This is a genomic window from Lactococcus sp. EKM203L (genome assembly GCF_011800585.1).
GTDB lineage: Bacteria > Bacillota > Bacilli > Lactobacillales > Streptococcaceae > Lactococcus > Lactococcus lactis.
On sequence record NZ_JAALEQ010000009.1, the window covers coordinates 1 to 57671 of the forward strand.

Genomic DNA, 57671 nt, shown 5'->3' on the forward strand with positions numbered 1-57671 from the left:
CTCAAGCAGTTAATATCACAAAAGCATAATTATATCTGAAAATCGTGCAAAAACTGGAGTCATTACTTCAGTTTTTTATATTCAGTTGCAATTATGAGAGAATATGATATACTTAGCCAGCAAGAGGAAACTCACACTTCCCGTGCATAAATTAGGACCACTCTAATATAGAGTGTTTTTTTCAATGTCTGTTAATTAAAATTAATATTTAAAAGATTTATAAAAAAACACCTATCACAGCACATGTCAAGGACCAGTTAAAATAGACAATAAAAAAAAGGAACTTCTTAGTTCTTCGTTATTGTCTATTTTTTTATCCTATAATCCTATATATTTGACTCATGTATTGTTCTTTGTTATAATGTTCTTGTTCTCGGTACAGGTACAAGAGAAAGTATGAGAGTTATATTTATTTAAGGGGTGAATCATGGATACGAAATTTTCTGTAGCATTACATATTTTGGCATTTATTTCAGAAACAGATGAAGAGGCTAATTCTACCACGCTTGCAAATAGTGTAAATACGAATAGTAGCCACATTAGAAAAATAACTGCTCTTTTGAAAAAAGCAGGTTTATTAATTAGCCAACAAGGCAAATCAGGATTTCAATTAGCACGAAACAAAGATAGTATTCTTTTATCCGACGTTTACAAAGCAGTCTATCCTGAAAAAAGTGTACTACATGTACATGAGGATGCAAATCCAGAATGTCCAATAGGGTCACATATTGGAGAAATACTTACACCGACTTTTGCACATGCGGAAGAAGCGCTTTTGCGTGAGCTACAAAAAGAATCTCTAGCAGACTTGATTAATAAACTATATGCTGCTAATCAAAATAAATAGAAATAAGGTGAAAAATGAGAGCAGCTAGATTAAACAATTATTCAAAAAAAGATTTTCAATTGAGTATTGAGCAGATTGAGAAACCAAAACCTAATGCACAGGAAGTTCTCGTTAAAGTTAGCATGGCAGGTGTTAATCCACTAGATAATATGATAACAGCGGGAGAGGTAAAATTAATTGTTCCCTATAAATTACCAGTAACAGCAGGAAATGAATTTGTTGGAGTTATTGAGAGTATTGGTAAAGATGTCACAAAATATCAAGTTGGAGATCGGATATATGCAAGAATGCCTTTAGATAAAATAGGAGCATTCGCGGAATATTTGACCATTGATCAAAATGAGATTGCGTTAGTGCCTAGATATCTGAGCGATGAAGAAGCAGCAAGTGTTCCACTAACGGCACTAACAGCATATCAAGCATTGGAACTTCTCAAAGTGAAGCCTGGGGAAACCATTTTTATCTCTGGCGGTACAGGTGGATTTGGGGCTATGGCGATTCCAATTGCTAAAGCATTTGGTTTAAAAGTTATTACTAACGGAAGTAAAGAAAATAAAGAACGTGTTCTAGCCCTTGGAGTAGACCAATTTATTGACTATAGATATGAGGACTATACGAAGGTTTTAAATGACATAGATTATGTAATAGATACTCTTGGTGGTGATGAATTAATTAAACAATTTACTATATTGAAGAAAGGGGGGGCAATTGTTAGTCTCAAAGGAGGCCCTAATCGAAGCTTTGCAAAAAGGATGAACTTATCGTTCTTCAAAACTTTTCTTTTTGGTATGGTAGGTAGAAGATTCGACAAATTAGCCTCCCAAAAGAACCAGACTTACCATTTCATTTTTGTGAAGTCAGATGGTAAGCAACTTTCCAATATCTCAAAAATCTTTGAAGAAAACCAAATAAAAGCTTCTGTTGATAAAGTATTTGATTTTAAAGATATTAACTTAGCTTTAGATAAAGTAAAAAATGGACGTTCTAGTGGTAAAACAATCATTAAATTTTAAAGGAGAAATGATGAAATATACAGTAGTTACAGGAGCAAGTTCAGGTATTGGATGTGCCACAGCAATCAAGCTAGCAAACTTAGGCTACAATCTTATAATTGTAGCAAGACGTACTCACAAATTAAATGAGTTAAAAAGTGAGATCAATAATAAATATCCAAATATCGATGTGGTTGTTAAACCTACAGATTTATCAGCTAAAGGTGAAATAGAAGATTTATATCAATTTATTTCAAAGTTTGAATTAAGTATGCTTCTAAACATTGCAGGACTTGGTGCTTCAGGACAAATTATTGATTCAGATATAGAAGCCTATGAGAGAATGGTCGATGTTAATATTCGTGCAACGATGATGCTATCTCAACTATTTGTAAAAGATTATTCTGACAAAGCCGTTCAATTGATCAATGTGTCCTCAGCTGTGGGGTATTTAGTCGCAGAAAATAATGTAGTTTATTCTGCTTCAAAATTTTTCATCAATGCATTTACTCAAGGGCTTGCTAATGAAATGAAAAATAATAAAATTCAAGTAAAAATCTTCGCACCAGCTTTAACGGCTACTGATTTTATTGGATATACAGACCAAAGTAACCTCCCTCCATATGTTAAATCCGTGGATGAAGTGACTGATTATCTATTGGAGTTGATTGAGAGTGAGTATAATATTGGTCTTGTAAATCCTAAGAATGATTTTGTTTTAACAAATAAGGTACTCGAAGAATTAAATGGATTTGGAGTATAGTATGGACTATCTTGAAGCCGAAACAAAATACATTCAGGGTGAAAAAGAAGTGTACGCATATAGGGAAATGGGAACAGAGAGTGATGTACCATTACTGATGTTACCTCACCTCTCCGCAACAATGGATAATTGGGATTCCAGATTTTTGAACCCTATCGCTAAACTTAGAAGAGTTATCGTTTTTGATAATCAAGGAATTGGATCCAGTACAGGGAAAGTTCAAAAAAGTATCGAAGATATGGCTAAGGGTGTCTCTGATTTTGTTCAAGCTTTAAATATAAAGCGCTTTGACCTTTTAGGATTATCTATGGGAGGTTTTGTCGCTCAAGAATACCTGGCTATTTCTCCAGAGAAAGTTAGAAAGTTGATCCTAGCTGGTACTGGTCCTCGAGGTGGAGTAGGGATTTCAAAAGTTGCAAGAGTCACATATCAAGATATGATAAGAAGTGTCATTCATCGAACAGATCCAAAACGTTTTCTATTTTTCAATCATGATAATGAGGGAAAAAAATACGCGGATGACTTTTTACATAGTTTGAATCAGCGGAAAAAGAACGTTGACTTACCAATCAAATTGTCTTCTTTCAGAGCGCAGTTAAAAGCGATTAAAAAGTGGGGAAATGAAGCACCATCAGATTTATCACAAATTCAGCAACACACACTTATTATAAATGGGGATAATGATAGAATGGTACCTACCCAAAATTCTTTTGATTTATCTAAAAAAATTCCCCATAAGAATTTAGAAATCTATTCTAACGCAGGACATGGCTCTATTTTTCAGTTTCCAAATGAAGCTTCAGAACTAATCAATAATTTTCTATTTTAAAAAGCATTAAAGAATTTTAAAGCATAATGGAATAAACTCTATAATCATACAATTTTTAGGTATGGTTCCTGAATTCTATAGGAGTCATGCCTTTTAGTTTGCCCTGTGGTCTATCATTGTTGTACCAAATAATATAGTCATTCACTTGTTTAATTAATTCTTCCTCAGATGGTGCAGGTTTGAGATGGAGAAGTTCAGATTTGAGATGAGAGAAGAAATTTTCACAGCATGCGTTATCATAACAATTTCCTTTGCGGGAGTGAGAGATCGTTACACCTAAGCTTTCAAGTGTATGATAGCATATTATTTTTACTTGTTTCCCGAGTAATAAGTTCAAAAGAAAACTGGTGAGGAAGGGATTTCAACTGCTTTAGCTTGAACTTAACTTTAAAAAGCCACTATTATAATGGCTTTTTTTAAGTATTAAAAGGTCGGTATCGGGGTCAGTGTTTGAAAAATGGTATCAATCTTAATATTGGATTCAAAAAATTATAGTCATGCTTTGAGAAAAAGCAAGCTTTTTCAGAAAGATTTATTTACCATTGAAGAAGCCAAAAAATTGTCAGTACTATTACTCTTATATCGTTAATTAGCCTTACTTGCCTGTAGAAAAAACACCAATCCATCTTTTAAGCACTAAAAACTCTAACTAGAGAGTCACTCCAATTTTTTATTTATAATTTACAACAAAAATCGAAACATAAATAGTCGTTTATGTTTGACAATATATAAACATTTGTTTATATTATATATAAACGTACGTTTATGTTTGAGAAAGGATTTTATGAATTACGAAAAAATTGCAATGAGTTTGAAGGCATTAGCTGAGCCAAATCGTTTAAAAATTGTCGACCTGCTGTCATGTGGAACAAAGTGTGCTTGCGATTTATTAGAGCATTTTGAGTTTTCACAACCTGCATTGTCTCATCACATGAAGGTTTTAGAGAAAGTAGAAATTATCACTGTGGAGAAAAAAGGGACTTGGAATTATTACACTTTAAGTGATGATTTTGCTAAAGAATTCCAAAGCATGTGTATGACTCTATTCTCACATAATGAAGAAACTTGTGTGTGTGGTATTGATAAAAAATGTAATTGTTCTAATTAAGAAAGGGAACTATAATGAAAAAAATTGAAATTTTTGAAGCTGCGATGTGTTGTTCAACTGGAGTTTGTGGTCCGTCAGTTGATTCAGAGTTACTTCGTATTACAAACCTATTTGATACATTGAAAGAGAACGAAGAAGTAAAAGCTTATCGTTATAATCTTACAAGTAACCCTCAAGCGTTTGTGGTTAACGAAAAAGTTCTGAATCTCATACAAAATCAAGGGAATGATGTTTTACCAATCACATTAATTGATGGAGAAATTCTCAAAACCGAAAGCTATCCAACTTCTGAAGAACTTGGACTAAGCGATATTAATAATGAAAAAGAAGCTTGTTGCTCAAATTCCCGAGAAGAAGTCAAAGTAGAGGCAAATACTTCTTGTTGTGGTGGAAATACTGGTTGTTGTTAATAGGGGAGAAATGATGAAAGCTTACGATCCAAAAAAATTAGAATTGACTAAATACCTATTCTTTACAGGAAAAGGTGGGGTTGGCAAAACAACGTCTGCATGTGCAACTGCAGTTAGTCTTGCGGATTCAGGTCATAAAGTAATCCTTGTCAGTACTGACCCTGCTTCTAATTTACAAGATGTATTTCAAACAGAATTAACCAATAAACCAAAAGAAATTCCAGAAATTCCTAATTTAAAAGTCGCAAATTTTGACCCAGTATCTGCGGCAAATGATTATAAAGAAAGTATAGTTGGTCCATATCGAGGAATTTTACCAGACTCAGCTGTAGAAAATATGGAAGAACAACTTTCAGGTTCATGTACCGTTGAAATTGCTTCTTTTAATGAATTTGCAGGTTTCTTAACAAATAAGGATGTCGAAGATGAATTTGACTATGTCATTTTTGATACCGCACCAACTGGGCATACCCTCAGAATGCTTGCTCTTCCTTCCGCATGGTCTAACTACCTGGATGAAAATGATACTGGTGTTTCGTGCTTAGGTCAACTTTCAGGACTGGGAGATAAAAAGGAAAGTTACGAACGGGCAGTAAAAAAATTAGCTGACGGTGAATTAACAACGCTTATGTTAGTAACACGTCCTCAAAAAGCATCAATTCAGGAAGCCAATAGAGCTTCTGGTGAACTTGCGGAACTTGGAATAAATAATCAAAAATTAATTATTAATGGACTTTTAACTCAAGCAGATGATGAAGTATCAAAGATTATTGCCAATCAACAAGAAGATGATTTAGAGCATTTGCTTAACTCTCTCAGTAAGTATGAACAATTCTTTATCCCACTCAGACCCTATAATGTGACTGGGTTAGATAAACTTCGCATCCTTTTAGATACAGTTCAACCCGAATTGCCTGAGATTGATTCAGAAATGAGAGAATATCCAGAACTCTCAACTGTGATTGATAATTTTGTCAAAACAGGTAAAAAAATTATCTTTACGATGGGTAAAGGTGGAGTTGGAAAAACTACTTTAGCGATTAAAGTTGCTCAAGCTTTGCAAAAGCAAGGTAAAAAAGTTCATCTGGCTACTACAGACCCTGCGGATCATCTTAATTTCTACTTGGGAGATACTTCTGGACTCTCATTAAGTTATATTGATGAAGAAAAGGAACTTCAAGAATATAAAGAAGAAGTTTTAAGCAAAGCAAGAGAAACAATGTCAGGCGATGATTTTGACTATGTTAAAGAAGACTTGGAATCACCATGTACGCAAGAAATTGCAGTCTTTCGTGCTTTCGCTGAAATTGTCGAAAAAGCAGATGATGAGATTGTAGTAATTGATACTGCGCCAACTGGTCATACCCTCTTATTACTTGAATCAACTCAAAGCTATGCGAAAGAAGTTGAACGGACAAGTGGTGAAGTTCCAAAATCAATTCAAAAACTTTTACCAAGATTACAAAACTCTGATGAAACAGAAGTTTTGATGGTGACTTTACCAGAAACCACTCCAGTTTATGAATCAATGCGATTAGCAGATGATTTAGATAGAGCAAATATTGCACATACTTGGTGGTTAGTAAACCAAAGTATGAGTGCAACTCATACCTCGAATGAAGTTTTGAAAGCACGTGCATCAAATGAAGTAGAATGGATTAATAAAGTTGCCAAACTTTCTAATCAACACTATGCAGTAGCTAAATGGCAAGCTGACTTTGAAAAATAAAGGAAATAATGATCCTATGAAAATGATTATAATTGGTTCTGTAGCCTCAGGAACAAGTGTTGCTGCTAAGGCACGTAGAAATACAGAGAGTGCAGAGATTACTCTTTATGATAAGGACACTGATATTTCTTACGCAGTATGTGGTATTCCATATGCTATTGGTGGGGAAATTGGTGATTTTGATGAGTTAACTCCTCGGGATGCTCGATGGTTTAAAAAACGTTACAATGTTGATATTCATACTTCTCATGAAGTTTTAGATATTAATCATTCAACAAAATCTCTCAAAGTTAAGAACCTTTTGACTGGTGAAATATTTGATGATTCTTACGATATCCTTGTTTTTGCAACTGGAGCAACTTATCATAGACCTGAAGTTTTTCAAGGTAAATCATTTGATAATGTATTTCAAGTAAGAAATATTAATAGTGGTAAAAACATTAAATCTTTCTTGGACGATAAAAAACCAAAAACAGCAATTGTTGTAGGAGCAGGTTATATTGGTCTTGAAGTTGCCGAACAGCTCAAAGAACGAGGACTTGATGTTACTGTGCTTCAACGTGGGAAACACCCAATGGCACACCTAGATTGGGACATGTCTATTCGCATTGAAGATGAAATGGAAAAGCAAAATGTTCATTTTCTATCTGAGGAAGTAATCACTGAAACAAATGGAGAACAAATATTAAAAAGTGTCATAACAAGTAAAGGCAATGTTCTTAGCGCTGATTTGTATATATTGGCTACTGGTGTTCGACCAAATACTCAACTCGCAGAATCAATTGGTGTGAAACTAGGTGAAACTGGAGCGATTGCTACAGATACAACGATGGAAACTAATATTGAAGGTGTCTATGCCGTTGGGGATGTCGCAGAAAGTTTCCATGTGATTACTGGGAAAGCAACATATAGACCTTTGGCATCAACTGCAAACAAGATGGGGAGAATTGCAGGAGATGCAATAACTGGTGGACCACTTCGTTTTCAAGGTGTGCTTGGGACTGGAATTTTACGCTTCTTTGATTTAACCATTGCTCAAACAGGATTAACTGAAAAAGAAGCGATTGAAGAAGATTACGAAATAGCAGTATTATTCAATATTAAACCAGACAAACCTGATTACATGCACGGTAAAGAAATGGTTATCAAAGCAATTGCAGATAAGTTATCGCATCGAATTCTTGGAGTTCAAATTATTGGTCATAAAGGCGTTGATAAAAGAATAGATGTTTTTGCCTCAACAATAACATTAGGGGTTACTGCAGAAGATTTATTCCATATGGATTTAGCTTATGCCCCACCATTTTCAACAACTAAAGACCCTGTCGCATATACAGGAATGGCACTCACCAATGCCTTAACTACTGCGCCATTAATAACGCCTCATGATTTGATGGAACTTCAAAAAAATAGTGCAGATATAACAATTATTGACACACGTGCAAAAGCAAGTTATGAAAAGAAACATATACCAAATGCAATTAATATTCCGCTGGCAGAACTTCGTGAAAAATCATCTATCCTTGATAAGGATAAATTGACAATCGTTTACTGCAATAAGGGAGTAACTGGAAATGCTTCTCAAAATGTGTTGAGAAATGAAGGATTTAGAGAAGTATACAATTTATCTGGTGGAAATAAAAATTATCAAGAAATTGCAAAACAAGAAAAAAATTAGGGGAAAAACTCAATTATGAATCAAGTCACAAAGAAACTGTCGTTTTTAGACCGTTATCTGACGCTTTGGATATTTGTAGCAATGGGAATTGGAGTCGCTTTGGGGTACTTCGTTCCTAGTGTTGCAACCACTATTAATGACTTATCAGTAGGAACAACATCAATTCCAATTGCTATTGGACTAATTCTCATGATGTATCCTCCATTAGCAAAAGTAAAATATGGAGAAATGGGAAAAGTATTTAAGGATTGGAAAGTCCTGTTGCTTTCATTAGTTCAAAACTGGATTATTGGTCCGATACTAATGTTTATACTTGCGGTCGTATTTTTACAAGGTTATCCAAGCTATATGATTGGGCTTATCATGATTGGGCTTGCGCGTTGTATTGCAATGGTTATTGTTTGGACTGATTTAGCACATGGTGATAGTGAATATACAGCAGGACTTGTAGCCTTCAACTCACTTTTCCAAGTATTCTTTTACTCAATCTTTGCTTATTTCTTTGTAACCTTGCTTCCAAAATGGTTAGGTTTAGGAAATTTTGCAGTGCATATAACAATTGGTGAGATTGCTACCTCAGTATTCATCTATTTGGGAATTCCATTTATTGCAGGGATTATCTCTCATTTTGGTTTGATTAAATTAAAAGGTAAAGAATGGTTTGAAGAAAAATTCATTCCAAAAATTAGTCGTATAACATTGGTCGCTCTCTTGTTTACAATCATTATCATGTTTGCGGTTAAGGGTGAAAAGGTAGTAGAGCTTCCATTTGACGTAGTTAGAATAGCAATTCCATTGCTTGTGTACTTCGTATTGATGTTCTTTGTTTCCTTCTTTCTCTCTAAAAAATTGGGAACATGTTATCCTGTTACAGCATCTTTATCATTTACAGCAGGAAGCAATAACTTTGAGCTTGCGATAGCAGTTGCGGTAGGTGTATTTGGAATTAATTCAGGAGAAGCCTTTGCGGCAGTTATTGGTCCGTTAGTGGAAGTTCCTGTTATGATTGCTTTAGTTAATGTGGCTTTGAAATTTAAAAAAATCTATTTTACAAAAGAATCCGTATAAGGAGTATTATGAAATTTAAATTCACATCTCTTTCTTCGGCTGAAGAGAATTCTATCAATAATTACACGGGTGAAAAAAGTGGAAAATATATTATTAAAGAGTTCATTAATATGAAATCAGCTGTTCAATATGTAGCTAATAATTCTGGTTTTGTAACAACTGATGATGAGAAAAAATCATTTGTTGTTAGAAATATTGAAAAAATAAACTAAAAACATCATATTTTGGTTTTTTTTTAGTTTTTTAGGAATAACGTTGATATTAGGTCGGTATCAGGCAAGGTTGCTTTGAAAATTGTTCAAATAAGATGTGGAGTCTCTAGCGTGAAGGAGAAGTATCTTGCTAGTCATCAATCCGTCTTTGAAACACTTAAAAATATAACTAGAGAGTCTCTTCAATTTTATTAGATTTTATGTTGTCAAAATACAGCTTTTTATTTTCAAAATATATAGTTGCAAATGCACTAAAAAAGAAGTATAATATTTTCTAACGAAGGAGTTTAAAAATGGAAAGTGAAATATTAAGACAAATTGGAACAATTTCTCGTTCTCTAGATTCGATTAGTAACGTTGAATTTGCACAATTTGATTTGGCTAAAGGTCAATATCTCTATTTGAGTCGGATTAAAGAAAATCCAGGCATCATTCAACATCGTTTATCAGAACTGTTATGTGTAGACAAATCTACTGCCAATAGAGCAATTAATAAGTTAGAAGAAAAAGGATTAATCACTAAAAAGGATGACTTAGTGAATAAAAAAGAAAAGCATCTCTTTATTACCCAAAAAGGGGAGGAAATTTATCCAGTTATTATTCGTGAAAATGAATACTCGACAAAAGTTGCAACAGAAGATATTTCACCTGAAAAAATGGAAGTATTTGTTGAAGTAATAAATAAAATGGCTGATAATATCTCTCAAAATTGGTTGGATGTCAAGAAAGGAATCAAAAGAAATTATTAAATGGAACAAGAAGTAGAAGTAATATTAAAAGTAGTAACCCTACAAGACGTTAAACAATTACAAAAAATAAGTATTGAAACTTTTTCCGACACATTTAAAGATGCCAATGATGAAGCGGATCTAAAAGAATATTTAAAGAGTGCTTATAATATTAAGCAATTGGAATCGGAACTTTCAGATTCTGATTCCAATTTTTATTTTGTTTACTACAAAAAAGAATTAGCAGGATATTTAAAGCTAAACGTCTCTAATGCTCAAACGGAAAAACATGACATAAATGCTTTAGAAATAGAGAGGATTTATATAAAACCTAACTTCAAACGTTTGGGACTTGGAAAATACCTCTTGAACTATGCCGTCGAAAAAGCAAAAGAGCTAGACAAAACGAGTGCTTGGCTTGGTGTATGGGAAGAAAATATAAATGCACTAAATTTCTATAAAAAAATGAATTTCGTTTGCTTTAGTGAACATGTATTTGAACTTGGTGGAGAAAAGCAAAGAGATATTCTCATGAAGTTAATCATAAATAAGTGAAATAAAGGAGAGTACAATATGGATTCTAAATTAAAAGTAGATAATAGCTTTTGGGATATATTTCCTGATGCGAGTATAAGTGTTTTAACGATAAAAGGAATTGATAATAAAGTTCAGTCAGCAGTTATTGCCAGAACGCAGGAATTATTGGATAGTTCTACGATAAAATCTGAAAAACATTTAACAGAGGACACTTTTTCTTCAAATGCAATCATTCAAGACTGGAGACAAGCTTTTACAAAGTTTAAAAAGAAAAAAGGAGCACGTTCATCAATTGAGGCTCTATTAAAACGAGTGAGTCAAGGTCAAAAATTCAATTCAATAAACCCTTTAGTAGATATCTACAACAGTATTTCTTTAGAATACGGTGTTCCGTGTGGTGGTGAAGACTTAAACAAGATTTCTGATATCATGCATTTAGGAACTGCTAATGGAGGTGAGACTTTTAGACCTTTGGGTTCAGATAAAGATGACCCAGCGTTACCAGGTGAGGTTATATATTATGATAATGAGGGAGCAATTTGTCGGAGCTTTAACTGGCGTGAAGCACAAAGAACAATGTTGACTGAAAATACAACCGATGCAATTATGGTAATTGAAGCAATTAATGAAGAGCAACAAATAATAAGTAAGCAAGCTATACTCGAATTAAAATACCGTATTCAAAATATATTAGGCATAGAGGGGCAAATTGAAGTATTTACAAAACCTCAAAAATAAACACATCCCTTTAATGATGAGCCCTTTTGTATCACAATTAGGGCTTTCGGTTTATTTAATTGGACTTAATTGGTTAATTGTAGAGGCCACAGGAACAACAAAACAGTTAGGAATTATACAGGCAGTAAGCGGTGTTGCTTTTATCATTACTGATGTGTTTGTCGGAGTATTAGTTGATAAATATAACCCTAAAGTACTTATCCTCCTGACAAATTTATTGTCAGCACTAGTAAATTTTGGAGGAGCAATACTTGTAAATTCTAATCACCCCCAGACCTTACTCTTAATAGTAACTACCTTTTCTCTAAACATTATGTTGGCAATTAACTACCCCTCTGTAAAAGCTTTAGTTCCTAGTGTTATTAAATCAAATAAAATTCAAAGATTTAACGCAATTTCTAATACAATATATGGATTTGCTAGTATTCTTGCACCACTCATTTGTAGTATTCTCCTTTCCTTAGGGAAACTCTCTTTTAATCAATTCTTATTGGTAAATGGACTTCTTTTTTTGTTTGCAGCATTAATAAATAATAGAATTGACTCTCCTAAGTCCTATTCAATAAATATAAGCGGAAAGTTTATAGAGAATCTCATTGAGGGATTTCAGTATATTAGGAGAACTAGAAAACTTATATTATTAATCTCTGCAATGGGAATTTTTAATTTATGTTATTCAGGGTTTATATTATTGATTCCATACTTAGCTAAAAACTATTTTCAAAGCAATGTTAGTATATATAGTATAGCTTTATTATTAATGTCATTAGGAGGATTGGCAGGAGGCGTAAATCTTGCAAGACAAACAAAAAGTATCAACAGTTCAAAAATATATCTTGAGTTAGTACTATTTTCACTAATATTATTGGGAGTAGTTTCTTATTTTAATCAATATACTTGGTTAGGAATGGTTGCCGTATTTGGATTTGTCCAAGCTCAATTATTTGGGAGTATACCGACATTTATTCAAAAAGAAACGGATAGCAAATACTTAGGGAGGGTTTTCGGATTAGCTTTCCTAGCATTTGATGGTGCACAACCTCTGGGAAGTCTCTTTTTTTCTAATTTTATAGATTCCATAAGCTATAAAACTTATATTGGAATAAGCATCATAATGTTTATTTCGTTTTTAGTTATTTTCACTTTTGATATAAAATATAATACTTCAGATTAAAAGAGAAAAAGAAGAAAACTTTGACAATCGAATGTACTGAGAAAATTAGGATATAATAGATAAAAAAGGAGCAAAATAACAATATGTCGTTAACTAACAACTATCACATTGCAGAGCCGATTAACCAGCCTAACAGAGCATAACAAAAAAATCCTTGCACGCAAGAATAGTTTATGCTATAATTAAGGCAACTAAAAAAGGCCTGATAAAGTTGTCGCTTAATCAGACCTGCCGATTAAGAACCATCCCGTTCAATCGACTTACTTAATGATATTATAAATAAATATGCATAAAAAGTCAAGTCAAATGATGTAAAAGGGGGATTCTTAATCGGAATCTCCCTTTTTCGATTGGCTATACATTAAATAATAACTATCAAAAAAGATATTTTGTGAAAAAAGAAAAAACTTCTAAAAAATTTTTTAGAAAGATAATTAAAACAAAAATCAGGAGAGCAACGTGTCACCAAAACCTTATAATAGCAAGGTATACGAAACCTTTTGAAAAGGTGTGACACAGAACTCCTATATGTTTTAAGTAACATCTTTCCGAAAAACTGTAATTTTCTTGACAATTGGATATCTCTTCTGGTATACTTAAATTTATGAAACGTGAACAATTAATACAAAATATTGAAAAACTAAAACATATCATGCCTTCTTATGTTTTAGAATATTATCAATCTAAACTTACTATTCCTTATAGTTTGAATACACTTTATGAATATCTTAAAGAATATGAACGTTTCTTTAGTTGGTTGGTCGATTCTGGAGTTGCTGATGTTGATAAGATAACTGATGTTTCCCTCTCTGTTTTAGAAAACTTAACTAAACGAGATTTGGAGTCATTTATCCTCTATCTTAGGGAGAGACCCCGTTTAAATACGCGCTCTACTCGTTATGGGGTAAGTCAAACAACAATTAATCGTACTCTATCTGCTCTTTCTAGTCTTTATAAATACCTTACTGAAGAGGTTGAAAATGAAGATGGTGAGCCTTACTTCTATCGTAATGTTATGAAGAAGGTACAGACTAAGAAAAAATCCGAAACTTTAGCTTCTCGTGCTGAGAATATTAAAGGGAAGCTTTTTTTGGGAGATGAAACTCAAGGTTTTCTTGACTATATTGATAATGAATATGAAAAAACATTATCAAATAGAGCTCGTTCTAGTTTTTCCAAAAATAAAGAACGTGATTTAGCAATTATTGCACTTATTTTAGCCTCTGGTATTCGTCTTTCTGAGGCAGTTAATGTAGATTTAAGAGATTTAAATCTTATTACTATGGTTGTTGAGGTGACTCGTAAAGGAGGAAAAAGAGATGCTGTTCCTTATGCTCCTTTTGCCAAAACTTATTTTGAAAGATACTTGGAGGTACGAAGTCAACGTTATAAGACTACAGCGAAAGATACGGCATTTTTTGTGACACTTTATAGAGATGTTCCTAGCCGAATAGATCCTTCTAGTGTTGAAAAATTAGTTGCTAAATATTCTCAATCTTTTAAAGTGCGAGTGACCCCTCACAAGCTTAGACATACACTTGCGACTCGACTTTATGCTCAAACAAATTCTCAGGTATTGGTGAGCAATCAGTTAGGGCATGCTTCAACTCAAGTTACAGACCTCTATACTCATATTATCAATGAAGAACAAAAAAATGCTCTAGATAATCTATAACAAATAAAAAACACTTGATTCAAATTCCAAGTGTTTTTTATTTGTTATAGATTATCTTTTGAAATAATATCTGTTAAGCTATTTAAAGCACGCTCTGCTACCTTAGTATAACGTTCTTTTTTATCACGAATTCGTGGGCCTTCTAATTCTTCAACAATTCCGAAGGTTACATTCATTGGTTGAAAATGTTTGCTGTCAGTATGGGTGATGTAGTAAGGTAAACTTCCAATCGCCGTTGTTTTTGGGAATATAACTACTTCTTCGTCATTAAAGAGTTTGACAGCATTAATTCCAGCAACTAAACCAGAAGCAGCTGATTCTACATAGCCCTCTACTCCTGTCATTTGTCCTGCAAAGAACAGATTCTCTTGTTTGCGAGATTGGAAAGTTTGTTTAAGAAGATTTGGAGAATCCATGTAAGAATTACGATGCATGACTCCATAACGAACGAATTCAGCATTTTCAAGACCTGGAATCATTTGGAAAACTCGTTTTTGTTCTCCCCATTTTAAATGAGTTTGAAATCCTACGATATTGTACAAAGATGCGGAAGCATTATCTTGGCGAAGTTGAACAACTGCATAGGGAGTCTTAAAATCACCATCTCTGGGTCCTTTATAATCTTCAGGATATTCCAATCCAACAGGTTTCATCGGGCCAAATAGCATCGTTTTATAACCACGTTTGGCCATTTCTTCAATAGGCATACAACCTTCAAAGACTTTTAAATCTTCAAAAGAGTTTAAAGGAGCTTCTTCAGCAGAAATTAAAGCTTCTTGAAAGGCTTGGAATTCTTCCTTGGTCATTGGACAGTTGATATAGTCAGCTTCACCTTTATCATATCGAGATTTTTTATAGACTTTTTCAAAATTAATTGAGTTGGCGTCAATAATAGGTGCTGCTGCATCATAAAAATAAAAGCCATCCGCACCGTTAAATTCATGAATTTTTTCTGCTAATTTATCTGAAGTTAAAGGTCCAGTAGCGATAATTGTAATTTCATCTTCTGGAAGATCAGTAATTTCTTCACGAATTACTTCAACCAATGGATGGTTAGAAACTTCTCTTGTGACAAAATCAGAGAAACCTTCTCTATCAACAGCTAAGGCTCCTCCAGCAGGTACTTGAGTCACTTCCGCTGCCTTGATAATTACAGAATCAAGTCTTCTCATTTCTTCTTTTAAGAGACCAACCGCGTTAGTGATTGCAGCTCCACGAAGAGAATTTGAACAGACTAGTTCAGCAAATTTATCTGTTTTGTGTTGAGGGGTTTGTTTAACGCCTCGCATTTCGTATAGTTTAACGGGAATACCACGCTTAGCAATTTGATAAGCAGCTTCAGAACCAGCAAGTCCCGCTCCTATAACGTTAATATGTGTTTTTTTCATAGTCCCAATTATATCTAAATTTAGTAAATTTTTCCATTGATTAATATAATAAAAAAGCGCGGAAGCGCCTTTTATTTTTGTTTTTCTTCTTGATAATCACATTCATCATTTGAACATACCACTTGTTTACTGCCACCACGAACTTTCTTTTCAACAAGAAAATGTCCAGATTTAGGACAATCACGTCCGATAGGTTTGTCCCAACTTGTGAATTCACAGTCTGGGTAACGATCACAACCATAGAAAATTCTATTTTTCTTTGTTTTGCGTTCAATAATATTTCCTTCATGGCAAAGCGGACATTTTACGCCTATTTCTTTGACAATTGCTTTGGTGTTTCGGCAATCTGGGAAGTTGCTACAAGCGTAAAATTTTCCAAAACGTCCCAACTTAATTACCATCGGACTTCCACAAACATCACAGTCAAAGCCAGCAGGTTCATCCTTGATTTGAATTTTTTCCATACCTTCTTCGGCATTTTCAAGTTCTTTTGCAAAGGGTTTGTAAAATTGGTCAACAACCTCAATCCATTGACGTTTTCCTTCTTCAACTTCATCAAGATCTTTTTCCATTTCAGCTGTAAATTCAGTATTTACAATGTTAGGGAAGAACTCAACAATAAGCTTATTGACAATTTCTCCAAGCTCTGTAGGTTCAAAACGTTTTGCTGACAATCTCACATAGTAACGTTTTTGAATTGTTTCTAGTGTAGGCGCATAGGTTGAGGGACGTCCCACTCCATTTTCTTCCAATGTCTTGATGAGTGTTGCTTCGGAATATCTAGCTGGTGGTTGAGTGAAATGTTGTTCTGGTTTAACATTCGCTTTTTTGACAGTTTCATTTTCTTCCATCTCTGGAAGCATATTTGATTTATCAGAATCATTGTAGATTCGCAGATAACCGTCAAATTTCACTTGTGAACCATTAGCAATAAAGATAACACCATTTTGAGACAGATTTACTTTAACAGTATCGAAAATAGCTGCCACCATTTGACTGGCAACGAAACGATTCCAGATGAGTGTGTAAAGTTTTAGTTGATCTTTGTCTAGATATTTAGCAATGGCGTCTGGAGTGTTAAAGACATTTGAAGGTCGAATTGCTTCGTGGGCATCTTGGGCTCCAGAGGCATTTTTAACTTTTGAACCGTGTTTACTATATTTTTCTCCAAATTGATCAGCAATATAATTGTGAGCTGCACTTTGTGCAACAGGAGAAATACGTGTTGAGTCTGTACGCATATAGGTAATTAAACCTTGATGGCCCTGGCTTCCTAAAGTAAGACCTTCATAAAGTTGTTGAGCAACCATCATTGTTTTACGGGTACGAAAGTTAAGTTTATTAGCTGCGTCTTGTTGCATTGAGCTAGTTGTATAAGGAAGAGGAGCGTTTCTGCGACGTTCTTTCTTTTCAACTTTATCTACGTTAAAATCAGGACCGTCTAAACGTTCCATGACTTTGATGACATCTTCATTGGTTTTTAAAGGATGTTTTTTTCCGTCAATTCCCCAGAAGGATGCTTTGAATTTTTTAGTTCCTTTTTTAAATTCACCATCAATTGACCAATACTCTTCTGGAATAAAAGCATTAATTTCATTCTCGCGGTCAACAATTAGTTTTAAGGCAATAGATTGAACTCGACCTGCTGAGAGTCCTTTTTTGACTTTTTTCCATAGAATAGGACTAATTGAATAACCCACCAAACGGTCAAGAACTCGGCGTGCTTGTTGGGCATCAACTAGATCCACATCAATTTGACGCGGCTCCTTAAAGGCATTTTTAACAGCATCTTTAGTGATTTCATTAAAGACCACTCGATTTTTTTCTTCAAGTGGAAGATTTAAGATATGTGCTAAGTGCCAAGAAATTGCTTCGCCTTCACGGTCCGGGTCACTTGCGAGGTAGACGGCTTTGGCAGCCTTTGCTTCTTTTTTGAGAGAGTTGATTAATGGGGCTTTCCCACGAATATTAATATATTGAGGTTCATAGTCATTCTCTATATCAACAGACATGGTTGATTTTTTCAAATCACGAATATGACCTACTGAAGCCACAACTTTGTAGTTTCGACCTAAATATTTTTCAATTGTTTTAGCTTTTGCTGGCGATTCTACAATAACCAGATTTTTACCTGGAGTGACTCTTTTTCGTGTTGTTTTTTTCTTTGTAGTTGTTTTTGTTTTACTTTTAGTTGAAGTTGGCATAATTTTTCCTATTTATTCTTTTTGGTATCCACTATCTTTTAGTTATTGTATCTTAATTCATAGAGGTATATATCGAATGTGGAAGTAAAATAATAGTTTAAGAGGTGTTAATACTCTTATTTACATTAAATTCACTCTCTCATAATAAATGCTTTTCTTCAATATGTCAAGTTATTTAGTTTTCTTATAGTAGAACTTGATATTTTTTTGTACTATAAAAACCGACTTAAGTCATGTGGTGCAAGGTGATAAAGGCTTTTTTTAATCATACAAATATTCTTCTAAGATATCTTGGGCTTGATAGATTAATTTTGCTCCTTGTTGTATTAGATGATTACAGCCATCTGAAAATCCATCTGTTATGTTTCCTGGTACAGCAAAAATATCTCTTCCTTCTTCCAGAGCGCGCTCACAAGTAATTAAACTACCACTTCGTAACTTTGCTTCTATCACTACTACACCATGTGAAAGTCCCGCAATGATACGATTACGTTCAGGAAAATGATAACGAAGTGGCTTTTCTCCGACTGAATATTCTGATAGTATGAGTTGGTTTTTAGCAAGATACTCTTGAATTTTTCGATTTTCTAAAGGATAAAAGATATCTAAGCCTGTACCGATAACTGCAATTGTAGGGATTTTATTTTTAATGGCAGAAAGATGACTTGCTGTATCAATTCCTTTAGCGAGTCCGCTGACAATCGTAAAATTTTGGTTCAACTCTGTCACAATTTTTTGAACGGCTTTAATTCCTTGTGAGCTTGCTTGTCGACTACCAACAAAAGCTAATTTAGGAGTTTTTAAGAGTCTTATATCTCCTTGATAAAATAATAGAACCGGTGGATTGTAAATTTCCTTGAGCCTTTCGGGATAAATTTCATCAAGAAGAGAAAATGATGGGTATATTTTATACTCTTCTCTCAGTTTACTTACGTCTTGATTTTTATATTGTTCAATAAAGTTGGGAATTGATTTAAGTTGTGCTACTTGTCCCATTTGTCTTAAACTTATTTTTTTATCATATCTATGAAAAAATTTTAAAAGTTTATTTACTCCTAAATTGGTCATGCCAGCTTTTTTCCAACGATATAAATCAAAATTTGTTATCATAATTCCTCCATTTTTTACTGACAGATTTGTCAGCAATTTTAAAATTGGCTTATAATTTTCTATACGTAAAAAAGACTGACTTGTAACCAAAAAAATTACTGACAGAAATCTTGTCAGTAATTTTTATAGCTAATATGTTTTAATTTTAGGATTTAACTTCTGCAATGACTTCTATTTCAATAAGGACATTTTTAGGTAATCCTGCAACTCCAACAGCGGAACGCGCTGGGAATTCCTTATCAAAAAACTTTGAATAAATTGCATTAAATCTTGAAAAATCTTCAATATTTTTCAAGAAACATGTTGTTTTGATGACTAAGTCAAAATCAGAATGTGCTTCTTTCAAAATAGCAGAAATATTTTTCATCACCTGTTCGGTTTGAGTCTCAATGCTATCTCCAACAATCTCTCCATTCAATGGATTCAACGGAATTTGGCCTGATGCATAGAGTAAACCATTAACAATTTTGCCTTGAACATAAGGACCGATAGCGGCTGGTGCATCTAATGTTGCAATAATTTTCATAGATTTCTCCTTTAATATAGCTAAAGAAATCTAGTGATTATCATTCAGCTACATCGATATCTTTTTTTAGTGCTTCAATATCAAGGTCAGCAAACAAGAATTTGCGATCTTGAACGGGGAATGATTGGTTCAATTGGTCAATTGCGCCAATTTCAACAGTACCATTATCAATAATAAAATCAAGGACATGTCCACCAAAAGTAAAATCTTCACTAATAAAATGGAGGTGATAACCAGCAACACTCACACCATGAAACATTTCTGGAGTCCAAATCCCAACAATTGTTCCTTTGACGTTTTCTTCAGTGTATTCGGGTTGATTTTGTGAAACTTCTACAAATCTTGTCCCTGATTTTGCCCGTGGAATCATACGAACGTGCATTTTTGGAAACTCACCAGTTATTTTGATTGAGCGAAATAAGTTTTGCCCGTCAAAATAGCTTTCGATTCGGTCTTCTAATTCCTTATCACTGGCCGTAAATTTTTGTTTAAAAACTACCTCTGCCTGATGGGGAACAACTGCAGCATAAGGAACTTTGATGTCATCAGTTAATTCGACGATAGTTTTATCACCTTTAGCTTGGTAGGCTTTGCCGTCCAAAACAATTAATTCTCCATCAACAGAATCTAAAGTTCCAATTCCTAAATCACCATGTTTCAGAAGTTCACCAATTGTCATTGTCCCCTCGTAAAGGCCTGCCATTAAAGCTCCAAGGGTATTATATTGAAAAAGTTGTGTGATTTCTGTCATGATATTTCTCTTTTCTATCTCATTAAATTTAAATAATTTATTAATTAAATTATATCAAATTTCTAGTGATTTAAAGAGAATTGAAACTAGAAAATGGCTCAAACCAATTGGTTAGTTAGACCAAAAGTTCGTATAAACTATCATTTCCATGTAAGTTAACATAACGATTATCAAATCTTTCAATCCGATCAATCAATGAATCATAATCACTAGCATCTGAAAGTAAAATCCCAACAAGACAAGGCCCTTTACCTTTATCAGCCCTTTTGATGTACTCAAATCGGGTAATATCATCATTTGGCCCTAAAATATCACTGACAAAAGTTCGTAAGGCTCCTGGTCTTTGAGGAAAGTTAATGACAAAATAATGTTTTAGACCTTCATAAACCAAAGCTCTTTCTTCAATTTCTTGCATTCGACTAATATCATTATTTCCGCCGCTGATGATACAGACGATATTTTTACCCTTGATTTCATCTTTAATAAGTTCAAGTGCGGCAACAGATGTTGCACCTGCTGGCTCGGCGACAATTCCTAATTTTGAATACAATTCGAGTATGGTTTGAGAAATTAAACCTTCATCAACCGCAAGCAATTGTTTCACTTTGTCATTAATAAGTTGGTAAGTTTTCTGACCGACAGTCGCAACCGCAATTCCGTCAGCAAATTTATCAATGTGTTCCAAGGTGACGGGCTGACCAGCAGAGTAGGCAGCTTTCATACTTGTTGCCCCTTTTGCTTCAACTCCGATAATTTCAGTTTGGGGATAGCGCTCCTTACTGTAGGCCGTAATTCCTGCAATTAAACCACCTCCACCAATCTGTACAAAAATCTTATCTAAACTTATTGCTTGTTTTTTAGCTTGCGCAAAAATTTCTAAAGCCACTGTTCCTTGACCAGCAATTACATTTTCATCATCAAAAGGGTCTATAAATGGTTTGTCATTATCTTGAGAAAAAGCTTTTGCTGCTCTGGCTGATTCATCAAAAGTATCACCAATTAAACGAATTGTTACATGACTTTCGCCAAAAAATTTAACTTGTGAAATTTTTTGGTTAGGTGTGGTAACGGGCATAAAAATTGTCGCAGAAATATTTAATTGATTTGCAGCAAAAGCAACTCCTTGTGCATGATTTCCTGCGGAGGCACAAACCACTCCTTTAGAGCGTTGCTCATCAGATAATTTACTGATAGAATAATAAGCTCCTCGTAATTTAAAAGAACGAACTTTCTGTAAGTTTTCTTCTTTTAAGTAAATATTTGCTTGATATTTATTGGAAAGGTAAGGGTCTAATTGTAAAGGTGTTTTAGTGACAACTGCTTTTAACAAATCATAGGCATCTTCAACCTCTTTGGCACTTATCATTTATGTCATTCCTCCATAAAATGCTTTTATGTTTTTGTTCAATCAATAAGAGAAATTACTGATAGATTTTAAAGGCATCGTCATCACCAGATTGTGTGAATGGCATTGCTTGACGTAGCTCTGCCCCAATTTTTTCAATTTCAAGATTTTTAGCAGCTTCGCGATAGGCTGTTAATTTTGGACGTCCCGCTTTGAAGTCATCAACGAAATCTTGAGCAAATTTTCCAGATTGAATATCAGCCAAAACAAGCTTCATATTCTTTTTAACTTCGTCAGTAATAATCCGTGGACCAGTCACATAATCGCCAAACTCAGCAGTATTTGAGATGGATTGACGCATTTTAGTAAAACCACCTTCATACATGAGGTCAACAATCAATTTCATTTCGTGCAAAACTTCAAAATAAGCCAATTCGCCAGCGTATCCAGCTTCTGTCAGTGTTTCAAAACCGGCTTCAACAAGTGCTGTCAAACCTCCACATAGAACAGCTTGTTCTCCAAACAAATCTTCTTCTGTTTCTTCTTTAAAAGTTGTTTCAATAATTCCCACTCGAGCACAACCAATTCCTTTGGCCCAATCCATTGCGATTTCACGCGCATGACCACTTGCATTTTGGTGTGAAACAAACAAAGCTGGTGTACCAAAACCTTCAGTATAAGTCCGACGGACAAGGTGACCTGGAGCCTTAGGTGCAACCATAAAGACGTCAACGTCTTCTGGTACTTTAATATAGCCAAAATGGATATTAAATCCATGAGCAAAACCAAGTGCTGAACCTGCTTTCAAGTTTGGTTTGATGTCCTCTTCATAAATGGATTGTTGAAGTTCATCTGGCGCCAAAACCATAATAACATCAGCTTTAGCTACTGCTTCTCCTACTTCAAATGTTTCAAAGCCATCTTCTTTTGCTTTATCAAAAGATTTTCCGTGGCGCACACCAATGATAACGTTGTGACCAGAATCACGCAAATTCTGTGCGTGAGCATGTCCTTGTGAACCATAACCGATTACTGCAATTTGCTTTCCAGCAAGTGCTGATACTTCTACATCATCTTCATAATACATTGTAACTGCCATTTTTGTTTCCTCTATTTTTCTATTTATTTGTTAACTTATTTAAATTTAGCCACGCTCAAAACCTGCACTACCTGTCCGAGCCATATTTAGAATACCATAAGGACTAACAACATCAATAAGTGCTTCGATTTTTGCTGAATCACCCGTTAATTGAATGGTGACATTTTCCAGATTGACATCAACTACATTTACTCTAAAAGGTTCAATCATTGTAAAAATTTCTGCCCTAATGGTCGGTGGAGCTGATACTTTAATCAAGACGACTTCACGTTCTACATGAGGCAAATCTGTAATATCAGCTACTTCAATCACATCTATTAAGCGATTTAATTGTTTAATGATTTGTTCTACTTCATCAAGATGATCAACTTCAATAACAAAAGTGGTATGAGTTAAGTCTTGACTTTCTGTAACTCCAGCGGTAATTGAGAGAATGTTCACTTGCCTTCGATTGAGAACGGCGGTAAATCGATTCATAATTCCTGTTACATTATGAAGTTTTGCGATAATCATTCTACGCATTATCTACCTCCTCATTCTCATCAGTAAAATGAAGTCCAATCATTTCGTCATTGTGTAATCCAGCTGGTATCATTGGTAAAACATGCTCAGATTTTGAAATTAGAACTTCAATAAGCATTGGCTCATCTTCTGTAATAATTTTTAAATCATCAGCCAAAGTTTTTGGATTATCTAACTTAACATGTTTGATGCCATAAGCTTCGGCTAACAATTGAAAATTGGGTTCAACATCAAAAACCGATTGTGAACGTCGCTCTTCATAGAATGATTCTTGCCATTGACGTACCATTCCCAATGAATGATTATTAATCAGAACAACTTTGATTGCAATACCGTAGCCATTAAGTAATGCTAATTCTTGATTAGTCATTTGAAAGCCACCATCGCCAACAAAAACAATGACATTTTTATTTGGCTGTGCCAGCTTTGCACCGATTGCTGCAGGAATGCCAAAGCCCATCGTTCCCATTCCCCCAGAAGTAATAAGTTGCCTTGCATTTTTATAAGGATAATATTGCGCCACCCACATTTGATGTTGCCCAACATCGGTCACAATGATTGCATCTCCTTGAGTGTATTCTCCAATTAATTTAATTGTTTCCTGTGGACGGATATCATGGTTTTGGGGCTCATAAGTAAATGGTGCTTTCTCTTTATTTTCAATGACAGTTTTAATCCAATCATTAAAATCAGTCTTGACATTATTTAATTGCAAAAGTCTGCTTAAAGCCACTTTCAAATCAGAAAGGATTGGAATATCGGTTTTTACAATTTTGCCAAGTTCAGCAGCGTCAATATCAATATGAGCAACGACAGCATTTTTAGCAAATTTTGCAGGATTGGATACAACTCTATCGTCAAAACGTGATCCCAAATTAATAATATAGTCAGCTTCAACTAAAGCCATATTTGCAGCGTATGAACCGTGCATTCCTGCCATTCCTAGTTGCAATTCGTGGCTGATTGGTAATGTTCCTAAGCCAAGCAATGTAGAAACAACTGGAATTTGATATTTTTCGACAAATGCTCTGAAAATATCAACTGAGCCAGAATAATTAATTCCTCCGCCAGCAATAATGACTGGTTTTTTACTGACAGAAAGTTCTGTCAGTAATTCTTGCAATTGTTCATCAGTCGCTTTTTCACTTTCGTGATAATGAGGAAGATTCAAGCTTGGGTCATTAATTTCAGTGACTTCAAGGGTGGAAACATCTTTTGGTAAATCGATTTCTACTGGCCCAGGACGTCCTGTCCTTGCCAAATAATAGGCTTCTGTAACAATTCTTGGAATATCTGCGGTTTCCCTAATTTGATAATTATATTTTGTAATTGGGGCTGTAATTCCAACAGTATCTGCTTCTTGAAAAGCATCTTTACCAATTGACTGACGGCCAACTTGACCTGTGAAAACTAACAATGGGACTGAATCAAGATAAGCGTCAGCAATTCCAGTTACTGCATTAGTCGCTCCCGGTCCAGACGTAACAACGACGACACCAACTTTACCAGACGATTTAGCGTAACCTTCGGCTTCATGCGTTGCTCCTTGCTCATGACGGGCTAAAATATGTTGAATTCCTTCAAAATTATGAATCGCATCATACAAGGGGAGCATGGCCCCACCAGGATAACCAAAAATAATTTCTACTCCAAGTTCTTTTAAGGTTTGGAGAACAAGTTGGGAACCGGAAGTAGGTTTTTCTAACTTTATTTTTTTCATTCAAACCTTTCTATAAATCTGTAACGCAACCTTCACTAGCGGGGCGCGTAAGTTTGGCAAATTTTGCAAGAACACCACGCGTTGCTTTAGGGGCTGGCTTTTGATAATCGGCACGTCGTTTAGCAATTTCTTCATCAGAAACTTTTAAACTAATACTATTATTCACCGCATCAATTTCGATAATATCATCATCTTCAACTAAACCAATCAACCCACCTTCAACTGCTTCAGGGACGATATGCCCCACAACAAAGCCGTGGGTGCCACCAGAAAATCTTCCGTCAGTAATGAGTGCACAAGACTTTCCAAGTCCGGCTCCAATTAATGCTGAAGTTGGTTTTAACATCTCTGGCATTCCCGGACCTCCGACTGGGCCAATATTTCTAATGACCGCAACATCACCGGCATGCAATCGGCCAGACTCAATGCCATCGATAAAGTGTTGTTCTCCATCAAAAACACGAGCAGTTCCTTTGAAAAATTCTCCTTCTTTACCAGAAATTTTTGCAACAGAACCCCCTTGGGCAAGATTACCGTACAAAATTTGTAAATGTCCAGTAGCTTTAATTGGATTTTTTAGTGGTCGCATAATATCTTGACTGTCAAAGTCCAAATCTAATGCTTTTTCAACATTTTCAGCCAAAGTTTTACCTGTGACGGTCAAACAATCACCGTGAAGTTTTCCTTCTTTAAGTAGGTATTTCAAAACAGCAGGAAGGCCACCAATTTTGTGCAGATCTTCCATCATATATTTTCCGCTCGGTTTGAAATCGCCAAGAACAGGGGTAATATCTGAAATTCGTTGGAAATCATCTTGCGTAATTTCTACACCTATGGCATTTGCCATTGCAATGATATGAAGCACAGCATTGGTTGAGCCTCCAAGGACCATGACAATTGTTATAGCATTTTCAAAAGCGTCTTTGGTCATGATATCACTTGGTTTAATATCTTTTTCTAATAAATTTTTGATGGCTGAACCAATTTCATCACACTCTTCTTGTTTTTCTTGACTGACTGCTGGATTGGAAGAGGAATAAGGTAAACTCATTCCCAAAGTTTCAATAGCGGCAGCCAGGGTATTGGCAGTGTACATTCCTCCGCAAGCACCTTGTCCTGGAATGGCATTACAAATGACGCCATGATAATCTTCATCAGAAATATTTCCAGTGATTTTTTGCCCCAGAGCTTCAAAGGCCGAAACAATATTTAATTTTTCACCTTTATATTCGCCATGTTTAATCGTTCCGCCATAGACCATAATTGACGGACGATTTAAGCGAGCCATTCCGATAATTGACCCTGGCATATTTTTATCACAACCAGGAATGGCAACGATGGCATCATAATATTCTGCGCCAGCATTAGTTTCGATGCTGTCAGCAATCACTTCACGACTGACCAAAGAGTATCTCATGCCAAGCTTTCCATTGGCAATTCCATCAGAAACTCCAATTGTATGAAATTGAAGTCCAATCAATCCGTCAGTTTGGTTGACAGAACTTTTGATTTTACTCCCAAGTGTTCCCAAGTGCATATTACATGGATTTCCGTCCCAATCCATGCTGACGATTCCGACCTGAGCTTTTTTGAAATCCTCATCTTTAAAACCAATGCCGTAGTACATCGCTTGAGTCGCTGGTTGTGTTGGATCTTGAGTCAATGTCTTAGAATATTTATTGAGTTCCACTGATTCAACTTTTCCGTTATATTTGAATTCCATATGTTATCTTTTTGACCTCCCCGTAAATTTACATAGAGCTATTTTATCACTAAAAAAATGAAAATACAATAATTTGTCAGAATATTCTATATAGTCTATAAAATACTTTTGCTTTCCTTTCTCAGTTAGCAGGAATTACAAAATATTTCTGCTCAAAACGGTGAACTTCTACTTTTTCTTGATAAAAATCAGTAAGTATCTTTTCATTTAATAAGTTTTCTTTTTTCCCTGATTGAATCACTTTTCCTTCTCTTAAAAGTAAAAGGTGAGTAAAAATATCAGTGATTTCATCGGGATGATGAGAAATATAAATGAGTGTTGGTGCGGTTTTTAATTGATTAATCTGCTGCAGTTGCTTTAATAATTTTTCTTTAGCAAATAAATCTAAACCGTTCGTTGCTTCGTCCAAAATTAAAAGCTCAGGCTTTAAAATTAAGCTCCTAGCAATAAGAAGAACTTGCTTTTCTCCTTGAGAAAGGCTGGCATAATTTCGGCCAATAAGTGATTTTACGCCCATTTGTCTTAAAAGCTGACGGGCCTCATCAAGTTCCTGATCTGTGTAGGGTTTATAGAGCATGCTCGAATTAAATTTCCCAGTATAAACAAGGTTTTCAGCCTTAATATTTGGTTGAAATCTTTCAGCAATAAATGAGCCAACTACGCTGATTCTTTTTCTCAACTTAGGAATTTCTCCATTTCCAAATTGAGTATTTAAAACAGTGATTTCGCCAGAAGTTTTCCATTCTTCTGCTAAAATCAATTTCAAAAGACTTGATTTTCCAGAGCCGTTGAGGCCCAGAATAACCCAATTTTCGCCGGGATTTACTTTCCAAGTAATATCTTTAAGAATTTCTTTTTTATTTCGAGTAAGATTTACATTCTTTAAATTAATAATTGTCATTTTTAGCTCGCTCTTATTGATTTTTTTGTTCGTAAGCTGAGATTGCTTCTTCATATTGCAAAGTTATTCCAATATCATCTAAGCCATTAATTAATTTGTCTTTCCAAATGGGGTCAATCTCAAAATGAAAGTCACCAAGGCTTGTGATGATTAGCTGATGGGGTAAATCAATTGTAATTTCTTCTTGACTTGACAGTTTTGTCAGTTGATTTAGAACTTCTCTTGGTTGTTTAATTGGTAACAAGCCATTTTTTAAAGCATTATTATAAAAAATATCTGAGTAAGAGCCAGCAATAATTGCCCGAAAGCCGTAATCTGATAAGGCCCATGCCGCATGTTCTCTTGAAGAACCCGAACCAAAATTATCTCCTGAAATTAACAGAGAAGCTTTTTTGTATTTTGGAGCATTCAAAATAAAATCAGGATTCTCATCGTAATCTTTGAGATAACGCCATTCATAAAATAAATTTTTCCCAAAGCCCTTTTTATCGATTGCTTTCAAAAATTGTTTAGGAATAATTTGGTCTGTGTCAATATTATCGTTCATGACTGGAACACTTGTCCCTTTGTAAATCGTGAATTTTTCCATCTTTTTTTCTTTCTACAGACTAATCTGTTACGAGCGTTCTAACATCTACAAATTTACCAGCGATTGCGGCGGCAGCGGCCATAGCTGGAGAGCACAGGTGCGTTCTTGCATTATGCCCTTGACGTCCTTCAAAATTTCGATTAGAGGTTGAAGCACAATGAACGTATTCTGGAATTTGGTCAGGATTCATTCCAAGACAGGCTGAGCAACCCGGTTCCCGCCATTCAAAACCAGCTTCTTTAAAAATTTTATCAAGCCCTTGTGCTTCAGCCGCTTCTTTCACAGGTCTGCTTCCAGGGACGACAATTCCTGTCAGTCCATCAGCAATATGTCTGTCTCCAATAATTTTTGCAGCTTCTTCTAAATCACCAAGTCTAGCATTCGTACAAGAACCAATGAAAATATAGCCTAAATCTATGTCAGAAGCGGTTTGGCCTGGCTTTAAATCCATGTACTGATAAGCACGTTCATAATTCAAATCATTGTTAATTTCCGGAAACTTTTCGCCAAATTCTAGGCCCATTCCGGGATTTGTTCCCCATGTCACCATTGGTTTCAACTGGCTGACATCAAGGCTTAAAATCTTATCGTATTGTGCATCGGAATCACTGACAAGTTTTTCCCATTTACTGACAGCTTCATCAAAGTTTTTAGGTTCATGTTCACGCCCTTTGACATAGTCATAAGTTTTTTCATCAGGATTCATCAGGCCAATTTTTGCCCCAAATTCAATTGACATGTTACAGATTGTCATCCGTTCTTCCATGCTTAAATCACTGATAGTATCCCCACTATATTCAACCGCATAACCTACACCTGCATCCACACCATATTTAGCAATTAATGCGAGGATAAAGTCTTTGCTATAAATTCCTTTTTGTGGATGACCTTGAAATTCAATTTTCATACGCTTGGGTTTAACTTGCCAAATGGTTTGAGTTGCAAGAACATGTTCAACTTCACTTGTACCAATTCCAAAAGCAATTGCACCAAATGCTCCATTTGTTGCGGTATGACTATCGCCACAAACAATTGTTTTTCCCGGTTGAGTTCTGCCAGATTCAGGTGCTACCATGTGAACAATTCCTTGTCCTTTTCCACCATGAGTCTCCGCTGGAACATCAAATTCTTTGACATTTTTAGTAAAAGTATCAATTTGTTTTTTAGAAATCAAATCTTGAATATTAAAAATATCTTGTGTTGGAACATTGTGGTCAAGAGTTCCGTATGTCAAATCTTTTCTCCGAACACGACGTCCTGCTTCACGTAAGCCCTGAAATGCTTGCGGACTCGTAACCTCATGAATAACATGAAGGTCAATATAAAGCAGTTGAGGTTCTCCCTCATTTCCAGCAATCACATGCTGATCCCAAAGTTTATCAAATATTGTTTTACCTGACATTTTTTTATTTCCTTCTTTAAAAATTTATTCTGACAAATTCTGTCAGTAATTTTGTACTTTCTGTCAGTAATATTTACTGACAGAATTGTCGGTTACGCTGATAGTTCTTTTATTTACAACTAAAATGCTCACTATTCAATCGCAATTACTGACAGAACTGTCAGCTGCGCTGACGGTTCTTTTATCTACAACTAAAATGCTCACTATTCAATCGCATTTTACTGACAATTTTTCAGGATTGCTTCTGTCATTTCTTTAGTTGTTGCGGTCCCACCTAAATCTTTAGTCAAAATTCCGTCAGTAAAAGTTTGGGTTACGGCTTTTTCAATCATCGCAGCCCCCTCTTCTTGCCCAAAAGATTCTCTTAGCATCATGGCAATTGATAGAATCATCGAAACAGGGTTCGCAATTCCTTTTCCTGCAATATCTGGTGCCGAACCATGAATTGGCTCATAGAGTGCTAGACCGTTAAATCCATGCGAACTCGAAGGCATCACTCCTAAGCTACCGGCCAAACTACTTGCTTCATCAGAGAGAATATCACCAAATAGATTTTCAGTGACTATCACATCAAATTGTTGCGGATTAGTAATCAGTAACATCGCACAAGAATCGACCAATTGGTGCTCTAATCGTACATCAGGATATTCGTCAGCAATTTCATCAGCCATTTTTCGCCATAATTTAGAAGTTGCAAGGACATTTTGTTTATCAACCGAAGTCACTAATTTTCTGGGCCGACTTTGAGCACTTTTGAAAGCAAAATGAAGAATTCTTCTTATTTCATCAGCAGAATAATCATTGACATCCCGTGCTTTGTCATCTGCCAATTCATGCTGACCGAAATAGATTCCCCCTGTCAGTTCGCGAATCACTAGGAAATCAACATTTTCAACATTTCGGATGGGAGAAAGTTTTTTTAGAGCCGGATAAATTTTTAATGGACGAACATTAGCATACAGTCCTAATTCTTTTCGTAAAGCAAGTAGCCCTTGTTCTGGTCTAACTTTTGCATTGTTGTATTTAGGATGACCAATTGCAGCGAGCAAGATTGCGTCAGCATTTTTAACTGCTTGCAAAGTTTCTTCTGGTAAAGGATGACCATGCTTATCAATTGCAATTCCTCCAAAATCTTTAGCTTCTAATTCATACTCAAAATCAATTTTTTTACTGACAGCTTTTAAAACACTTAAACCAGCTGACATAATTTCTGGCCCAATTCCATCTCCCGCAAGTGTCACAATTTTTTTAGACAATATTTTTCACCTTAAATTCCATCATGAGCTGAAATTTGTTCAACCTTTCCTTGTAAATTTTCTTTTTGAACTAAAACATTAGCGTTCATGTAAGCAATGGCGCTTCCTTTCAATACATCATAATCAACACCTTTAGCATTAAATATAGTGCCTGTAGATAGATTTTCAACAGAAACCAAAGTCGTTGCTTGTGCATCAATTCCATCAGTTACAGCATCAACTGAATAGGAAATTAATTTTAGTTGATGATTAAAGACTTTATCAATAGCTTTAAAAATTGCATCCACTGAACCTGCCCCCTCTCCTTGGCTAACATAAATTTCCTCTTCTTGATTTTTTAGTTGCACCAATGCCTTGTGCCCATCAATTTGAACATTATCAAGTATAAATCCAGCTAGATTTTTTACCGTTTCTCCTGTAAACAAGGCATGAATATCTGCGTCAGTAATTTCTTTTTTCTTGTCAGCTAATTTTTTAAATTTTTCAAATAAAATTGCAAGACTTTCATCGTCATAAGCAATATTAAGTTCCGTCAATTTTTCACTAAAAGCATGACGACCAGAAAGTTTACCTAAAGGCAACGAATTATGCTTTATTCCGACAAGTTCTGGTGTAATAATTTCATAAGTTTCAGCATTTTTAAGGACACCATCTTGATGAATTCCTGATTCGTGTGCAAAAGCATTAGCACCAACAATTGCTTTATTTTTTGGAATAGCAATTCCTGAAAATTGTGAAATTAGTTCTGCCGTTGCAGCAGTTTCTGAAAGTTTTAAAGGACTTTGTGCCTGATAAAAATCTTTACGAATATGTAGTGCCACAGCAATTTCTTCAAGAGCAGCATTCCCAGCTCGCTCTCCAATACCATTGACAGTTCCTTCAACTCTCCCAGCCCCAGCTTTAATTGCAGCTAATGAATTAGCTACAGCCATTCCTAAATCATCATGACAATGTGGACTAAAAATAATTTCTCTCTCAGACTTAGTATTATCAATCAAAAATTTAAAAATTTTTCCATATTCTTCTGGCGTCGTATAACCGACAGTGTCAGGAATATTAATATAAGTTGCTCCAGCATCGACAGCCGTTTGAACAGCCTCTAAAAGAAAATTCAACTCCGTTCTTGTTGCATCCTCTGGAGAAAACTCAACAACCTCGACCCGTTCACGTGCGTATCTCACACACATATCAATATTTTTCAAAACTTCTTCGGGACTGATTTTAAGTTTATATTTCATGTGAATAGGTGAAGTTGCAATGAAAACATGAATTTGCGGATATTTAGCCCCCTTTACCGCTTCAACCGCTTTATCGATATCTGAGATAACACAACGAGCTAATGCAGTGACAGCCGTATCATTCAAAGAATCAGCAATTTGCTTTACTGCTTCAAAACTATCTGGACTTGCCGCAGGAAAACCAGCCTCTATGACAGAAATCCCCCATTTTTCCAGTTGTTTAGCAATCGTTACTTTTTCTGAAATGGAGAAACTAACGCCCGGTGTCTGTTCGCCATCTCTCAAACTTGTGTCAAAGAATTCAATTTTTCGCATAATATTACCTCTATTTTTTATTAAGAAACAAAAAAGACGCCCGTGAGGACGTCTCTCGGTCCTCGAAATGACTATCGCCAAACAGGACCCACATATTTTAGCCACAAAAGCTAATGTAGGTCCACCTTGATCAACAACAATGAAAATTGTGTGTATGTCATTTCAAGTTCCTCTTTTTTTGTTAATTTACATTATAATACTCTTAATATTTTAAATTGTCAATAAAATAATAATATTTAATGCATTTATTTGTATTAACAAGAATTTAACAACAAATAGATTACAACTTCTCCCTTTAATATTCAATTAAATCCACAATAATTAAGCTTGTTAGAAAATATACAAGCAATTTTGTTGCTTTAGGTAGACATAAAATGATTAAATTATAATGGATTCTAATGTACTAATAAGATTAAGGAGAAATTATGACTCAAGATTATCGAGTTTTATTATATTACCAATATGTCCCAATTGAAGATGGAGAAACTTTTGCCCAAAAACACCTCGCAAACTGTAAAGAATTAGGTTTAAAAGGACGCATTTTAGTTGCTGACGAAGGTATCAATGGAACTGTTTCTGGTACTATCGAGCAAACAAATGCCTACATGGAATTGATGAAAAATGACCCTCGCTTTAGCTCAACAATTTTCAAAATTGATGAAGCCGAGCAAAATGCTTTTAAGAAAATGCATGTTCGTTATCGCCCTAAATTAGTCAATTTAAGTTTAGAAGATGACGTCAATCCCTTGGAACTTACTGGGGCTTATCTTGATCCAAAAGAGTTTCGTGAGGCCATGCTTGATGAAAATACAGTAGTGATTGATGCACGAAATGATTATGAATTTGACTTAGGGCATTTTCGTGGCGCCATTCGTCCAGAAATAAGAAGTTTTAGAGAACTTCCACAGTGGATTCGAGATAACAAAGAACAATTCATGGAAAAACGTGTTTTAACCTACTGTACCGGTGGAATACGTTGTGAAAAATTTTCAGGATGGCTCGTTCGGGAAGGCTTCAAAGACGTTGGTCAACTTCACGGAGGAATTGCCACATACGGAAAAGACCCAGAAGTTCAAGGAGATCTCTGGGACGGACAAATGTATGTTTTTGATAGCCGAATCGCAGTTCCAATCAACCAAAAAGAACATGTCATTGTCGGACGTGATTGGTTTGATGGAAGCCCATGTGAACGTTACATCAATTGCGGAAATCCAGAATGTAACAGACAAATGTTAGCTTCAGAGGAAAACGAAGCAAAATATCTTGGTGCTTGTTCACATGAATGTCGAGTTCATCCCAATAACCGTTACATCAAAGCCCACCAACTATCAAATCAAGAAGTTCAAGAACGTCTTGCGCTACTTGAGAAAGATTTAGCATCATAATATAAAAAGTCTATTATTCTTTAATAGACTTTTTATTTTTATCAATTTTCATCCCACTAAAAGTTGCTAGTTCGTGAAAACCAGCTTTTTTAATTAAAGTTCTTGCTTTATGAATTGAAAGCCAATCACGCTTTGCTATATGACTATCCGTTCCTAAAGTTATAAATTTTCCACCTAATTTTTTAAAATTAATCAATAAATCACTATAAAATTGTTCAGTTTTCGGATCATCAAACAATCTAGTATTTATTTCTAATGCTTTTTCTTTTGAAGCTAAAGCCTGCAAGATTTCAAATAAAATCTCCCGATTCTCTGCAAACTTTATAGATTTATCCGTGTAAGGTCCATATCTAGCAACATAATCTAAATGACCAAATGAATTATAATTCTCAAAATTTTGAACAACATCTAAACAAGCTAAAAGATATTCTCTTTGTGCTTCTTCTTTTGTTTTCTGTAGATAAAATTCTGTTCCGTCATAAACTTCAATATCTCCAATTTCATGAACAGAGGCAATCACAAAATCAAAAGGAGCCGAATCAATAAACTGATTAATTTCTGATTTAAAACGTAAATCAATTCCCATTTCCAAACCGATTTTTATATTAATTTCATCTTTAAATTCCGCTTGCAATTGATTAATTTCTTGAAAATATTCAGGTAGATTTAATGAAAAATCCATTCCTGGGAAATAAAAATCTCGATGCTCTGTAAAACAAATTTCGTCCAAACCATATGCTATAGCTTCTATCACATGCTTTCTAGGAAGCTCCTCACTATCAGCCGAAAAATGAGAGTGGAAATGATAATCTATTTTTTTCATTTAATCTGCCGTCCTTGTATGAAATTTCTTCTTATTTCCCTCTAGCTGATGCCGTTCTTTTGCTTTTTGCCGTACTTCTTCTAGAGAAATACCTTGCTGATTCATTAATACAAACAAGTGATAAAGTAAATCATCAATTTCTCCTAAAAGTTCTCCTTTATCTGAATTTTTACTAGCAATAATCACTTCACTTGCTTCTTCACCAACTTTTTTTAATACTTTATCAATGCCCTCTCCAAGCAAATAATTCGTATAAGATTTTTCGACTGGATGTAACTTTCGGTCGACGATTTGCTTCTCCAACTCTCTGAAAATATCAGAGTCATCAAAAGGAATAAGTTCATCATAAAAACAAGAGTAAGCACCAGTATGGCAAGCATTACCAATTTGTTCAACAAAAACCAGTAAAGTATCTTGGTCGCAATCCAAACGCATTCCTTTTATTTTTTGAAAATGACCTGATTCTTCTCCTTTGTGCCAAAGTTTTTGTCGTGAACGTGACCAAAACCAAGTCTCACCAGTTTCAAGCATTTTCTCAAAAGCCACTTCATTTGTATAGGCAAGCATTAATACTTGATTTGTTTGATAATCTTGAACAATAACAGGAATAAGTTCCTGCTTATGAAAATCTGGTCTCATAATGTCTCCTTCTTAATAATTCTTGCTGGAATATTATTTTTTATAAGTTCGTCTTTAACTTCATCAACTGTTGCTTCGCCATAATGAAATAATGAAGCAACAAGGGCAGCATCGCTTCTTGTATTTTGAAAAACTTCAACAATGTCCGAAATCTTCCCACAACCGCCACTTGCTACAACAGGAATATTAACAGCAGTACAAACGTCATTCAGCATTTCCAAATCGTAGCCTGTCTTTGTTCCATCCTTATCCATTGAGGTTAGTAAAATTTCGCCTGCTCCTAATCTTTCACACTTTTTAGCCCAATCAACTAAGTCAAGACCTGCATTTTCACGCCCACCTTTGATATAGACATCATATCCCCTATGGTCTGCTCGTTTTTTAGCATCAATAGCAACAACAACACATTGAACGCCAAATTCGTTAGCCGCTTGACGAATAAGTTCAGGATTTTCAATTGCAGCTGAGTTGACGGATACTTTATCAGCTCCTCTAGCAAGAATTCTTCTAAAATCGTCAATTGAACGAATTCCTCCACCAACGGTTAATGGAATTGAAAGTTCACGCGCCGCCCGACCAATTAATTCACCAATAATTTCACGTTCTTCAAAAGATGCTGTAATATCAAGAAAAACAATTTCATCTGCACACTGTTCTTCATATATTTTGGCCAATTCCACTGGATCACCTATTTCTCTTAAACCCACAAAATTGATTCCCTTAACAACCTTACCATTTTTAATATCAAGACAAGGGATGATTCTTTTAGTTAGCATTCCTGAACTCCTTTTCAAGATTAATTTTCCCCTCATAGTAAGCTTTCCCAACGATAATTCCATAGAAGTCAGAACGAGTTGCACGTTGAATATCAGAATTATCCTTTACACCTCCAGAAATAATCACGTTTAGGGAATTTTCCTTTGAAATTTCATCATAAAGTTTAAAATTTGGACCTGTCAGTGTTCCGTCTTTGGAGATATCAGTAATAATAGTGGTTTTAACCCCTATTCTCTCTAATTTTTTTAAAAATGACAGGTAAGGAAGACTTGTTTTTTCTAACCAACCACTTGTTGATACAAAACCCTCTCTAATATCAACTCCAACAACGATTCTGCTTGGACCATATTTAATTAATAATTCCTTAAGAAAATCAGGCTTTTCTACTGCTGCGGTTCCTAAAATCACTCGTTCCACACCAATTTGTTCAAGATACATTCTAACTGTATCGAAATCTCTAATTCCACCACCAATTTCGATTTTCAATCTTGTTTCATCTTTTATTTTTCGCACAAGCTCTAAATTACGAGTTTGTCCTATCTTAGCACCATCTAAATCAACCAAATGGAGGTCAGTCGCTCCCATTCTTTCAAATTTTTGAGCAATTTCAAGGGGATTTTTTGAATAGACCGTTTTCTTATCATAATCTCCTTTGTAGAGACGCACGGCTTCACCATTTTGCAAATCAATTGCTGGAATAATCTTCATTTAAATTTCCTCCAAGAATGCTTTTAGTATCTTTCTGCCAATTTCTCCACTCTTTTCAGGGTGAAATTGACAGCCTATCACATTATTTTTTCCAACAATTGCCGGAATTTTTACTTCGCCATAAGTGGTGTAGGCAATGAGTTCATCATCAGGACAAGTCGCCTGATAAGAATGGACAAAATAGACCTCATCATTATCAGACAAATAATGAGTTGTTGGACTGGTTTTAGCCAGGTTTAATTGATTCCATCCCATATGCGGAATTTTCTCATTAGTTTTGATTGGAATTACCTCTCCCTTTAAAAGTCCAAGACCTTGTCTTTCTTCTATCTCGTATCCTTTTTCAAAAAGCACTTGCATCCCTAAACAAATTCCCAATATTGGTATTCCAGCAGCAGCTCGTTCTTGTATAAGTTCAATCAAATTAAACTTTTTTAAATTATTCATTGCTGTAGGAAAAGCCCCAACTCCTGGAAGAATAAGTGCATCTGCTTTACGAATTTCCTCTAAACCTCTTGAAATCACTGTTTCTTGTCCCAATCGTAAAAATGCGGCCTGTACACTTTGAAGATTTCCGATATTGTAGTCGATGATAACAATTTTTTTCATAATGCTCCTTTCAATATCAAAATATACTAAAATTCAATTTAACCAAAAACCTCACAGCAGCCAACCAATTTCAAACGATCAACATCGATTCTATCCCGACCATAAGCATCAAAAAATCGGTCACGATATTGATCAGTACCAATATTAAAATTAAGCGTCCATGCACCCCAAAAGAGGTCAATATGTCGGTCGCCAACACCTGCACAATCCAAATCAATAAAGCCTTTGAACTTCCAATTGTCTAGGATTATATTAGGTAAACAATAATCTCCATGTAAAAGCGTATCATTCTTTAATAGCAATTTTTTATTTTCTATATAATCATAAGCTTCTTCTGTTGTTCGGATATTATAATTATTGACAAAATCTAGATTTGAATGCTTTATACTTGCGTTCTTTTCGACTTTCTTCAAATAACGTTCAGAATGGTCTAATATGGGACAATCCTCAAAATTTTGTTCATGAAGAAATCGTAGATTTTCAGCAAGACTATCACACAGACGTTTTGGATTATTAAGATATTTTTTAGTCAAATAATTATCTCCTTGAATTTTTTTCTTGAGTAAAAAATCTTGGGATTGTCCTGATAAATAAGAAATATATCCTAAACCTAACTTTTTCTTTTGAAAATAAGCAGTCATTTCAGCTTCTCGCTCTAAAGTTTTTGATGAAGCTATTTTTAAATAATATCCATCTTTCTTATCAATGAATAACACTTGAGCTTCAGGAGAGGAACTGCTATCATAAATTTTTGCATCTTTTAGCGTATTGTGAAGTGCTTCAGGAAATTTTTCAATATTAATACTTAATTCTTTTGGATTCGTCATAACACTCCCTTACTGCTCGGTATTTCTCCAACTTTCGCTTCATCAATACTTACAGCTTGTTTTAGCGCTCTCGCTGTAGATTTAAACATGCCTTCAATAATATGATGCGTATTTTGCCCATAATGTTCGTTCAGATGTAAAGTAATACCAGCATTAAAAGCAAGGGCACGAAAAAATTCTTCAGTCATTTCTGTATCATAGCCACCAAGTTTTTGATTTCCTGATAAATCAGCATGAAATACCAAATAAGGTCGTCCACTAATATCTAAATCACAAGTCACCAAAGCTTCATCCATTGGAATGGTAAAACTTCCATAACGTCGAATACCGAGCTTATTACCTAATGCTTCGCTGATACATTTGCCAAGAGCAATCGCAACATCTTCAATGAGATGGTGCGGGTCCATCCCTACTGTTTCATGATCCCCATGTCCTATGATTTTTAAGTCAAAATCGCTGTGAAAGGTGAGAAGTGTCAGCATGTGGTCGAGAAAACCAATACCTGTACTAATGTCCGCTTGACCTGTGCCGTCAAGATTGATGGAAAGTTCGATTTGTGTTTCTTTGGTATTACGCGTGATGTGTGATATGCGTGTCATAACAGCTTCTCCTTAGTTTTTTTAAATATCAAATGATGTAATCGTGCGACTGGATACAGCGTTTGGTCTTTCGCTACTTTTTGCTCTAACTTAAGCATGGGTTGATACCAGTTGTCTGTTCCTTTGATTTCTGCGTTTTGTGAAATACCGTAAAAATGACGAATTCCAAATTTTTCTTGGAGTTTCAGTTTGTAATTTGCCACAAAATCTGTCAGCCAATCATCGTCATAAACTAGGATATCGCCGTGGTTGTGCGAAGCGACAGCTTCACTTTCATAAACATCAAGCGCTGCCCGCGGATTATCACGTCCTGCTGCCATTTCTATCATGCTACCGTACTTGCTGTGCTTGACAATAGAAAGCGTGCCACCATCTGTCAAAAGTGACAAGAGCAATTCCAACACGACTTTTCGGTCGAGGACGTATTCTAAAACATTGTGAATGAGAATCACGTCGTAACGCTCATTTTTAACAGTTTCTGCAAAGTCGTCAAAAGTTCCTGTCAACTGACGAAAAGTTTGGTCAGACATCATCTCGAGCTTTTCTACATCAGGCTCATAGCCCGTGACTTCAAATCCCTGTTCCTCCAAAAATGTTTCCGTCCGTCCAAATCCAGAGCCGAAACTCAGAATTTTTGAATCTTTTGTCAAATTTGGTAGGAGCTGTGGAAAAAGTAAGTCATAGAACATCCGACCCCACGGTTTTTCGAAAACTTCTGCGTAATAATTTTCTTGTTTTGTCATGTTTTTCTCCCTACTATTTTTCTTATTCAATATTTTAAAATCCATGTGGCTCCTCACGCCTTGACCAATAAATTTTGAAAATCTTGTCTCAAGTATTACATTTCATCAAATCTCACAGAAATTGAGTTAGCATGAGCCGTCAATCCTTCTGATTTTGCAAATGTCTCAACATCCTCTTTAAAGTCAGCCAAAACTTCTTTAGGATAATAGCTATAAGTTGAATATTTTATGAAATTATAGACACCCAAACCAGAGTAAAATTTGGCTGTTCCTCCAGTTGGTAAGACATGATTGCTTCCTGACATATAGTCGCCTAGCGGTTCTGGCGTATACTCTCCAAGAAAAATTGAGCCAGCATTTTTGATTTTTGGAAGTTGGGTTAAAGGTTCACTAGTCAAAACTTCTAAATGTTCTGGAGCCAGCTGATTGGAAACATCAAAGGCTTCATCAATATTTTTTACAACAATGGCTCCACCGTAATTCCTGATGGAACTTTCAATGATTTCACGACGTTCCAAATTTTGAACTTGTCTATTTAATTCCTCATCTACTTGTTGAACGAGTTTTTCAGAAGTCGTCACTAGAATCGCTGACGCAAGTTTATCATGTTCTGCTTGCGCCATTAAATCAGCAGCGATATATTTTGGATTGGCAGTTTTGTCAGCAATAACTAGAACTTCTGACGGACCGGCTATCATATCAATATCTACCACCCCATAACAGATTTTCTTAGCTGTAGCCACAAAAATATTTCCGGGTCCGACAATCTTATCAACTTTGGGAATAGATTCTGTCCCATACGCAACGGCGGCAACACCTTGTGCTCCACCCACTTTATAGATTGTTTCTATTCCACAAACTTCAGCAGCTGCTAAAATATTTGGATTTACTTTTCCATCAGCTTTAACTGGAGTAATCATAATAATTTCTTTGGCGCCTGCTAAAAGCGCTGGAACAGCATTCATAATGACTGTTGAGGGATATGCAGCCGTTCCTCCGGGAACATAGAGAGCAACACGTTCCAGAGGACGCGCAATTTGTCCCATGATAACACCATTTTCCTTAAAAATATTCCATGAATTTCCCAGTTGGTGCTTATGAAATTCTTCGATTTGTGATTTGGTGCGTCTAAGAATTCTAAAATAATCCTCATCAATTTGTTCTAGTCCTGCTTCACGTTCCATGCGCGTGACCAGTAAATTACTAGTATTCACATCATAACCGTCGAACTTTTTGGCATAGTTAAATAAGGCAGTATCTCCATTTTTTTGAATGTCTGCTACAATCTGTTGAACAGTTTTATTAACTTCTTTTGATACTTCTGTTTTTCGACCTTGAAATTTTTCAGCAATTTCTTCAAGCTTTCCTTGATAATCAATTTGTTTGAGCATCTTCTAACCTCTCCACCATTTCTATAATTTTATCTTTTTTAAATTTGAAACTAGATTTATTGACAATCATCCGTGTTGAAATGTCACTGATTTTTTCAATGACCTCTAAACCATTTGCAGATAAAGTATTTCCTGTTTCGACAATGTCAACAATTGCATCAGCTAAACCAACAACTGGTCCAAGCTCAACAGAACCTTCCAACTTGATAATTTCAATATCTTCTTGCTTTTGAGCAAAATATTTTTTTGTCACTCTTGGATATTTTGAAGCAATTCGTTTACGTCTTTGAAAATTTTTATTTGAAAAGTCAGGATAGGAAGCAAGGGCAAAAATACACTGCCCAATTTTTAAATCCAATAATTCATAATAATCATCAAAATCATTTTCATCAAGCGTATCTTTACCAACAAAGCCAATATCAACAATTCCATGTTCTAAAAAAGTAATGACATCATTAGCTTTTCCAAAAATGATTTGTAAATCATCTTTCGTTTTAATTTGTAATTCACGTCCTAGATTTAGAATTGGTTCAACATCATAGTCCGCATTTTCTAAAAGTTTGGTGACTTGTTTTTGGATTCGACCTTTAGTTATGGCAATTTTAATCATTGTCTTCCTCCAATTCTTGTCTTTCCAGTGCCTTTAAAATAGTATCCATATGACAACAAAAACCAATGGCAACCGCCTCTTCTTGAAAATTACTTAATAGTTGGTCATATCTTCCACCTGATAAAATAGGTTGATTCGCTGCTGAACTGTAAGCTTTAAACATTAAATCAGTATAATAATCCATTTTAGGAACCATTCCCAAATCAATGATAATCGGTTTAATCATTGAAAGTTTCTCTGAAAATTCTTTGAGCTGATCAAAGGAAGAAATGAGCACATCATCTTTTGTATTTGTCACTAAATTTTCCAACCTTGATAACTCATTAGTAATAAATATTTCTTTCAAAAGTTCTCTTAATTCCTTAGAAAAATTATTTTTTTCGATAAAAGCATTAAGACCACTCAAATCTTTCTTGAGTAAAAGTTCTGTAAGTAACTCTGTTGAACCGTCAGCTAAATGACATAAACGTTGAAAAAATTTTGCTGAGCCTATTTCAAAGACCGTTTTATTCAAACCTAACTGTTCAATCACTTGAAGGGCTAAACTAAGAATTTCTAATTCTGACTTATCGGCTGATTCACCAAAAAGTTCAATACCAATCTGATAATTTTCCGTTGAACGACCTTTATGCCGTTTTTCTTTTCTAAATATTTTTCCAAAATATGAATAACGGGCACTAGTAGAATCCTTGATTTGCGAATAGAGTCTAACTAAAGGAAGTGTAAAATCATAACGAAGTGTAATTGATTGTCCCTCATGATTGATAAACTGAAACATTTTTTCTTGATTAAAAGTTTTTCCATTACTTTCAAGTGCTGTATAGAGTTGTGTATATTCAAAGCTTGGGGGCATGACTTCCTGATAATTTTTCAAGCTAAATAATTTTCTTAAACGCCCTTCTATCTGCCGTAGACTTTTAACTTGATTCAAGGTCATTTCTGCCGATTCTTCAGGAAGCAGATAATTTATTTTTTCCATTCGTCAATTTCCTCATTCTTTTTTAAATAGCCTTTTAAAAATTCAATCACTTTGTTCATTTCTTTATTAGTTCCAATAGTTATCCGTAACCAATCATCAATCCGTGGTTGATTCCAATGCCTGACAATAATTTTTGCCTCATAAAGCGCCTTAAAAAGTTCTTCTGCTTTTACTTTTGGATGATGAACAAAAACAAAGTTAGCCTTTGAATCAGTCACTTCAAATCCTAAATTAACCAGATTATCTTTAAAAACTTCTCTTGTCTTAATGATTTTCTGAATGTTTTTTTGAAAATAATGTTCATCCATTAAACTTGCTTCTCCAATAATTTGTGCCAAACTATCAATTGGATAGGAATTAAATGAATTTTTCACATCATACAAATGAGAAATTGCTTCAGCAGAGCCATAAGCTACACCCAAACGAATTCCTGCCAAACTCCGTGATTTAGAAAAAGTTTGAACCACTACTAAATTATCGTATTTTTTAAGCAAAGGAAGACATGTTTCACCGCCAAAATCAATATAGGCTTCATCAATCAAGACAATTGAGTTTTGATTTTTTTTCAGAATTTCTTCTATATCTTTAAGATTTAGCGCCAAAGCCGTTGGAGCATTAGGATTTGCAATCACAATTCCACCATTTTCAATACAATAATCTTTTATTGAAACTTTAAAATCATCATCCACAGGAACTTTTTGAAAGGGAATTCGATAGAGTTCGCAATAAATAGGGTAAAAAGAATAAGTAATGTCAGGCATTAATAAAGGGCTTTGACTATTAAAAAAAGTCAGAAAACTAAGTGACAAAACTTCGTCAGAGCCATTTCCAATAAAAACCTGTTCAACTTCTAAATGATGATATTCGGCCAATTTTTTTCTTAAACTTTTCGCGTCAGTACTTGGGTAAAGACGCAAATTTTTTGTCTTATAACGTTCATTAAATAATTGAGCTACACTAGTGGGCGGATATGGATTTTCGTTAGTGTTTAATTTGATCATGTCAGTAAGTTCAGGTTGTTCACCTGCAATATAGGGACTTACTGACCGAAGATTATTTTGCCAACTCATAGATTTCTCCTTTCGAGAATAGAAAGATAATATAAAAAAACGCCTAAAAGCACTTGGCTTAAAGGACGGTTTAATCGTGGTTCCACCTTAATTTATCACTTTTTCACAAAAGTGACCTCGGTAAGTTATAACAACTTAGCATTAACGCAGCTAACGCTCACATAATAATGTGAGTAAGATAGCGATGAGTGTGGTTCATCCCATTATCAGACCTTTTCTCAGCAACAAGGCTCTCTCAACTGATACCTAAGACTACTCTTTCATCTCTTGTTTGTCAATTCTTAATTATCTGAATTATAATACTTATGTTTTTAAAAGTCAACATTTATTTTAATAAAATATCTATGTTGTTATTTAGCATAATAAAAATACCAGTAAATACTGGTATTTTACTCAAAAATATTTAAATTTCAATAGTTTAATTTATCTTATTAGTCCTTTATTTATTCGACATAATAGTAGACTGGATTTATTCAGGAGCAATTTGTTCAAAATCAACTGTTCCTTTTCGTTTATTAGCAGCAATAACACGAATTTTTATTTCTTGTCCTATTTGATAGACTGTTTCTGATTTTTTTCCTGTAAAAATACTTGCTTCTTCATCAAATTCAAGTTCTTCCGTAGTCCCAGTATGTAAATTAGGTACACGAATTAAACCTTCAACTGTATTATCTAATGCAACAAAGATTCCAAATTTTTGTAGGCCTGTAATTGTACCAGTGTAAACTTCTCCAATCCGCTCTGACATATATTCTGCTTTTTTCATTGCATCAATAATTCGTTCAGTGACGACCGCACGGTGTTCCATATCAGAAGAATGGCTAGCAATTTCAGGTAAACGTTCTTTCCACTCGTCTTTAGTACGGTTAGAATGGTCAGAAGGATATAAATGCAATAAACGATGGATGATTAAATCAGGATAACGTCTAATTGGGCTTGTGAAATGCGTATAGTTAGTCGCTGCGAGCCCAAAATGTTTTGTATTTTTTTCAGAGTAAACCGCTGTTGACATCGTATGTCGAAGTTGATAAGTCAATGCCTTTTCAGAACTTGTTCCTTTAATTTCATCAGCAAAGAAATTAATGGCTTGATGAGAATCTGAATTCAAGGAAAAACCAGCATTAGCAGCAGCTTCCATCAATTTAGCAAAAGCTTTCTCTTTAGGGTTATCGTGAACTCGATATAAGGAAGGTAGTTTTTTCTTTTGAAAATCAAGGGCAACAGTTTCATTTGCCATCAACATAAAGGATTCAATCATTCGTTCTGCAGTATCACGATCACGTTTTACAATTTCGATTGGATGACCTTTTTCATCTAAAATAATTTTTGCTTCACTCTCGTCAAATTCAATCATTCCTCTGTCTTTTCGCATTGTTTCAAGAATTTCATGAAGTTCAACGGCCACTTTAATCGAATCGGTAATTTTATAGAAGTTTTCAAGGGCTTCTCTATGACCTTCTTGTCCTTGATGAATCATTTTATTGACATTATTATAAGTCATTCGATAAGTTGTTTTTATGACTGAAGGTGATATTTTATAACTGACAATCTTACCTTTGTCATCAATTTCCATTAGACAAGACATTGTTAGTCGCTCTTTAGCTTCATTGAGTGAACACAAATTATTGGATAACTTAACAGGCAACATCGGAACAACTCGGTCAGTTACATAGACTGATGTTGCGCGTGAGTAGGCTTCTTCATCTAAAGAAGAACCCTCAGTCACATAATGACTGACGTCAGCGATATGGACTCCTAATTCAAAATGTCCATTTGATAATTTTTTAACGTGGATGGCATCATCCAAATCCTTAGAATCATCTCCATCAATGGTATAGGTAATTTCATTCCGATAATCTTCACGATCTTGCAAATCTGAATCAGTTAATTTTTCGGAAAATGCCTCAGCCTCAGCTAAAGTTTCAGAAGAGAACTCTTGTGGAATTTTCATAGCACAAAGCACTTCTAAAATATCTAGTCCTACTTCGCCTTTATGTCCAATAATACCTGTAATTTTTCCTTCAAATGTCTTGGTATCGGTTGGATATTGGGTTATTTTAAGACTTACTACATCTTCTTCTTGAACCCCTGATAATGGTTGTTTGATATATAAAGTATCAGAAATTCGATCATTATAGAGTTCTATTCTTCCTTTGTATCCTAATGCTTTGACTTGACGATTTGACAAAGAACGGTAAGTCCCGACCGTATCAACTACGGCTCGTTCATTTATTTTAGTAATTTGTCCACTTGCACCGCGTTTTTCAGTTTTAGGATAGGTAACTTTAACGGTAACTTTATCCCCATCCATCGCAAATTTAGTATCATTTTTACCGATATAGATATCATTTGTTTTATCTGTTGCGTCTTCTGGATGAACAAATCCGAAACCTTTAGGATGTTTAGAAAATACTCCCTTACTTTCTGTTTGATTAAGTGCTGATGCTAATTCTGATAGCTGAACCATATATATTTATTTCTTCCTCCAATTGTATCTTTCTATCATAACATAATCAGTAAGCAATATTCGACTATTAATAATAAAAAGGCCTTTGATAGCCTTTTATTTATTCTTTTTTATGTCGAAATACTATAATAGTTGACCCTAAAGTTATAAGAGTGAGTCCATTAATGAAAAACAATATACTCCTTTTTTTGTTTTCACCAGTTTCAGGTAGTTTTTGGGATTTTTCAGAACTGGAGTTTTTAACTTTTGGATTAGTTTTATTTATTATTTTTGTTCCAGAATTTACTAATTCATCTTTTGGTTTTATAATATGATTTTTAGTATAAACATAAGTTATGGTCTGAATTTTATCCGTATATTTACCTTTTGAATTACCTCGAATTCCTTGAAAAGTATAACCAGAAATATTTTTTTCTTCAGTTATATAATCTTCCCCAACAGTTCCAGTTCTAACAACATCTTTTAAAATTGATTTTCCATCTGTATCTATATATTTTACAACAACTTTTCCTGTAGCAATAGGTAACTCATTTTTTTTGTATATATAAGTAACTGTTTGTACCTTTTCTGAAAACAGACCTGATGAATTTCCTTGAACTTCTTTTAGAGTATAATCTTTAATATTTTTTTATCAGTATAATAGTTTTCACCAATATTTCCTTGTAAAATGATATCTTCTGAAATAGGATTATTCTCTATATCTACATATCTTACTGTCACATCAGCTGCAACCACTGGATTTTTAGAATAAACATAAGTGACTGTTTGAAGCGCTTCTTTAAAATTTCCTATACTATTTTGTGGTAGTTTAGATGTGTTTAATGTGTAACCATCTAAGACCAATTTGTACTGATCTGTACTGGCGTCATAAACATCTCCTTTTGAACCACTAATAGTTTGTGGATCATGAATTTCATTTCCTTCCTCATCAACATACTTCACCATTACTCCTTTAGAATAATCTGGGTATACGAATTGGAGTTGATTTCGATCAGTAAAAAAGGGATAAGGACTATAATTTTGTAACCAGTACTCTCCGCTAAAAGGAATAAACTGTTTATTTAAATTGGAATTGCTCAATATGTAATCAGTATCAGGAGAAAGTTGAAAAGAAACCTCTATATCATTCTCTTGGTTAATTGCATCATCTGGATATACAATTGGTTTAAGAAGCTCGACCATGTAGCCTTTGAGCTGTTCTAGACTTGGTTTACTATCAGAATAGTTAATCCCATCCGTTGTATAAGTAATTTTTATGTCTCCTTTAGTTGCTTCTGGATAAGATAAAAATTTGAACCAGGATTTTCCTGATGAATCCTGATTCAAGAAAGACATTTTCCATTTATCTATTCTGCCATTATATACTGTTAGTATCTGTTTATTATAAACAACTTTATTTTTCGCTAAGTCAACGGTTGTAGGCCTAACGAAGTGATTATAAAAGTCAGAACCTATGATATAGTAATCAGAACCATCGGCAGAGACCTGTAGACTCGTACTCGAAACTGAACCTTGAGCATAAACCTTTCCAGCTCCAATTACTAACATCATTGATGTAAGCAATAATGACATTAAAAAAGTACTTATAAGTCTTTTTACCATCTTATTTTTTATTATCATAATAAATAAACTCCATACAATCTCTAAATTCTTTTTAATTGTGAGATTGTTCCTCCTTTAATTCTTGCAACATCCAGGTTTGCGAAAACTTACATATTTCAATTTTTTGATTTTTATCAAGACTTTTAAAAAGAAACTCTGCAAAATCTCTTTCTTCATGATTTTTTGAACAAATTTTATCCATCCCTAGTAAATATCTTGGTGTTACATCAAAATACTCTGCTAACTCTAATAACCGAATGGCTGATGGCATGGTTTGTGTTTTATAATTACTTAAGGCATTTCGAGAATATCCTAATTCTTTTTCGATTTGATTAAATGATTTTCCTAAATCAGTCGCTAGCTTTCTAACTCTCTTATAAAATATACTTTCTTCCATCGTTTTTCCTTTCAAAATATCAAAATCTAATTTTCAGAAAAATTAAGATTTTTCGGAAAGTACTGTGACTGTTCTGTTATACTTATATATGAACAATTCGCTTAAAACAGCATTTACAAAAATACTGAAAAAAAAAAGGTATTTAAAATAAAACAATTAAGTAAATAAAAGTCATGGTATGGGAATCGTAACGAATCATAAGTGGCATATTATGTATTTTTCAGCACAAAAAGACTCCGAAAAATCTTAATTTTTCGGAGTCTCATTATAATATGTTACGGAACATCATGATATTTAAACCACTGACTGTTTAAATACTTTATTCATCAGACTTTTTTTAATTATAAAAATGTTACATTAATTACATGTACTCTATATTATACATTTTTTTATTTTTTTTGCCAACATGTTTTATATATATGTTAATTGAACCAAACGATTTTATTCCATTTCATGTCCTAATCCATTAATTTTTTCGATAGAAATTTCAAAAATTGTTAATACTTCACTGGTATTTTTTAGCTTCTTTGAAAGGGTTCCTTAGAATAATTCTCACCAAAATATTTCTCATAAACCAAGACCGTTGATTTTCTGTTATCTAATTGTTTATTCTAAATCATTTTTGGCTTAATTTATCGCTAATTTAAAACTTCTTACTTTTTATGTTACCATCCGTAAATGCTTACTTTTAGAAGTATACAATTGGAAAGATAGTCTTAAAATCTTTCCATACTATTTTTATAAAAAGAGATATCAAAAAAAACTATAAATCATAGTGATTTATAGTTTTTCTTTTTTTACGTTATTAATCACTTTTTTCACTTAATTGATTGTAAATTTCAAGATTAACTTTTAATACATTGACTGTTTTTTCACCTAGAAATCCTAAAGTTTTATTTTGAGTATTTTTATCAATAATTTTTTTCAAATTATCTACGCTTATACCTGTAGACTTCGAAATTTGAGGAATTTGAATCAGGGCACTCTGTTGGCTAATGCTAGGATCAAGGCCTGAACCTGATGATGTCAATAAATCTGTAGGAATATCTTTCTTATTTATGCTCGGATTATTATTTAGAAAGTTTTTTAAATCACTCTCTACTCGTTTTTTTAGTAAGGGATTACTAGGTGATAAATTTTGAGAACCTGAAGCCACTCCCAAATATTTACCCTCAGATTTTTCTTTTGCAGTATAAGTATTATAATTAACAGCTGAGGGACGTCCCTTCATGAATTCTTGATCAGAAAACTGTTGACCAATTAATTCAGATCCTATCACTTTCCCCTTATTAACGATAAGACTACCATTAGCCTGATAGGGAAAGATACTTTGTCCCAGACCTGTTATGAGCAATGGATAGAAAAGACCACAAATCACTGTAAAAACCACTGTAACTAGAAAAGGTGTTTTTAATTCTTTAAATATTTTTCTCATCACTTCTCCTTTTAGCATTAAAGACCGATCATGTGCAATAACGGAGCAATGATTAAGTCAATAATTTTTATTCCAATGAATGGGGCAATAACTCCTCCTAAACCATAAACTAACATATTATGTGTCAGCATTTTATCCGAATGCTGTGGTTTATATTTTACGCCCTTCATTGCTAGAGGGATTAAAAGTGGAATGATTATTGCATTAAAAATTAATGCTGATAATATTGCACTGGAAGGCGTTGCAAGATTCATGATATTTAAAACATGAATTTGTGGAATAGCAAGCATAAACATTGCGGGAATAATCGCAAAATATTTGGCGATATCATTGGCAATAGAAAATGTTGTTAGTGCTCCTCTTGTAATTAAAAGTTGTTTACCAATCTCTACAATATCAAGAATTTTAGTCGGATCACTGTCTAAATCTACCATATTTGCTGCTTCTTTGGCCGCACTTGTCCCTGAATTCATTGCAATACCAACGTCAGCTTGTGCTAGTGCTGGTGCATCATTAGTTCCATCCCCTGTCATTGCAACAACTTTTCCATCGTTTTGTTCAACTTTTATTGCTTTGATTTTATCCTCTGGCTTACATTCAGCGATATAACTATCAACCCCAGCTTCTTGAGCAATCGTTGCGGCCGTCAAAGGATTATCACCAGTACACATAATTGTTTTAATTCCCATTTCACGTAAACGAGCAAACCGTTCTACCAATCCTGGCTTTATTGTATCTTTTAAATAGATAACTCCCAGAATCTTTGAATCTTCTGAAACTACCAATGGGGTGCCGCCTACCGAAGATATTTCATCGGTAATTCTCTTCAAATCATTAGGAACTCCCCCTCCTTGTTGTTGAATATAATCAATCACAGCATCTGTTGCTCCTTTGCGAATTGTCTTTCCTGTCGGAAAATCAACTCCACTCATTCTTGTTTGAGCGGTGAACTCTACAAAAGTCATTTCAGCTGGAGTCATAAAGTCCTTATCTTCTTGTTCTTCTGCTAATCTAATAATAGACTTGCCTTCTGGTGTTTCATCTTTCAATGAAGTTAAAACAGCATTTTCTGTCAATTCTTCTAAAGAAACACCGTTTACTGGAAGAAATTTTGCGGCCATTCTATTACCAAATGTAATTGTTCCCGTTTTATCTAAAATCATAGTATCCACATCACCACTGGCTTCAACTGCTTTACCAGACATTGCAATCACATTAAAACGTGTCACTCTATCCATTCCAGCGATCCCAATTGCCGATAGTAAGCCACCAATTGTTGTTGGAATTAAGCAGACCGTTAAGGCAATGAGTGTCGTTACACTTAACTTCACATGAACAAAAGAAGCAATGGGGTAGAGTGTCACAATAACTATTAAGAAAATAATAGTTAAACTCACAAGTAGAGTATTTAATGCTATTTCATTTGGCGTTTTTTTCCGTGAGGCTCCTTCAACAAGAGAAATCATTTTATCAAGAAATGATTCTCCTGAACTAGAAGTGATTTTTATCTTGAGCCAGTCGCTTGAAACAGTTGTTCCTCCTGTTACTGAGGCAAAGTCACCACCAGATTCTTTTACAACAGGAGCAGATTCTCCTGTTATTGCCGATTCATCGACGGAAGCAATTCCTTCAATCACTTCTCCATCACTTGGTATCAATTCACCTGCTTTAACTAGAACTAAATCATCTTTTTTTAACTCAATTGCATCAATAATAGTTTCCTTAATCTGATTAGTAGCTTTATCTTTATTAATAATTCTTGCTTTCATATTTTTTTGCGTTTTTTTCAAGCTCTCCGCCTGAGCTTTTCCTCTGCCTTCAGCGACAGATTCTGCAAAATTAGCAAAAAGAATTGTTAAGAATAAGATTAAAGTCACAATTATATTATAAATTTGACTTGACGATTGAACTGTCCCAAATAAGTTAGGAAAAATAGATAGAATTAATGTAATAGTAAATCCAACCTCAACGACAAACATGACTGGATTTTTTATCATATATGCTGGATTAAGTTTGATAAAAGCTCCTTTGATAGAACTTTTTAGAATCTCTTGATTCAATAGTTTTTTATTTTTAGAAATCATCATAAGCCTCATAATGTTAAAGATTCAGCGATTGGTCCAAGAACCAAAACTGGTAAAAATGTTAATGCTGATATTACAATCACTATTACAAATAGAACGACGGTGAAAGTTCCACTATCTGTTTTAAGTGAACCTACAGAATTATTTACCGACCTTTTCATCATTAATGATGAAGCAATCGCAAGTTGAATAATTAGAGTGAGATATCGGCCTAAAAATATAGCAACTCCTGTCGTAATATTCCAAAAAGCGGTATTATCTTTTAACCCCTCAAAACCCGAACCGTTGTTCGCCGCCGAAGATGTATACTGATAAACAATTTGCGATAAACCGTGAAAGCCAGGATTGGATACTCCAGCAATACCCGCGGAAACAGAAACGGCTAGTGCCGTAAAACTTAAAATAATTAAAGGGTGTATGATAATTGCTAGAGCAGTCAATTTCATTTCTTTTCCTTCAATTTTTTTCCCTAAGTAAACAGGAGTTCGGCCAATCATTAAACCACAGATGAATACTGTCAAAAGAACGTAGAGAATCATATTCATTAATCCAACGCCTTTTCCTCCAAAAACAAGATTAAGCATCATATTAATCATGGCAATACCACCACTTAATGGTGCCAGACTATCATGCATGTTATTTACAGAACCTGTTGTGAAAGCAGTAGTAATTTCGGTAAATAAAGCTGACATATTTGTGCCAAATCTAGTTTCTTTCCCTTCCATGTTACCCATAGCTTGACTTAAGCCTAGGTGCTGTAAAATAGGATTACCTTTGAACTCAGCCCAAATAATTATTGTAAGCCCGATTAAAAATAAAACACTCATCACGATAAATAATGGTCGAGCCTCTTTTCCTAAGAAAAATCTTCTTTTACTTTTTAATTGAGAATTTAATAATTTATTTTCTTGATGACTATCTGAAACCATATATCCAAACGCAAATAATATCGAACCAGGTAATAACATCATTGATAGCATTTCAATTATATTTGTAATAATATTTGGATTTTCAAAGGGCATTGCCGAATTTGCCGCAAAAAATCCGCCACCATTTGTTCCCAAATGTTTTATGATTTCAAGAGCTGCCACTGGGCCTAGAGCAATATCTTGCATTTTCCCTTCAAGGGTTGTAATTGTTAAATTATGTACTAATGTCTGAGGTACGCCTTGTGATATCAATAATAAAGCGCCAATAATAGAAAATGGAAGTAATACACGAGTAATTACTCGTACAAAATCATAATAGAAATTTCCCATATCTTTGTATTTTCCAGACAATCCTCGAATGAAAGCCATTGAGGCTGCAAAACCAGAAGCTGCTGATGTGAACATCATAAAGGTAATGACAATCATTTGACTCATATAGGAAAGGGCAGACTCTCCAGAATAGTTTTGTAAGTTAGTATTAGTGATAAATGAAATTACTGTATTAAAACTTAGACTTTGCTCCATTGCCCCAATATGGTTAGGATTTAGAAAGGGAATTTCTTGAATTCTCAAAATTAAATAACCAATAAAAACCATTACAGCATTTGTTAATACTAGAGATAGCGCGTATTTTTTCCAAGTCATTGGATGCTTTTTCATAGCAATCAATTTATATATAAAGCCATCAAATTTATCCATGACCGGATCTGCAAAGGTCTTTTGATCTGTCGCTATGTGATAAAGGTATTTTCCTGTAGGTATCATTAATAATATGGCCACTGCCAATACGAAAATAATTTGTAACATTTGTTCCCCCTAAAACCTCTCTGGATAAATCAGAGCATAAAAGAGATAAATCGCCAATAACATGATAATAATCCCTAAAATAATAAACATTTTAAAAACTTCTTTCTAATTTTCTTTAATTTGCTTGTCACACCAAGCTATTAGAGCCAGAATTAGTAAAAAACTTACTACTAGTCCTCCAAGCATTAATAAATCCATCAAAATATTTTCCTCCTCCTTGATGTTGAAATTATTTTAACACTTGAAAAATAAAAAGAGTGTAAAGATTAGGTTGTTTGTATAAAGATAATCTAAAGATTCTCATAAAAAAAGTACTGACAAATCTGTCAGTACTTTTTAGTCAATTTTTATCATACGATAGCCGACGCCAATATGTGTTTGTATCATCTTTGGATAATTGGAATCAAGTTCAATCTTCTTACGTAGCGTATTTGCAAATACTCTAAGTGCTGAAAAATCTTCCTCATAATACCCCCAGATTTCTTTGACAAGATAGTTATAGGTCATTACACGATCCAAATTTTCTGCTAATAAACAAAGAAGTTTGTACTCAATAGGTGTGAGATGAATCTCTTTTTCATTTACAAAAACACACTTTGATAAATAATTTATTTTCAACCAGCCATTAGTAAAAGTTGTTACTTCTGTCAGTAAATTTTGATTATTTCCAGAAAACTTAGCTCTTCTCAAACTTACCCTAAGTCGAGCCAAAAGTTCATCAGTACTAAATGGTTTTGTCAAATAATCATCCGCACCAGCATCTAAAGCTGAAATTTTATCAGCATCTTCTCCTCTGGCGCTGACTACGATAATTGGAAGTTGAGAGAATCCACGAACTTTAGAAATAATTTCTTTTCCGTCCATATCCGGTAAGCCTAAATCTAAAATTAGTAAATTTGGGCGCTGAGAGATAATTTCTCTTAACGCTTCCTTTCCATTTTGAACGGCTACATAATTATAGTCTTCAACCTCCATTGTCAAAGATAAGAGTTTATTAATTGACAAATCATCTTCACAAATCAATATTTTTATATCATCATTGTTCATCAGAAATTAAAACCTCCTCCAAAGGTAATTTGAAACCAATAATTGCTCCATTTGGCTGATTATCTTTAACATAAATTTGTCCTCCATGTGCTAAAATAATACTTTTACACAAAGAAAGTCCTAAACCTAAACCACGCTTAGAATCAACTTGCCGATTTTCATCAGTATAAAATAAATCAAAAATTCTTTCTTTGGCTTTATCAGTAATCCCAGGCCCATTATCAGAAACTTCAAGAACTAACTCATCATTAAATTTTTTGGTTTGTAGTTTTATCTTAGAATTAATTGGCGTATATTTCACCGCATTATTAATCAAGTTTACAATCACTTGTATCATAAGAGCCACATCCATTTTTGCCATTAAGAGTTCTTCGGCTAAATTTAAACTAAATTCATGCTGTTCAAAATGCCTGTCTACATGTTTAAGTGCTTCTTCAACTACTTCATCAATAATATTTGCTTCCAACTTTAATTCTATTTTTTCATCCAATCTTGTGATAGATAAAAGATTTTCAACTAAATTAATCAACCACATTGAATCATCATAGATATAAGCTGATAATTCTTGAATTTGAAGTTTGTTTATTGTGCTATCATTTTTCATCAGTAATTTTGCATGTCCAGAAATACTAGTTAGTGGAGTTCTTAAATCATGCGAAATAGCACGTAACAAATTTACACGTAACTGTTCTTGCTCAATTTGAATTTCGTTTTTTTGTTGGACTTCTCGAAGAATTTCTTTTTCTAAAGCTAATCCCGCTTCACCTAATATAGCAAGAATTATAGATTTTTCAAATGTTTCCAACTCATTTTTATCCTTCATTAAGATACCGATCACCGCAAAAGATTGATTTTTCCCACGAATTGACAAATATAAGTAATTAGCAGATGATAATGTATTGGTCGTTGCTCCTGCACGTTTATTATTGTGCATTACCCACTCAGCTACACCTCTCTCATTAAAATTCTGGTATTTTTTTAAATTATACTTAGAAGACTTAGTTGAAAAATATGATTCATCTCCTAAAACTTTATCTTTGATTGGATAAATCACAATATCTCGATCAAGTAATTTTTTTAACTGTTGAACTGTTGCTTCTAGAATTTCTGCTACCGAATCAACCTGTGCTAAATCTTTATTCGTTTGTAAAAGTACTTCTGTTCGATATGATTTTTCCGTAGAGACTCGAACTTGTTCTTGAATTCTTTTGATTAATGTCGACGTAATTAATCCAGCAGCCAACATAATTAAGAAAGTAATTGGATAATTAGAGCTAAAAGCTACAAAAGTGTAATAAGGTTCTGTGAAAAAATAATTAAAGCAAAGTACAGATAAGACTGAGGAAATGAGACTAAAAATTCTTCCTTTTGTAAAAATAGCATTAATCTGAACTCCTAGAATATAAAGCATAATTATATTAGCAACATTGAAGTTCCAATATTTGAAGGCTAACCCACATGAAGTGACAAGAGCTAGCATCAGTATTGTTTTCAATAAATCACTTAATGAAAACCGGATTTTTTTAAAATTATACAAAGTTTCAGAAGTATTTTTTTGTTGTCCCCTTGCATTAGGAATGACATAGATATCAAGTTCTGGTGCTTCCTGACTTATAAGATCTACAATATTTTCCCTATTCCAAAATGAACTTTGCACACTTTTACCAATTACCAGCTTTGATATTTGACTAATTTTAGCATATTCGACAATTTGCTTAGAAACATTATCTCCGTAAAGGACAGATATTTTTGCACCTAACTGTTCAGCTAAACGTAAATTCTGTCTCAATCTATCTTTTTCTTCTTTGGAAGAATTTTCTAAATCACCAATATACAATGCCGTAAATTCTGCTTTAAATGCAACTGCAAGTCTCGCCGCTGCATGAATAACATGAGAGGCTGAGGGTGAAGCTGAAACACATACTAAAACATGTTCTTTTGCATAAATGCTTTTTTTATTTTGAGCTTTACGAATAGCGCTCTTATTGACTTGGTCAGCAGTTTTTCGTAAAGCAATTTCCCGAAGGGCGATAAGTTTTTCTAATGTAAAAAAATTTGCTTTTGCTTGATTTACTTTGTTTAACTGATAAATTTTTCCTTTATCTAGTCGTTCTAATAAATCAATGGGTTCAATATCAATTAGCTCAATTTGATCAGCCTCTTCAAATATGTAATCAGGAATTTTTTCATTAACAATAATCCCAGTTATTTTTTCAATTACATCATTTAAACCTTCAAGATGCTGAATATTTATTTTTGTAAAAACATCTATTCCTGCTTTCAAAAGTTCTTCAATGTCTTGAAATCTCTTCTTATTCCTTGAACCATGGCAATTTGTGTGGGCTAATTCATCAACTAGGATAACCTGAGGTCGACGAATCAAAGCTTCTTCTAAATTGAACTCTTTTAATTGAATTCCTTTATAATTTATTTTTTTTAAAGGTAAGGTTTCCAGCCCTTCAATTAATCTTGAGGTCTCTGGTCGATTATGAGGTTCAATGTAACCTGAAACAACATCAATTCCAGATTCCTGAACCTCACGCGCCCCTTCGAGCATAGCAAATGTTTTTCCAACACCAGCAGCATAGCCAAAATATATTTTTAGTTTTCCCTTTTTCATTGGTTGCCTCTAAATTTTCTTGTCCATATTATAGCATAAAAAACGTAGTCCATTAATGACATAAACTTTCTGGCCTTCCTAATTTTACTATCTTATAAAATTATTTTTTAGATTTCCACTTAACTAAATCACTAAGCTTAGATTGATAAATAAATCTATTTAATTTTTTTGATAGTGCACGAAACATTATGGCTTATGTTACTATTTTTCAATAGTAAATTTAAAATATAAAGTTATCGCAAACATAAATAATATATCATGGGTTTTGACATAAATATAAATATAATTATATTATGTATATGAATATGAGTGATGTTAAGGACATATTTATTTTACAATACCTTCATATTATATTACCTTCAATTCTTTCAGCCGATAAAAAATTTATCTGTTTATACTCATCCTCTTTTGTTGTTTTCCACATCCTCTAAAAAGGGGATTTGGCTAATTTGAAGCATCTCTTAGAGTGGTAAAATGTTATTTTATTCGGAAATTATAGGCAATTTTTCACAAACTGAGGGGGAGTTTCACAAAAATTGTTTAAGA

53 protein-coding genes and 1 pseudogene are annotated in these 57671 nt (G+C 34.2%); 16 read left to right on the forward strand and 38 right to left on the reverse strand.

Going from position 1 to position 57671, the window contains the following annotated elements; translation table 11 throughout:
* The first annotated feature begins 427 nt into the window (after window positions 1-427).
* From HFD15_RS11725 to HFD15_RS11740, 4 genes are read left to right on the forward strand one after another with little or no spacing between them, the layout of a single operon-like run.
* Window positions 428-847 (forward strand): Rrf2 family transcriptional regulator, encoded by a 420-nt coding sequence (locus tag HFD15_RS11725; RefSeq protein WP_058204427.1) that lies wholly within the window; start codon window positions 428-430, stop codon window positions 845-847.
* Window positions 848-861: 14 nt separating this feature from the next.
* Entirely contained in the window at window positions 862-1860 is a 999-nt protein-coding gene (locus HFD15_RS11730; protein WP_058204428.1) for an NADP-dependent oxidoreductase, read from the forward strand.
* Window positions 1861-1870: 10 nt separating this feature from the next.
* Window positions 1871-2602, forward strand: coding sequence for an SDR family oxidoreductase (locus HFD15_RS11735; protein ID WP_058204429.1), 732 nt, complete (start codon window positions 1871-1873; stop codon window positions 2600-2602).
* Window position 2603: 1 nt separating this feature from the next.
* Entirely contained in the window at window positions 2604-3431 is an 828-nt protein-coding gene (locus tag HFD15_RS11740) for an alpha/beta fold hydrolase (RefSeq protein WP_235586264.1), read from the forward strand.
* Window positions 3432-3486: 55 nt separating this feature from the next.
* Here HFD15_RS11740 and HFD15_RS11745 read toward each other — a convergent pair whose 3' ends face one another.
* Window positions 3487-3768, reverse strand: coding sequence for an IS3 family transposase (locus HFD15_RS11745; RefSeq protein WP_081042677.1), 282 nt, complete (start codon window positions 3766-3768; stop codon window positions 3487-3489).
* 447 nt (window positions 3769-4215) lie between these two features.
* Here HFD15_RS11745 and HFD15_RS11750 point away from each other — a divergent pair, with 447 nt between their 5' ends.
* From HFD15_RS11750 to xerS, 11 genes are all read left to right on the forward strand, one after another.
* On the forward strand, window positions 4216-4539 hold the full coding sequence (locus tag HFD15_RS11750) for a metalloregulator ArsR/SmtB family transcription factor (RefSeq protein WP_058208610.1): 324 nt from the start codon (window positions 4216-4218) through the stop codon (window positions 4537-4539).
* 14 nt (window positions 4540-4553) lie between these two features.
* Window positions 4554-4949 carry an arsenite efflux transporter metallochaperone ArsD gene (gene arsD, locus HFD15_RS11755; RefSeq protein ID WP_058203601.1) on the forward strand — a complete coding sequence of 132 codons (396 nt, stop codon included), beginning with the start codon at window positions 4554-4556 and terminating at the stop codon, window positions 4947-4949.
* A gap of 13 nt (window positions 4950-4962) precedes the next feature.
* Window positions 4963-6678: an arsenical pump-driving ATPase gene (gene arsA, locus HFD15_RS11760; protein WP_167593665.1), complete on the forward strand. Its 1716-nt coding sequence runs from the start codon at window positions 4963-4965 to the stop codon at window positions 6676-6678.
* Window positions 6679-6694: 16 nt separating this feature from the next.
* Window positions 6695-8356: an FAD-dependent oxidoreductase gene (locus tag HFD15_RS11765; protein WP_058204569.1), complete on the forward strand. Its 1662-nt coding sequence runs from the start codon at window positions 6695-6697 to the stop codon at window positions 8354-8356.
* Window positions 8357-8371: 15 nt separating this feature from the next.
* Window positions 8372-9424 carry an ACR3 family arsenite efflux transporter gene (arsB, locus tag HFD15_RS11770; RefSeq protein WP_058204433.1) on the forward strand — a complete coding sequence of 351 codons (1053 nt, stop codon included), beginning with the start codon at window positions 8372-8374 and terminating at the stop codon, window positions 9422-9424.
* Window positions 9425-9432: 8 nt separating this feature from the next.
* Window positions 9433-9636: a hypothetical protein gene (locus HFD15_RS11775; RefSeq protein ID WP_058204434.1), complete on the forward strand. Its 204-nt coding sequence runs from the start codon at window positions 9433-9435 to the stop codon at window positions 9634-9636.
* 293 nt (window positions 9637-9929) lie between these two features.
* Window positions 9930-10385 (forward strand): MarR family winged helix-turn-helix transcriptional regulator, encoded by a 456-nt coding sequence (locus HFD15_RS11780; protein ID WP_012897834.1) that lies wholly within the window; start codon window positions 9930-9932, stop codon window positions 10383-10385.
* The gene (locus HFD15_RS11785; RefSeq protein ID WP_012897833.1) at window positions 10386-10919 is read left to right on the forward strand and encodes a GNAT family N-acetyltransferase; all 534 of its coding nucleotides are present in this window, start codon (window positions 10386-10388) and stop codon (window positions 10917-10919) included.
* An 18-nt stretch (window positions 10920-10937) separates the two neighbouring features.
* Window positions 10938-11639 carry a B3/4 domain-containing protein gene (locus HFD15_RS11790; RefSeq protein ID WP_167593664.1) on the forward strand — a complete coding sequence of 234 codons (702 nt, stop codon included), beginning with the start codon at window positions 10938-10940 and terminating at the stop codon, window positions 11637-11639.
* Entirely contained in the window at window positions 11611-12813 is a 1203-nt protein-coding gene (locus HFD15_RS11795; RefSeq protein WP_167593663.1) for an MFS transporter, read from the forward strand. The genes HFD15_RS11790 and HFD15_RS11795 overlap by 29 nt, the downstream gene beginning before the upstream one ends.
* 604 nt (window positions 12814-13417) lie before the next feature.
* Window positions 13418-14488, forward strand: a complete 1071-nt coding sequence (gene xerS, locus HFD15_RS11800; RefSeq protein ID WP_058208182.1) for a tyrosine recombinase XerS — start codon at window positions 13418-13420, stop codon at window positions 14486-14488.
* 44 nt (window positions 14489-14532) lie between these two features.
* On the opposite strand, the gene trmFO is transcribed toward xerS, so the two are convergent.
* The 15 genes from trmFO to HFD15_RS11875 all read right to left on the reverse strand — a co-directional run bounded on the left by trmFO (window position 14533) and on the right by HFD15_RS11875 (window position 32577).
* Window positions 14533-15876: a methylenetetrahydrofolate--tRNA-(uracil(54)-C(5))-methyltransferase (FADH(2)-oxidizing) TrmFO gene (trmFO, locus tag HFD15_RS11805; RefSeq protein WP_025017071.1), complete on the reverse strand. Its 1344-nt coding sequence runs from the start codon at window positions 15874-15876 to the stop codon at window positions 14533-14535.
* Between the two features lie 71 nt (window positions 15877-15947).
* Window positions 15948-18080, reverse strand: coding sequence for a type I DNA topoisomerase (gene topA, locus HFD15_RS11810; RefSeq protein WP_167593662.1), 2133 nt, complete (start codon window positions 18078-18080; stop codon window positions 15948-15950).
* 261 nt (window positions 18081-18341) lie between these two features.
* Window positions 18342-19190 carry a DNA-processing protein DprA gene (gene dprA, locus HFD15_RS11815; protein WP_058208183.1) on the reverse strand — a complete coding sequence of 283 codons (849 nt, stop codon included), beginning with the start codon at window positions 19188-19190 and terminating at the stop codon, window positions 18342-18344.
* Between the two features lie 145 nt (window positions 19191-19335).
* Complete coding sequence (locus tag HFD15_RS11820; RefSeq protein ID WP_003131142.1) at window positions 19336-19716, reverse strand: RidA family protein; 381 nt, start codon at window positions 19714-19716, stop codon at window positions 19336-19338.
* Window positions 19717-19756: 40 nt separating this feature from the next.
* Window positions 19757-20467, reverse strand: a complete 711-nt coding sequence (budA, locus tag HFD15_RS11825; protein WP_003131140.1) for an acetolactate decarboxylase — start codon at window positions 20465-20467, stop codon at window positions 19757-19759.
* A gap of 115 nt (window positions 20468-20582) precedes the next feature.
* Entirely contained in the window at window positions 20583-21833 is a 1251-nt protein-coding gene (gene ilvA / locus HFD15_RS11830; protein WP_017864495.1) for a threonine ammonia-lyase IlvA, read from the reverse strand.
* 55 nt (window positions 21834-21888) lie between these two features.
* A complete protein-coding gene (gene ilvC / locus HFD15_RS11835) occupies window positions 21889-22911 on the reverse strand; it encodes a ketol-acid reductoisomerase (protein ID WP_015426406.1) in 1023 nt (340 codons plus the stop codon).
* Between the two features lie 45 nt (window positions 22912-22956).
* Window positions 22957-23433 (reverse strand): acetolactate synthase small subunit, encoded by a 477-nt coding sequence (ilvN, locus tag HFD15_RS11840; RefSeq protein WP_010905839.1) that lies wholly within the window; start codon window positions 23431-23433, stop codon window positions 22957-22959.
* Entirely contained in the window at window positions 23426-25153 is a 1728-nt protein-coding gene (locus HFD15_RS11845; RefSeq protein WP_058208184.1) for an acetolactate synthase large subunit, read from the reverse strand. The genes ilvN and HFD15_RS11845 overlap by 8 nt, the downstream gene beginning before the upstream one ends.
* 10 nt (window positions 25154-25163) lie before the next feature.
* A complete protein-coding gene (ilvD, locus tag HFD15_RS11850; RefSeq protein ID WP_167593661.1) occupies window positions 25164-26876 on the reverse strand; it encodes a dihydroxy-acid dehydratase in 1713 nt (570 codons plus the stop codon).
* A 121-nt stretch (window positions 26877-26997) separates the two neighbouring features.
* A complete protein-coding gene (locus tag HFD15_RS11855; protein WP_023189262.1) occupies window positions 26998-27777 on the reverse strand; it encodes an ABC transporter ATP-binding protein in 780 nt (259 codons plus the stop codon).
* A gap of 13 nt (window positions 27778-27790) precedes the next feature.
* Window positions 27791-28366: a 3-isopropylmalate dehydratase small subunit gene (gene leuD / locus HFD15_RS11860; protein WP_003131129.1), complete on the reverse strand. Its 576-nt coding sequence runs from the start codon at window positions 28364-28366 to the stop codon at window positions 27791-27793.
* 19 nt (window positions 28367-28385) lie between these two features.
* Window positions 28386-29768, reverse strand: a complete 1383-nt coding sequence (leuC, locus tag HFD15_RS11865; protein WP_039115453.1) for a 3-isopropylmalate dehydratase large subunit — start codon at window positions 29766-29768, stop codon at window positions 28386-28388.
* A gap of 218 nt (window positions 29769-29986) precedes the next feature.
* Window positions 29987-31024 (reverse strand): 3-isopropylmalate dehydrogenase, encoded by a 1038-nt coding sequence (gene leuB / locus HFD15_RS11870; RefSeq protein ID WP_039115451.1) that lies wholly within the window; start codon window positions 31022-31024, stop codon window positions 29987-29989.
* Window positions 31025-31035: 11 nt separating this feature from the next.
* On the reverse strand, window positions 31036-32577 hold the full coding sequence (locus HFD15_RS11875; RefSeq protein WP_167593660.1) for a 2-isopropylmalate synthase: 1542 nt from the start codon (window positions 32575-32577) through the stop codon (window positions 31036-31038).
* 425 nt (window positions 32578-33002) lie between these two features.
* Between HFD15_RS11875 and HFD15_RS11880 the strand changes: the two genes are divergently transcribed.
* Complete coding sequence (locus HFD15_RS11880) at window positions 33003-33962, forward strand: rhodanese-related sulfurtransferase (protein ID WP_167593659.1); 960 nt, start codon at window positions 33003-33005, stop codon at window positions 33960-33962.
* Window positions 33963-33975: 13 nt separating this feature from the next.
* Here the strand turns inward: HFD15_RS11880 and HFD15_RS11885 are convergent, their stop codons facing one another.
* The 22 genes and pseudogenes from HFD15_RS11885 to HFD15_RS11990 form a co-directional block, all read right to left on the reverse strand.
* Window positions 33976-34785: a histidinol-phosphatase gene (locus tag HFD15_RS11885; RefSeq protein WP_058208188.1), complete on the reverse strand. Its 810-nt coding sequence runs from the start codon at window positions 34783-34785 to the stop codon at window positions 33976-33978.
* Window positions 34786-35424, reverse strand: a complete 639-nt coding sequence (hisIE, locus tag HFD15_RS11890; RefSeq protein WP_058208189.1) for a bifunctional phosphoribosyl-AMP cyclohydrolase/phosphoribosyl-ATP diphosphatase HisIE — start codon at window positions 35422-35424, stop codon at window positions 34786-34788.
* Complete coding sequence (gene hisF / locus HFD15_RS11895) at window positions 35421-36200, reverse strand: imidazole glycerol phosphate synthase subunit HisF (protein WP_012897811.1); 780 nt, start codon at window positions 36198-36200, stop codon at window positions 35421-35423. Before hisF ends, hisIE begins: the two co-directional genes overlap by 4 nt.
* Window positions 36190-36909 carry a 1-(5-phosphoribosyl)-5-[(5-phosphoribosylamino)methylideneamino]imidazole-4-carboxamide isomerase gene (gene hisA, locus HFD15_RS11900; RefSeq protein WP_012897810.1) on the reverse strand — a complete coding sequence of 240 codons (720 nt, stop codon included), beginning with the start codon at window positions 36907-36909 and terminating at the stop codon, window positions 36190-36192. Before hisA ends, hisF begins: the two co-directional genes overlap by 11 nt.
* Window positions 36910-37518, reverse strand: a complete 609-nt coding sequence (hisH, locus tag HFD15_RS11905; protein WP_058208191.1) for an imidazole glycerol phosphate synthase subunit HisH — start codon at window positions 37516-37518, stop codon at window positions 36910-36912. It abuts the gene before it with no gap.
* Window positions 37519-37556: 38 nt separating this feature from the next.
* Complete coding sequence (locus HFD15_RS11910) at window positions 37557-38345, reverse strand: aminoglycoside 3'-phosphotransferase (protein WP_167593658.1); 789 nt, start codon at window positions 38343-38345, stop codon at window positions 37557-37559.
* On the reverse strand, window positions 38342-38944 hold the full coding sequence (hisB, locus tag HFD15_RS11915; protein WP_023189272.1) for an imidazoleglycerol-phosphate dehydratase HisB: 603 nt from the start codon (window positions 38942-38944) through the stop codon (window positions 38342-38344). The genes HFD15_RS11910 and hisB overlap by 4 nt, the downstream gene beginning before the upstream one ends.
* Entirely contained in the window at window positions 38941-39687 is a 747-nt protein-coding gene (locus HFD15_RS11920; RefSeq protein WP_235586235.1) for a methyltransferase domain-containing protein, read from the reverse strand. The genes hisB and HFD15_RS11920 overlap by 4 nt, the downstream gene beginning before the upstream one ends.
* Before the next feature lie 95 nt (window positions 39688-39782).
* Window positions 39783-41078: a histidinol dehydrogenase gene (gene hisD, locus HFD15_RS11925; protein WP_058208194.1), complete on the reverse strand. Its 1296-nt coding sequence runs from the start codon at window positions 41076-41078 to the stop codon at window positions 39783-39785.
* Window positions 41062-41688 (reverse strand): ATP phosphoribosyltransferase, encoded by a 627-nt coding sequence (hisG, locus tag HFD15_RS11930; RefSeq protein ID WP_012897806.1) that lies wholly within the window; start codon window positions 41686-41688, stop codon window positions 41062-41064. Before hisG ends, hisD begins: the two co-directional genes overlap by 17 nt.
* Window positions 41681-42667, reverse strand: a complete 987-nt coding sequence (locus tag HFD15_RS11935) for an ATP phosphoribosyltransferase regulatory subunit (RefSeq protein WP_012897805.1) — start codon at window positions 42665-42667, stop codon at window positions 41681-41683. The genes hisG and HFD15_RS11935 overlap by 8 nt, the downstream gene beginning before the upstream one ends.
* A complete protein-coding gene (hisC, locus tag HFD15_RS11940; RefSeq protein ID WP_012897804.1) occupies window positions 42655-43737 on the reverse strand; it encodes a histidinol-phosphate transaminase in 1083 nt (360 codons plus the stop codon). The genes HFD15_RS11935 and hisC overlap by 13 nt, the downstream gene beginning before the upstream one ends.
* 469 nt (window positions 43738-44206) lie before the next feature.
* Complete coding sequence (gene rnr, locus HFD15_RS11945; RefSeq protein WP_017864478.1) at window positions 44207-46204, reverse strand: ribonuclease R; 1998 nt, start codon at window positions 46202-46204, stop codon at window positions 44207-44209.
* Window positions 46205-46304: 100 nt separating this feature from the next.
* Complete coding sequence (locus HFD15_RS14600; protein WP_235586184.1) at window positions 46305-46379, reverse strand: hypothetical protein; 75 nt, start codon at window positions 46377-46379, stop codon at window positions 46305-46307.
* Between the two features lie 161 nt (window positions 46380-46540).
* Window positions 46541-47824: pseudogene (locus tag HFD15_RS14545) on the reverse strand (MucBP domain-containing protein); the annotation flags it as partial.
* Window positions 47825-47858: 34 nt separating this feature from the next.
* Window positions 47859-48203 carry a helix-turn-helix transcriptional regulator gene (locus tag HFD15_RS11960; RefSeq protein WP_012897802.1) on the reverse strand — a complete coding sequence of 115 codons (345 nt, stop codon included), beginning with the start codon at window positions 48201-48203 and terminating at the stop codon, window positions 47859-47861.
* A gap of 805 nt (window positions 48204-49008) precedes the next feature.
* On the reverse strand, window positions 49009-49638 hold the full coding sequence (locus HFD15_RS11965) for a K(+)-transporting ATPase subunit C (RefSeq protein WP_017864475.1): 630 nt from the start codon (window positions 49636-49638) through the stop codon (window positions 49009-49011).
* 17 nt (window positions 49639-49655) lie between these two features.
* Window positions 49656-51722, reverse strand: coding sequence for a potassium-transporting ATPase subunit KdpB (kdpB, locus tag HFD15_RS11970; RefSeq protein ID WP_058208196.1), 2067 nt, complete (start codon window positions 51720-51722; stop codon window positions 49656-49658).
* A gap of 8 nt (window positions 51723-51730) precedes the next feature.
* Window positions 51731-53458: a potassium-transporting ATPase subunit KdpA gene (locus tag HFD15_RS11975; protein WP_058208197.1), complete on the reverse strand. Its 1728-nt coding sequence runs from the start codon at window positions 53456-53458 to the stop codon at window positions 51731-51733.
* A 9-nt stretch (window positions 53459-53467) separates the two neighbouring features.
* On the reverse strand, window positions 53468-53548 hold the full coding sequence (gene kdpF, locus HFD15_RS14605; RefSeq protein WP_072285303.1) for a K(+)-transporting ATPase subunit F: 81 nt from the start codon (window positions 53546-53548) through the stop codon (window positions 53468-53470).
* A gap of 246 nt (window positions 53549-53794) precedes the next feature.
* Window positions 53795-54505, reverse strand: a complete 711-nt coding sequence (locus tag HFD15_RS11985) for a response regulator transcription factor (protein WP_038601017.1) — start codon at window positions 54503-54505, stop codon at window positions 53795-53797.
* A complete protein-coding gene (locus tag HFD15_RS11990) occupies window positions 54495-57125 on the reverse strand; it encodes a sensor histidine kinase KdpD (protein WP_167593657.1) in 2631 nt (876 codons plus the stop codon). Before HFD15_RS11990 ends, HFD15_RS11985 begins: the two co-directional genes overlap by 11 nt.
* Between the last annotated feature and the right edge of the window lie 546 nt (window positions 57126-57671).

Excerpts from the sequence above, each read along its gene's own strand:
- HFD15_RS11845 (WP_058208184.1), bottom strand. The coding sequence starts at position 25,153 with ATGAAAAAAATAAAGTTAGAAAAACCTACTTCCGGTTCCCAACTTGTT.
- hisF (WP_012897811.1), bottom strand. The coding sequence starts at position 36,200 with ATGCTAACTAAAAGAATCATCCCTTGTCTTGATATTAAAAATGGTAAG.
- arsA (WP_167593665.1), top strand. The coding sequence starts at position 4,963 with ATGAAAGCTTACGATCCAAAAAAATTAGAATTGACTAAATACCTATTC.
- HFD15_RS11780 (WP_012897834.1), top strand. The coding sequence starts at position 9,930 with ATGGAAAGTGAAATATTAAGACAAATTGGAACAATTTCTCGTTCTCTA.
- leuC (WP_039115453.1), bottom strand. The coding sequence starts at position 29,768 with ATGTCAGGTAAAACAATATTTGATAAACTTTGGGATCAGCATGTGATT.
- leuD (WP_003131129.1), bottom strand. The coding sequence starts at position 28,366 with ATGGAAAAATTCACGATTTACAAAGGGACAAGTGTTCCAGTCATGAAC.
- dprA (WP_058208183.1), bottom strand. The coding sequence starts at position 19,190 with ATGATAACAAATTTTGATTTATATCGTTGGAAAAAAGCTGGCATGACC.
- kdpF (WP_072285303.1), bottom strand. The coding sequence starts at position 53,548 with ATGTTTATTATTTTAGGGATTATTATCATGTTATTGGCGATTTATCTC.
- hisIE (WP_058208189.1), bottom strand. The coding sequence starts at position 35,424 with ATGAGACCAGATTTTCATAAGCAGGAACTTATTCCTGTTATTGTTCAA.
- HFD15_RS11730 (WP_058204428.1), top strand. The coding sequence starts at position 862 with ATGAGAGCAGCTAGATTAAACAATTATTCAAAAAAAGATTTTCAATTG.
- kdpB (WP_058208196.1), bottom strand. The coding sequence starts at position 51,722 with ATGATTTCTAAAAATAAAAAACTATTGAATCAAGAGATTCTAAAAAGT.
- rnr (WP_017864478.1), bottom strand. The coding sequence starts at position 46,204 with ATGGTTCAGCTATCAGAATTAGCATCAGCACTTAATCAAACAGAAAGT.
- hisB (WP_023189272.1), bottom strand. The coding sequence starts at position 38,944 with ATGACACGCATATCACACATCACGCGTAATACCAAAGAAACACAAATC.
- trmFO (WP_025017071.1), bottom strand. The coding sequence starts at position 15,876 with ATGAAAAAAACACATATTAACGTTATAGGAGCGGGACTTGCTGGTTCT.
- HFD15_RS11790 (WP_167593664.1), top strand. The coding sequence starts at position 10,938 with ATGGATTCTAAATTAAAAGTAGATAATAGCTTTTGGGATATATTTCCT.
- topA (WP_167593662.1), bottom strand. The coding sequence starts at position 18,080 with ATGCCAACTTCAACTAAAAGTAAAACAAAAACAACTACAAAGAAAAAA.
- HFD15_RS11750 (WP_058208610.1), top strand. The coding sequence starts at position 4,216 with ATGAATTACGAAAAAATTGCAATGAGTTTGAAGGCATTAGCTGAGCCA.
- xerS (WP_058208182.1), top strand. The coding sequence starts at position 13,418 with ATGAAACGTGAACAATTAATACAAAATATTGAAAAACTAAAACATATC.
- HFD15_RS11765 (WP_058204569.1), top strand. The coding sequence starts at position 6,695 with ATGAAAATGATTATAATTGGTTCTGTAGCCTCAGGAACAAGTGTTGCT.
- hisD (WP_058208194.1), bottom strand. The coding sequence starts at position 41,078 with ATGCTCAAACAAATTGATTATCAAGGAAAGCTTGAAGAAATTGCTGAA.
- ilvC (WP_015426406.1), bottom strand. The coding sequence starts at position 22,911 with ATGGCAGTTACAATGTATTATGAAGATGATGTAGAAGTATCAGCACTT.
- HFD15_RS11885 (WP_058208188.1), bottom strand. The coding sequence starts at position 34,785 with ATGAAAAAAATAGATTATCATTTCCACTCTCATTTTTCGGCTGATAGT.
- HFD15_RS11775 (WP_058204434.1), top strand. The coding sequence starts at position 9,433 with ATGAAATTTAAATTCACATCTCTTTCTTCGGCTGAAGAGAATTCTATC.
- hisH (WP_058208191.1), bottom strand. The coding sequence starts at position 37,518 with ATGAAAAAAATTGTTATCATCGACTACAATATCGGAAATCTTCAAAGT.
- hisC (WP_012897804.1), bottom strand. The coding sequence starts at position 43,737 with ATGAGTTGGCAAAATAATCTTCGGTCAGTAAGTCCCTATATTGCAGGT.
- hisG (WP_012897806.1), bottom strand. The coding sequence starts at position 41,688 with ATGATTAAAATTGCCATAACTAAAGGTCGAATCCAAAAACAAGTCACC.
- HFD15_RS11975 (WP_058208197.1), bottom strand. The coding sequence starts at position 53,458 with ATGTTACAAATTATTTTCGTATTGGCAGTGGCCATATTATTAATGATA.
- HFD15_RS11875 (WP_167593660.1), bottom strand. The coding sequence starts at position 32,577 with ATGCGAAAAATTGAATTCTTTGACACAAGTTTGAGAGATGGCGAACAG.
- ilvD (WP_167593661.1), bottom strand. The coding sequence starts at position 26,876 with ATGGAATTCAAATATAACGGAAAAGTTGAATCAGTGGAACTCAATAAA.
- HFD15_RS11880 (WP_167593659.1), top strand. The coding sequence starts at position 33,003 with ATGACTCAAGATTATCGAGTTTTATTATATTACCAATATGTCCCAATT.
- HFD15_RS11820 (WP_003131142.1), bottom strand. The coding sequence starts at position 19,716 with ATGAAAATTATTGCAACATTAGATGCACCAGCCGCTATCGGTCCTTAT.
- HFD15_RS11735 (WP_058204429.1), top strand. The coding sequence starts at position 1,871 with ATGAAATATACAGTAGTTACAGGAGCAAGTTCAGGTATTGGATGTGCC.
- HFD15_RS11725 (WP_058204427.1), top strand. The coding sequence starts at position 428 with ATGGATACGAAATTTTCTGTAGCATTACATATTTTGGCATTTATTTCA.
- HFD15_RS11785 (WP_012897833.1), top strand. The coding sequence starts at position 10,386 with ATGGAACAAGAAGTAGAAGTAATATTAAAAGTAGTAACCCTACAAGAC.
- HFD15_RS11740 (WP_235586264.1), top strand. The coding sequence starts at position 2,604 with ATGGACTATCTTGAAGCCGAAACAAAATACATTCAGGGTGAAAAAGAA.
- HFD15_RS11960 (WP_012897802.1), bottom strand. The coding sequence starts at position 48,203 with ATGGAAGAAAGTATATTTTATAAGAGAGTTAGAAAGCTAGCGACTGAT.
- HFD15_RS11985 (WP_038601017.1), bottom strand. The coding sequence starts at position 54,505 with ATGAACAATGATGATATAAAAATATTGATTTGTGAAGATGATTTGTCA.
- arsD (WP_058203601.1), top strand. The coding sequence starts at position 4,554 with ATGAAAAAAATTGAAATTTTTGAAGCTGCGATGTGTTGTTCAACTGGA.
- hisA (WP_012897810.1), bottom strand. The coding sequence starts at position 36,909 with ATGAAGATTATTCCAGCAATTGATTTGCAAAATGGTGAAGCCGTGCGT.
- budA (WP_003131140.1), bottom strand. The coding sequence starts at position 20,467 with ATGACAGAAATCACACAACTTTTTCAATATAATACCCTTGGAGCTTTA.
- HFD15_RS11935 (WP_012897805.1), bottom strand. The coding sequence starts at position 42,667 with ATGGAAAAAATAAATTATCTGCTTCCTGAAGAATCGGCAGAAATGACC.
- HFD15_RS11910 (WP_167593658.1), bottom strand. The coding sequence starts at position 38,345 with ATGACGAATCCAAAAGAATTAAGTATTAATATTGAAAAATTTCCTGAA.
- HFD15_RS11990 (WP_167593657.1), bottom strand. The coding sequence starts at position 57,125 with ATGAAAAAGGGAAAACTAAAAATATATTTTGGCTATGCTGCTGGTGTT.
- ilvA (WP_017864495.1), bottom strand. The coding sequence starts at position 21,833 with ATGATAAGTGCCAAAGAGGTTGAAGATGCCTATGATTTGTTAAAAGCA.
- HFD15_RS11920 (WP_235586235.1), bottom strand. The coding sequence starts at position 39,687 with ATGACAAAACAAGAAAATTATTACGCAGAAGTTTTCGAAAAACCGTGG.
- arsB (WP_058204433.1), top strand. The coding sequence starts at position 8,372 with ATGAATCAAGTCACAAAGAAACTGTCGTTTTTAGACCGTTATCTGACG.
- HFD15_RS11965 (WP_017864475.1), bottom strand. The coding sequence starts at position 49,638 with ATGAGAAAAATATTTAAAGAATTAAAAACACCTTTTCTAGTTACAGTG.
- HFD15_RS11855 (WP_023189262.1), bottom strand. The coding sequence starts at position 27,777 with ATGACAATTATTAATTTAAAGAATGTAAATCTTACTCGAAATAAAAAA.
- ilvN (WP_010905839.1), bottom strand. The coding sequence starts at position 23,433 with ATGCGTAGAATGATTATCGCAAAACTTCATAATGTAACAGGAATTATG.